General features: G+C 40.0%; 45 protein-coding genes, 6 tRNA genes and 1 pseudogene (2 of these 52 running past the window's edge). 26 read left to right on the top strand and 26 right to left on the bottom strand.

From position 1 onward, the window contains the following. Positions 1-214 carry the 5' end (the start) of a TonB-dependent receptor gene (locus LY624_RS10415; RefSeq protein ID WP_341802934.1) on the bottom strand. The gene continues 2,633 nt to the left of window position 1, outside the view, so 214 of the gene's 2,847 nt are visible here — the first part of the coding sequence; the start codon lies at positions 212-214; its stop codon lies beyond the left edge, outside the window. 232 nt (positions 215-446) lie between these two features. After that, positions 447-2,111 (bottom strand): annotated as a pseudogene (locus LY624_RS10420) (DNA polymerase II); the annotation flags it as partial. A gap of 377 nt (positions 2,112-2,488) precedes the next feature. Between LY624_RS10420 and LY624_RS10425 the strand changes: the two are divergent. Then, positions 2,489-4,855 (top strand): DNA polymerase II, encoded by a 2,367-nt coding sequence (locus tag LY624_RS10425; RefSeq protein WP_341802935.1) that lies wholly within the window; start codon positions 2,489-2,491, stop codon positions 4,853-4,855. Between the two features lie 194 nt (positions 4,856-5,049). Here the strand turns inward: LY624_RS10425 and LY624_RS10430 are convergent, their stop codons facing one another. Next, on the bottom strand, positions 5,050-6,942 hold the full coding sequence (locus LY624_RS10430) for an ATP-dependent helicase (protein WP_341802936.1): 1,893 nt from the start codon (positions 6,940-6,942) through the stop codon (positions 5,050-5,052). An 8-nt stretch (positions 6,943-6,950) separates the two neighbouring features. Continuing rightward, complete coding sequence (locus LY624_RS10435) at positions 6,951-8,909, bottom strand: ATP-dependent nuclease (protein WP_341802937.1); 1,959 nt, start codon at positions 8,907-8,909, stop codon at positions 6,951-6,953. 847 nt (positions 8,910-9,756) lie between these two features. Between LY624_RS10435 and LY624_RS10440 the strand changes: the two genes are divergently transcribed. Then, complete coding sequence (locus LY624_RS10440; protein WP_341802938.1) at positions 9,757-11,148, top strand: AAA family ATPase; 1,392 nt, start codon at positions 9,757-9,759, stop codon at positions 11,146-11,148. Continuing rightward, positions 11,135-11,785 (top strand): HNH endonuclease, encoded by a 651-nt coding sequence (locus LY624_RS10445; RefSeq protein WP_341802939.1) that lies wholly within the window; start codon positions 11,135-11,137, stop codon positions 11,783-11,785. The genes LY624_RS10440 and LY624_RS10445 overlap by 14 nt, the downstream gene beginning before the upstream one ends. A 317-nt stretch (positions 11,786-12,102) precedes the next feature. On the opposite strand, the gene LY624_RS10450 is transcribed toward LY624_RS10445, so the two are convergent. The 4 genes from LY624_RS10450 to LY624_RS10465 form a co-directional block, all read right to left on the bottom strand. Then, positions 12,103-12,714, bottom strand: coding sequence for an NADAR family protein (locus tag LY624_RS10450; RefSeq protein WP_341802940.1), 612 nt, complete (start codon positions 12,712-12,714; stop codon positions 12,103-12,105). A 16-nt stretch (positions 12,715-12,730) separates the two neighbouring features. Further along, complete coding sequence (locus tag LY624_RS10455; protein WP_341802941.1) at positions 12,731-13,747, bottom strand: phosphoribosyltransferase-like protein; 1,017 nt, start codon at positions 13,745-13,747, stop codon at positions 12,731-12,733. A gap of 272 nt (positions 13,748-14,019) precedes the next feature. After that, positions 14,020-16,038: an ATP-binding protein gene (locus LY624_RS10460; protein ID WP_341802942.1), complete on the bottom strand. Its 2,019-nt coding sequence runs from the start codon at positions 16,036-16,038 to the stop codon at positions 14,020-14,022. 448 nt (positions 16,039-16,486) lie between these two features. Continuing rightward, the gene (locus LY624_RS10465) at positions 16,487-16,747 is read right to left on the bottom strand and encodes a transposase (RefSeq protein ID WP_341802943.1); all 261 of its coding nucleotides are present in this window, start codon (positions 16,745-16,747) and stop codon (positions 16,487-16,489) included. Positions 16,748-16,843: 96 nt separating this feature from the next. Between LY624_RS10465 and LY624_RS10470 the strand changes: the two genes are divergently transcribed. Then, positions 16,844-17,182, top strand: a complete 339-nt coding sequence (locus LY624_RS10470) for a helix-turn-helix domain-containing protein (protein WP_341802944.1) — start codon at positions 16,844-16,846, stop codon at positions 17,180-17,182. A gap of 171 nt (positions 17,183-17,353) precedes the next feature. Continuing rightward, positions 17,354-17,581 (top strand): hypothetical protein, encoded by a 228-nt coding sequence (locus tag LY624_RS10475; protein WP_341802945.1) that lies wholly within the window; start codon positions 17,354-17,356, stop codon positions 17,579-17,581. A 461-nt stretch (positions 17,582-18,042) separates the two neighbouring features. Here LY624_RS10475 and LY624_RS10480 read toward each other — a convergent pair whose 3' ends face one another. From LY624_RS10480 to LY624_RS10500, 5 genes are read right to left on the bottom strand one after another with little or no spacing between them, the layout of a single operon-like run. Further along, positions 18,043-18,624 carry a hypothetical protein gene (locus LY624_RS10480; RefSeq protein WP_341802946.1) on the bottom strand — a complete coding sequence of 194 codons (582 nt, stop codon included), beginning with the start codon at positions 18,622-18,624 and terminating at the stop codon, positions 18,043-18,045. After that, positions 18,617-20,566, bottom strand: coding sequence for a hypothetical protein (locus LY624_RS10485; protein ID WP_341802947.1), 1,950 nt, complete (start codon positions 20,564-20,566; stop codon positions 18,617-18,619). The genes LY624_RS10480 and LY624_RS10485 overlap by 8 nt, the downstream gene beginning before the upstream one ends. Then, positions 20,563-22,719 carry a hypothetical protein gene (locus LY624_RS10490; RefSeq protein ID WP_341802948.1) on the bottom strand — a complete coding sequence of 719 codons (2,157 nt, stop codon included), beginning with the start codon at positions 22,717-22,719 and terminating at the stop codon, positions 20,563-20,565. The genes LY624_RS10485 and LY624_RS10490 overlap by 4 nt, the downstream gene beginning before the upstream one ends. Continuing rightward, positions 22,709-23,902, bottom strand: a complete 1,194-nt coding sequence (locus LY624_RS10495) for a site-specific integrase (protein WP_341802949.1) — start codon at positions 23,900-23,902, stop codon at positions 22,709-22,711. The genes LY624_RS10490 and LY624_RS10495 overlap by 11 nt, the downstream gene beginning before the upstream one ends. Beyond that, positions 23,871-24,680 carry a 3'-5' exonuclease gene (locus tag LY624_RS10500; RefSeq protein WP_341802950.1) on the bottom strand — a complete coding sequence of 270 codons (810 nt, stop codon included), beginning with the start codon at positions 24,678-24,680 and terminating at the stop codon, positions 23,871-23,873. The genes LY624_RS10495 and LY624_RS10500 overlap by 32 nt, the downstream gene beginning before the upstream one ends. A gap of 135 nt (positions 24,681-24,815) precedes the next feature. Here LY624_RS10500 and dinG point away from each other — a divergent pair, with 135 nt between their 5' ends. The 7 genes from dinG to LY624_RS10535 all read left to right on the top strand — a co-directional run bounded on the left by dinG (position 24,816) and on the right by LY624_RS10535 (position 30,055). After that, a complete protein-coding gene (gene dinG / locus LY624_RS10505) occupies positions 24,816-26,891 on the top strand; it encodes an ATP-dependent DNA helicase DinG (protein WP_341802951.1) in 2,076 nt (691 codons plus the stop codon). Beyond that, the gene (locus tag LY624_RS10510) at positions 26,891-27,667 is read left to right on the top strand and encodes a TSUP family transporter (RefSeq protein WP_062569995.1); all 777 of its coding nucleotides are present in this window, start codon (positions 26,891-26,893) and stop codon (positions 27,665-27,667) included. Before dinG ends, LY624_RS10510 begins: the two co-directional genes overlap by 1 nt. After that, positions 27,668-28,276 (top strand): primosomal replication protein, encoded by a 609-nt coding sequence (locus LY624_RS10515; protein ID WP_237118284.1) that lies wholly within the window; start codon positions 27,668-27,670, stop codon positions 28,274-28,276. Further along, positions 28,273-29,166, top strand: coding sequence for a histone deacetylase family protein (locus LY624_RS10520; protein ID WP_341804404.1), 894 nt, complete (start codon positions 28,273-28,275; stop codon positions 29,164-29,166). The genes LY624_RS10515 and LY624_RS10520 overlap by 4 nt, the downstream gene beginning before the upstream one ends. A gap of 45 nt (positions 29,167-29,211) precedes the next feature. After that, a complete protein-coding gene (locus tag LY624_RS10525) occupies positions 29,212-29,490 on the top strand; it encodes a late competence development ComFB family protein (protein WP_062569992.1) in 279 nt (92 codons plus the stop codon). Continuing rightward, positions 29,480-29,638 (top strand): YbaM family protein, encoded by a 159-nt coding sequence (locus LY624_RS10530; RefSeq protein WP_341802952.1) that lies wholly within the window; start codon positions 29,480-29,482, stop codon positions 29,636-29,638. Before LY624_RS10525 ends, LY624_RS10530 begins: the two co-directional genes overlap by 11 nt. Before the next feature lie 174 nt (positions 29,639-29,812). Continuing rightward, on the top strand, positions 29,813-30,055 hold the full coding sequence (locus LY624_RS10535) for a hypothetical protein (RefSeq protein ID WP_062569991.1): 243 nt from the start codon (positions 29,813-29,815) through the stop codon (positions 30,053-30,055). Here the strand turns inward: LY624_RS10535 and LY624_RS10540 are convergent, their stop codons facing one another. The 4 genes from LY624_RS10540 to LY624_RS10555 are packed head-to-tail and all read right to left on the bottom strand — an operon-like array spanning position 30,056 to position 35,017. Beyond that, positions 30,056-30,712 (bottom strand): tRNA (adenine(22)-N(1))-methyltransferase, encoded by a 657-nt coding sequence (locus LY624_RS10540; RefSeq protein ID WP_341802953.1) that lies wholly within the window; start codon positions 30,710-30,712, stop codon positions 30,056-30,058. A gap of 2 nt (positions 30,713-30,714) precedes the next feature. Then, complete coding sequence (locus LY624_RS10545; RefSeq protein ID WP_341802954.1) at positions 30,715-31,641, bottom strand: class I SAM-dependent methyltransferase; 927 nt, start codon at positions 31,639-31,641, stop codon at positions 30,715-30,717. A 5-nt stretch (positions 31,642-31,646) separates the two neighbouring features. Then, the gene (gene uvrB, locus LY624_RS10550; protein ID WP_341802955.1) at positions 31,647-33,641 is read right to left on the bottom strand and encodes an excinuclease ABC subunit UvrB; all 1,995 of its coding nucleotides are present in this window, start codon (positions 33,639-33,641) and stop codon (positions 31,647-31,649) included. Beyond that, complete coding sequence (locus tag LY624_RS10555) at positions 33,638-35,017, bottom strand: MATE family efflux transporter (protein WP_341802956.1); 1,380 nt, start codon at positions 35,015-35,017, stop codon at positions 33,638-33,640. The genes uvrB and LY624_RS10555 overlap by 4 nt, the downstream gene beginning before the upstream one ends. A 1,206-nt stretch (positions 35,018-36,223) precedes the next feature. Here LY624_RS10555 and LY624_RS10560 point away from each other — a divergent pair. The 12 genes from LY624_RS10560 (at position 36,224) to nth (ending at position 45,669) form a co-directional block, all read left to right on the top strand. Beyond that, positions 36,224-36,300, top strand: a tRNA-Asn gene (locus LY624_RS10560). A 21-nt stretch (positions 36,301-36,321) separates the two neighbouring features. Next, positions 36,322-36,398 (top strand) — tRNA-Asn (locus tag LY624_RS10565). 19 nt (positions 36,399-36,417) lie between these two features. Then, a tRNA-Asn gene (locus LY624_RS10570) sits at positions 36,418-36,494 on the top strand. Between the two features lie 26 nt (positions 36,495-36,520). Continuing rightward, positions 36,521-36,597: transfer RNA gene (locus LY624_RS10575), tRNA-Asn, on the top strand. 185 nt (positions 36,598-36,782) lie between these two features. After that, positions 36,783-38,726, top strand: coding sequence for an EAL domain-containing protein (locus LY624_RS10580; protein ID WP_341802958.1), 1,944 nt, complete (start codon positions 36,783-36,785; stop codon positions 38,724-38,726). Between the two features lie 166 nt (positions 38,727-38,892). Then, a complete protein-coding gene (gene rsxA, locus LY624_RS10585; protein ID WP_062569985.1) occupies positions 38,893-39,474 on the top strand; it encodes an electron transport complex subunit RsxA in 582 nt (193 codons plus the stop codon). A gap of 1 nt (position 39,475) precedes the next feature. After that, positions 39,476-40,030 carry an electron transport complex subunit RsxB gene (rsxB, locus tag LY624_RS10590; RefSeq protein WP_062569984.1) on the top strand — a complete coding sequence of 185 codons (555 nt, stop codon included), beginning with the start codon at positions 39,476-39,478 and terminating at the stop codon, positions 40,028-40,030. 8 nt (positions 40,031-40,038) lie between these two features. Then, on the top strand, positions 40,039-42,612 hold the full coding sequence (rsxC, locus tag LY624_RS10595; RefSeq protein ID WP_341802959.1) for an electron transport complex subunit RsxC: 2,574 nt from the start codon (positions 40,039-40,041) through the stop codon (positions 42,610-42,612). Next, a complete protein-coding gene (gene rsxD, locus LY624_RS10600) occupies positions 42,609-43,664 on the top strand; it encodes an electron transport complex subunit RsxD (protein ID WP_130150696.1) in 1,056 nt (351 codons plus the stop codon). The genes rsxC and rsxD overlap by 4 nt, the downstream gene beginning before the upstream one ends. Beyond that, positions 43,664-44,302: an electron transport complex subunit RsxG gene (gene rsxG, locus LY624_RS10605; RefSeq protein ID WP_341802960.1), complete on the top strand. Its 639-nt coding sequence runs from the start codon at positions 43,664-43,666 to the stop codon at positions 44,300-44,302. Before rsxD ends, rsxG begins: the two co-directional genes overlap by 1 nt. Continuing rightward, positions 44,299-44,997 (top strand): electron transport complex subunit E, encoded by a 699-nt coding sequence (locus tag LY624_RS10610; RefSeq protein ID WP_130150694.1) that lies wholly within the window; start codon positions 44,299-44,301, stop codon positions 44,995-44,997. Before rsxG ends, LY624_RS10610 begins: the two co-directional genes overlap by 4 nt. 39 nt (positions 44,998-45,036) lie before the next feature. Beyond that, positions 45,037-45,669 carry an endonuclease III gene (gene nth, locus LY624_RS10615; RefSeq protein ID WP_341802961.1) on the top strand — a complete coding sequence of 211 codons (633 nt, stop codon included), beginning with the start codon at positions 45,037-45,039 and terminating at the stop codon, positions 45,667-45,669. A gap of 66 nt (positions 45,670-45,735) precedes the next feature. Here nth and LY624_RS10620 read toward each other — a convergent pair whose 3' ends face one another. After that, the gene (locus tag LY624_RS10620; RefSeq protein ID WP_341802962.1) at positions 45,736-45,969 is read right to left on the bottom strand and encodes a type II toxin-antitoxin system ParD family antitoxin; all 234 of its coding nucleotides are present in this window, start codon (positions 45,967-45,969) and stop codon (positions 45,736-45,738) included. Positions 45,970-46,165: 196 nt separating this feature from the next. Next, the gene (locus LY624_RS10625; protein WP_341802963.1) at positions 46,166-47,704 is read right to left on the bottom strand and encodes a S10 family peptidase; all 1,539 of its coding nucleotides are present in this window, start codon (positions 47,702-47,704) and stop codon (positions 46,166-46,168) included. Between the two features lie 404 nt (positions 47,705-48,108). Here LY624_RS10625 and LY624_RS10630 point away from each other — a divergent pair, with 404 nt between their 5' ends. Together LY624_RS10630 and gloA are read left to right on the top strand one after the other, a co-directional pair. Next, positions 48,109-50,016, top strand: coding sequence for an aminotransferase class V-fold PLP-dependent enzyme (locus tag LY624_RS10630; RefSeq protein WP_130150691.1), 1,908 nt, complete (start codon positions 48,109-48,111; stop codon positions 50,014-50,016). A 219-nt stretch (positions 50,017-50,235) separates the two neighbouring features. Further along, complete coding sequence (gloA, locus tag LY624_RS10635) at positions 50,236-50,634, top strand: lactoylglutathione lyase (RefSeq protein ID WP_130150690.1); 399 nt, start codon at positions 50,236-50,238, stop codon at positions 50,632-50,634. Positions 50,635-50,655: 21 nt separating this feature from the next. Here the strand turns inward: gloA and LY624_RS10640 are convergent, their stop codons facing one another. The 7 genes from LY624_RS10640 to LY624_RS10670 all read right to left on the bottom strand — a co-directional run. Next, on the bottom strand, positions 50,656-52,887 hold the full coding sequence (locus LY624_RS10640; protein ID WP_341802964.1) for an ATP-binding protein: 2,232 nt from the start codon (positions 52,885-52,887) through the stop codon (positions 50,656-50,658). Further along, a complete protein-coding gene (locus LY624_RS10645) occupies positions 52,884-54,047 on the bottom strand; it encodes a sugar ABC transporter substrate-binding protein (RefSeq protein WP_341802965.1) in 1,164 nt (387 codons plus the stop codon). Before LY624_RS10645 ends, LY624_RS10640 begins: the two co-directional genes overlap by 4 nt. A gap of 67 nt (positions 54,048-54,114) precedes the next feature. Continuing rightward, complete coding sequence (locus LY624_RS10650; RefSeq protein WP_165381476.1) at positions 54,115-55,260, bottom strand: ABC transporter permease; 1,146 nt, start codon at positions 55,258-55,260, stop codon at positions 54,115-54,117. Positions 55,261-55,265: 5 nt separating this feature from the next. After that, positions 55,266-56,192 carry an ABC transporter ATP-binding protein gene (locus tag LY624_RS10655; RefSeq protein ID WP_341802966.1) on the bottom strand — a complete coding sequence of 309 codons (927 nt, stop codon included), beginning with the start codon at positions 56,190-56,192 and terminating at the stop codon, positions 55,266-55,268. Further along, entirely contained in the window at positions 56,189-57,136 is a 948-nt protein-coding gene (locus LY624_RS10660) for an HlyD family secretion protein (RefSeq protein WP_130150686.1), read from the bottom strand. Before LY624_RS10660 ends, LY624_RS10655 begins: the two co-directional genes overlap by 4 nt. 192 nt (positions 57,137-57,328) lie before the next feature. Next, positions 57,329-57,404, bottom strand: a tRNA-Glu gene (locus tag LY624_RS10665). A gap of 258 nt (positions 57,405-57,662) precedes the next feature. Next, positions 57,663-57,671: transfer RNA gene (locus LY624_RS10670), tRNA-Glu, on the bottom strand (it continues 67 nt past the right edge of the window).

A 57,671-nucleotide genomic window follows, 5' to 3' on the forward strand; every position in this document is an offset into this window, starting at 1 on the left:
CGCTCAATTTAATCTCTTCAGCAGTCATTACAGTAACAGGACTAACCGTCTCAAGATCTGTACGTTTGATACGTGAACCTGTTACTTGGATGCGCTCAACTTTTTCAACACCGTCATCGGCTGCATTTGCAGCCATAGAAAAACCTGTCGAAGTAGAAGCAACGCCAAAAGCAAGCGCAAGGCGCACCGCTTTTGAAACTTGATTATTTAACATTTGATTCTCCCTGGACCACCAATAGTGGTTATAATTAGTATAATTATGTTTATTTTTTGTTACCCAAACTTGATTTGGCCAGAGAATAATAAACAAATAAAAATAAATTTCCAGCACTTTATTTACATTTATTTAATAAAATGAATTTATACTGTAACAACCTTACTTTTTCGCTCAAAAAACAAGCGACCAGTAAAATCAGTACTTACAACCAACAATTCACCAAAAATAACTAGAAAAGCTGTATTTGCTTGTCTTCAATTGACGCAAATTTTGCAACTAAATTACCAACAATCATTTCAGCAATTGGCAATAATTGCTTATTTACATAAACAGAATAATCATATTGATGGTTGCCGATATAAAATTCAGCCCCCTGTGCGGTGTACACATATTCAATAGTTTGTCCGCGCTTAATTTCACGGTGAGGGTTGTCAGCTAGGTATTGCTTTGCAGCTTTAACATGAGGAGGGATATTTTTTTGGTAATCAGTTAAATGTTGACCTAAACGTTTACGATAAATAAGCAGCTCATCGTATTCGCCGTTATAGAGCTTTTTTACATACTTATCAAATGTTTGTATGATTAACTCTTGACTGTATGAGTCGCTAAATAATATTTCAAACAACTCAACTTGAAATTTATGAGCTAACTCCGTCCAATCACTGCGCACTGTCTCCATTCCTTTGAACACTAAGTGCGTGGCGCCATTTTTATCTATCTTACCTACATAGCGCTTTTTTGAGCCCGTTGCTTTACCACGTATTGTTGGCATAAAAAATGGGCTATAGTGGGTTTCATATTCAATTTCTAAGTAGCTGGTTATATTATAATTTTTTTCAAGCTCTGCGTGCCATCGCGCATTAATTTTCGTAGCAAGTTCAATACCTATTTCATGACAACTGGCAGGATTTAATTCATCATCTAGCTTAACAAATGTCGAATCTGTATCACCATAAATAACTTGGTAGCCCCACTGCTCAATCCATTGCTTTGTTGTCTGCATGATCTCATGCCCGCGTAAGGTAATCGAACTTGATAAACGCGGATCGTAAAACCGGCAACCTTTAGAGCCTAATACGCCATATAAACTATTCATAATGATTTTAATGGCCTGCGAAAGCATCGGTTGATTGTTATCTTTAGCAACTTGTCGGGTTGTGGCTAATTGGCGAATTAATTTAGGTAAATGGTGCTTCGTTCTTGAAAACAAGGCTTGATTAAACCCTTCAATCGCTAATTCTGGTTGCTTTAGTCCCTCGACTAGACCTAAAGGGTCAATGCAAAAAGTACGCATTATTGACGGGTAAAGACTTTTATAATCAAGCACCACAATATTTTTATATAACCCTGGTTCAGAGTTCATAACATAGCCACCAGGGCTGTCAAAGCTTAAGCCATGATCACCCAAATTCGGTGCCACATAGCCACTACGGTGTAATAAAGGGAGGTAAAGGTTGGTAAAGGCAGCGACAGAGCCGCCCATCCTTTCAAGTTCAAGACCTGTCATCTGACTGCGAACGGCAGCAAATTCGAGTAACTTTAATTTTTTGAAAATACGCTGTACTAAAATACAATCTTGTCGATTGTATGCTGCAAGAGAAAGCTTATCCTCGTTAAATTGACGAACAATCTCATCTAACCGGTTATCCGTACTAATTAGCTTTTCTTCACCAAGCTCAATACTGGCTACATTAGCTAAGCTAAAACTATCATAGTGATACGTGGCATTTTTGAGCGTATCAATACCATCAATAACAACTCTGCCTGGGACTGTGACACGCGTGAAATTGCCGACCCTTAACTGCATTTTTTCATTGTTACGACCTAAGGGCAGTTCAACACCTAGCGCCTCAGCACGCTCATGCAGCACACTGAAATCAAACTCAATAACATTCTTATCCGTAGGGAATTTGTTGACTTTAGAACTATTAAAAAGAAAAATACCAAACTATACATAAACTTAATTGCTAAGTCCGGATGTCCGTGGTGCTAATGATAAGGAGTCAACGGTGACTCATTTATTACTAAGTCGAATGACTGCTAAAATTTGTAAAACTAGAGTAAATTTAGAGAATTTGTTGACCTTAATTCAATTCATATTAAAAACTTATAGGGCAGTAGAATATTCACAAAAGTCTAGGAAGTGCCAAGTTAGTTGGATTAATAAGTTATATCCTCTAATTACCCGTTATTAAAATTCCCCTTTTCTCCAAGGATTTTTGATATCATCATCAAGGTAGAAATACATTTCAAAGTAATTCAGGAAGTCGATTGAACATCAATGATGGTTTTATTTTAACCCGGCATGCAAAAGACAAAGGCGACAGAACAGTTATCGAACTTTGGATTTCAACTTTTCACGGGCCTGTAAAGCTTGAAATTGAGGGAGAGCGCCCAACCTTTTTTATCGAAATTAGCGATGTCCAAAGATCTAGGACATTATTCATTTATCAAAGCATCAAGTTTGAAATAAAATCTTTACCTCTGAAAACGTTTCAAGATTACTCTGTTGCAGCTTGTTACTTCTCGACTATTCGGGATGCGAATAAAGCTGTCAAAATCCTTGAGCAGAACAGCATCGTTGTTTACGAAAGTGATATTCGCCTTGCTGACAGATATTTGATGGAAAGGTTTATTAATGGAAGTATTGAGTTTATAGGGCATCAAGTCATACATCGTGATCACAGCTTTATTTCTGCCTACAAATGTCGTCCTGGACATTTCAAACCAAACCTGTGTGTTGTATCTCTTGATGTTGAGTGTTCAGAGAATGGGGCTCTCTATTCTATTGGGCTGGATTGTGAAAGGGATAGCCGAGTAATTATGATTGGCCAACCTGAGCCCGCGGAGACACCTATTCATTGGGTAACAGATGAATCATCTCTTTTGCTCGCGCTCAACAAATGGTTTCAGCTATTCGATCCTGATGTCATCATTGGCTGGAACATTATAGATTTCGACTTTCGCCTGTTAGACCAGCGCGCCTTACATAATAAATTATCACTGACCATTGGTCGAAATAACAGCAATGCATTTTTTCGTTCAGGTAATAACCAAAAAGGCTTTATTACAATCCCAGGACGAGTTGTAATCGATGGAATAGATATGCTCAAAACAGCGACCTACCATTTCCGCTCCTGGTCTCTCGAATTCGTCTCACAAGACTTGTTAGGTGAAGGCAAGATTATTCGAAACAAAAATGATCGAATGGAAGAGATAAATGAAATGTTTCGCTCGGACAAGCCTTTACTCGCAACTTACAATTTACAAGACTGTATTTTGGTCAATAAAATCTTTGATAAAACCCAGCTGTTAGATTTTGCAATAGAACGTTCCTGCTTGACCGGTCTTGAATTAGATCGCGTCGGTGGCTCGGTCGCTGCATTCACTAACCTATACCTACCACAACTACATCGTGCGGGTTATATAGCTCCAAATATGAATCCAGAAGGTTGGACTGCTTCACCAGGGGGGTATGTTATGGACTCCATTCCTGGACTATATGATTCAGTTATAGTTCTTGACTATAAGAGCCTTTACCCTGCAATTATTCGTTCATTCCTTATAGATCCGGTTGGACTCATAGAAGGGCTAAGACTACCTGTAGGCAATACAAAAGATAGTGCTATCGAGGGGTTCCGTGGTGGACAGTTTCATAGAACAAAGCATTTTTTACCTCAAATGGTAAAAGATATTTGGCAAGCTCGTGACCAAGCAAAGAAAAGTAATGAACATGCTTTTTCTCAAGCTTTAAAAATTATTATGAACTCCTTCTATGGTGTGTTGGGCTCTTCAGGCTGCCGCTTCTTTGATACTCGTTTGGCTTCAAGTATTACTATGCGCGGGCACGAAATAATGAAAACTACTAAGCGACTGATAGAAGAGCAAGGCTACGAGGTTATCTACGGCGATACTGACTCAATTTTTGTCGCTCTTAATAGAGCCTATTCTGATCGACAAGCTGATAATATTGGCAAGAAGCTAATTGAAAAAATAAATGCTTGGTGGAAACAAGAGTTAAAGCAGCGTTTTGGGACTAACTCATTTTTGGAGTTAGAGTATGAAACACATTACCGTAAATTTTTGATGCCAACGATTCGCGGCTCAGAAACTGGGTCAAAAAAGCGTTATGCTGGATTAGTAAGTAAAGGGAAAGATGAGCAAATTGTCTTTAAAGGTCTTGAAAGCGCTCGTTCAGACTGGACGCTTCTCGCTCAAGAGTTTCAGAAAAACCTTTATATGATGGTATTTCATAACCAAAATCCATGTGATTATGTGAGAAACATAGTTGAACGAACCCAAATGGGCGAATTTGATCACATGCTGACTTATGAGAAGCGGTTACGTAGACGATTGCATGAGTACGAAAAAAATGTCCCACCTCAAGTTCGTGCTGCACGGATAGCTGATGAAAAAAACGCCCAATTAGGACGACCGCTGCAGTACCAAAACCGAGGCAGTATCGAGTATTTAATAACAGTCAATGGCCCAGAACCAAAAGAATTTTTGGAAAGCTCTATTGACTATCAACACTATGTAGATAAACAGCTTAAGCCTATTGCTGAGGCTATCTTACCTTTTGTTGGCTACAGCTTTAAGCAACTTATTGAGCCTCAATTAGGGCTATTTAAATTTTAAGTCGAATCAGCTCATATCTGAGCTTACAATTGATGAAAAGGTTTAGACTTCATCTAACAGGCTGCTAGAAACTTAAATCGGACGTTCTCTCTAACTCGTTTCTGAACATAAATGAGTTACAGCTTTCACTTAATTATTAGCAGTTAACGAATTAGCAAAGGTATTATAAAACCTCAAATGGGTGGACAAATTCACTATGCCACTACATGTGGTGGAAGCACATACTCTTGAACACCAGCAGTCGCCAACAACACATAAAAATCTGCGACTTTGATTCGTTGCCCCCTTTCCTGACAATAGGAAAAAATAGCCCTTTGTTTCGCGCGAGACAGTGCTACAAAAAATGTCGATAGTCCTTCCGTATCACCTTGCCTATAGGACCACCAAGCGTTGTCATCGATCCCCATGAAAATGGTTGTATCGAATTCAAGCCCCTTGCTTTTATGTATAGTCATAAGCGGAATATGGTTCGTGCCTTCAAACTCATCTAGCAAACCTACCCAAGAGATCTGAGTATCAATACAGCTTGTAAAAAACTCTTCAAGTGCTGCCAAGTTTATTTCAAGCAAATCTCCTGTAGCGTAACGAGAAAAGGAGCTGCGAAGATCGTCTGAGTTAATAAATTTTATAGTTCGCTTAAATACATCGCGACCCTTTATCGAAGTCAGAGGCTGTCGCATTAGCATCCGTAATGTAGAAATAAACTTTGTTAGTTCAAGTTCAACCTGTCGAAGTGCTTTTTCATCTTCCTGGTTCGTATTACGAAGAATCTGTATATCTGATGATAATTGATTCCACGCTCGTGCATTTCGACAGCCAAGTCCCAGCCTTAGCAGGGTAGCGAACAAAGTGGTCAATTCCTCAGCAAGCAAATCCTGTAATGTAGTTTGACCTATCTTCACACTCTCATTTCGTAAACTCAATCCATGTTGAGCGAGATAATAAGATAGCGGTTGTTCATAATCCTCTGGTTTTTGACGTACCAGAATCGAATAGTTTCTTGGATTCAATGACCTGCCTTGTATATCATTTGCTATCCATTGAGCCAAATGAGCCGCCTCTTGATTTATATTGTAACTACAACAAATCCAAGCAGCATCACCAGAAACTAAATTGCCATTGCTTGTCTGAACCTCTCTCACCTCTTGGTCAATAGCTTGTGCAATAACATGTTGTATCCTGACTAATTCAGGTGAAGAACGATGATTAAGGAGAAGAGAATATCGGTGTGCCGAAAAGTCGGCCTCGAATTGATGAAACGCATCCCCCCTAGCACCGGCCCAACCCATTATCCTTTGCTTGTAATCTCCTACAGCTGTGACTTCAGCTGTACTTGACTTAAAAACAGAGGATAGAAAATCATATTGAGCAAACGTGGTATCTTGGAACTCATCCACAAAGACAATAGGGTATGATGCTCTAATAGATCTGCGAACATGATCGTTATTGCGAACAATGCACTCAGCTAATCGGTTTAGTGCCAGAAATGACACTCTAGATATACCGTCAGCGTAATATATTTGTTGACTTAGCCAAAAAGCTAAAAACTGTTCTTCCAACCATGTCAAATTAGGATCACCTATTTGCACACTACCAATGAACAGATTCATGTTTTGGAGTCTTTGCGTAAAACTATAGATACCCACAGCATTGCTAAAATTATTTTTGAAACTACTAATAAGTTGCTTCTCTTGGCGAAAAGTTGGAAAAGAGATTTCATATCGCTTTGATGGACGATAACGCTCGGGCAAGGCCATGCGAAATCGGTCCACTAAACTTTTAGTGAAAGCGTCAAAAGTAATCGAAATAAATCGATTACTAAGTTCTTCTGGACAACGCTCTTTAACTCTATCTGCGAGATTTTTTGCTGCGTCAGTCTTAAATGAAATGGCCAGAATTTTTTTGTTTGGTGGACATAGGCCTGTCTCAAGTAGATATGCAGCCTTTTGCGCTAAAAACTCTGTTTTTCCGGCTCCAGGGCCAGCGATCACGCTTGTGGACTCTCGTCGTCTTAGTGCTTGCCAAGCATTTGGCTCAAGATCGTCAATCCCTTTGGGCTGCCAATGATTGGGTTGAATAAACTTCACCTTGCCTCCTAGCTTTGAAGAGCTGCGTGAATAGACTGAACTAAAGCTCTCAGTTCTTCTGGTGCATTCTGGGCCAACTGTTCTGGCGAAATAGTTCCAAGCACTCGGATGTGCGTGCTAGGCTTACCTCTTCCTAAGAACAGGTATCTGTACCAGCGCAGATTAAGCAGGTCATCAGCATAAAATTCAGGGTTTCCCTCGTCGCCCATGACGGCATCACCTGGCTCTCCACGACTAGATGGCCCAGTAGAGCTTTCGTCGGGAGCAATCCGATATTGTTCGGGAAATGCTTTTAGCATCGAAAAATCAATGTCTAATGGGCTGGAGAAGTATAGGTTAAAACGGGGCTGACGAAGATAGCTAACCCAACGACTCATGAATGCATAATCATCACGACCGAAAGTATCAAACTCAGCCAAATTTTCAGATACCCCGTCAGGATGCACTCCCTGAGTAAAAATATTTTCAGCCGGTATTCCATACTCTATTAACTTGGCGACTGCGTTCTTAATCCTTCCCCAGCCACCGCCGTGCCGCCCCCAATCCAGATCGAGTAACGTGATAAAGGGGATCTGTAAATCTGTAAGCAAACGCCACATGTGGTTTACATGTCGGCCCCCCAATGGAACCATAGCGACAAAACACTTATCAATTGGTATTCCCATCGCTTCTGATATAGCAGGAAGAATTACCTCCTCGGAAGCCCCCTCCCCGAGAACTACGACCTTAGCGAAATACAACTCTGGATAGGCTCTCACCGCCTGCTGGATGTACTTTGCAGCTTCATTCTCTTCATCAGGTAAAGTCAGTCGACGAACAACTGTAGTGTTTGATTCTGTTGCTAGCCTGAAGTGTCTTACTTGCGTTGGTTGGATCCTGGCGAGAATACTCGGCGAATGGCTAGATAGTACGGCTTGAGCTCTTAAGCCATTCACTAGGCTGCTGATCTGGCTTATAATTCGAGATAGATAGTATGGGGCTAGGTTATTCTCCGGCTCCTCAAGTGCCAAAATAGTCAATGAGGGCAATGGCAAGTCTGCACCTAGAAAATCTTCACTCTCTGGTTGAGCTAAGATCTCGGTTTCAACATCAAGAGTGGCTGAAGTCATGGCGATGTGAAACAACGAACTTTGGCCATCACTTAGCTCATCAATGCTCCGATCGCGACCACTTTCATCAGGGTGCAGCAGTACCTCTACCTTACGAACAAATTCTTCAAAACGTAGGTCGACTGGACGAAACTTCGGTGTACTATCAGTGCCGGCAGAATGCAGCTCCTGCCAACGGCCTGTGAGCTTTACAGTAACGGTACTAATCGCATTTTCACCCTCAAAGGATTCATTCAGCTCTGTAGCCTTTTGAATAAAAGATGACCGTACTTTCTCTGACCAGTTAATAGCTTTCCAAAGCCGACCTTTCAGAAAGGCTGATACCTGGGAAACTGCACATCGTGTGGCAGGTACGTAAATTAATTGGATTCGAGAACGATCCGCTGGGCGCACATTGTGAAAATCCGCATCTTCTGGCTCACCCCATGTCGTAACCGCGCGAAACTGGCTCGTAATGTACCCATCTATTGAACCATCATCTTCCCATTCCGCATCCAAACGCAAACGGCATTTCAGCTTGCCGCCCTCATCAGTCACGCTCATATGGTGAAAGAAGTCTGGTATCACAGAGTGGTCTTCATCTTCATCATCCAGTTCAGGAAAAGCGACAATGGCTTCAAGCGTGAGAGTCCGCTTACTGGGTGTTTCTTCTTCCAAAGAGGGAATATGAAAATCCTGGCGGCGAATCGTCCGTTGTTCATTTGATATGCCGAACATGCGCTGCAAGGCCTGCATTAAGACCGTTTTCCCAGTGCCATTAGCTCCAACCAAAGTGGTTAGATCCGGATCGACAGCTATGCTCTGCCCCTCTGGCCCGAAACTTCTAAAGTTCTGTAGATTTATTCTCTCGATATGCACAGCAGATCCCTCCCTAAATGCCCAAAGATTAGATGGGGCTTACATTGCAAACTTTCAACTGACAAAACACAGGCATGTTATCGAATATCGGTTACTGGATCAAAAACGACCACCTTAGGGACCGTAATAAGAGCAACGTTGAAGTCGCTTCTCAGGAGTGCTATCGGGTTAGTTATACCCCTTGAAAACTGTTTCCAGACTCTACAATAGTCACCTCCAGACGTCGTATGCCACGGTGGGAATAGGCAAAGTTATCACAAAAGCTCTACCTTAATGGCTTTATCGAAAATTGACAGCATCAACGCTTCAAGGTCCACTATTGACACTGCGCCCCCCTTTCGGCCATGACTAATTTTTGTCCAAAAGTATTTCATGGTTAGGGGCTTAATCGAGCGGATTGCAGCTATTTGCTTGCTTCATTTTTAGCTGTCCATTTACAAGTTTTCAGGCACTATCAAGAAGATGCAACGGTTGATATCCGACTGAGTTAGCTGCATTAACGAGCTTCTTAAATTCAATAGGTTATCCTAATTGTAAGGATTGAGAAGGGACGTGCTGCGCGGTTAAAAAAAGGTTGCCTACAACCCCTGAATTCGCTGTAATATAAACTAAAAAAAAACGACTGAGCGATGCTAGGAAGCGAAAAGTAGGTTAAGGATTGAGCAAATCACCCACTTGCCCCCTTAGGATTAAAAAAGCAAATTCCTATTGCATAAACTACACCAAGCTACGTGCAGGTAACACCTCAGTTCAACAAGGGGTTATGTGACACAAATAACGAATCCCATAAATACTATTACGTTAGCACCCTATGTGATTCATACATTTAGCGATGAGGAAGAATACAATGGATATTTCTCCAATAACGGAGTTCAAGCACGAGAAAAGGATGGTTCCCTTAACTATCCCGTATGAGAGCGATTACTATGAGAACACTTTTACTGTCATCGTAGGAAAGAATGGTGTGGGTAAAAGTCGTTTGCTATCAAACATGGTTAGTGAGTTTGTGACAACTAACAAATCGCCTCAAGGTTATGAAGACCTCTATAACTTTGATTTACATAGCAGAAACGAACGTCGTGTCATTGCTGTATCAACAAGCCCATTTGATAAATTTAAGTTGCCACCAAAGAATCGAATCAAAGAATCTGTTGTTAGAACAAATTATAGATATATTGGCATGAGATCTGGCGGACCCTATGGGATCTCATCGATTTCGCTAATTTCCTCTGCCACAAAGGGTATAATGGAAAGGTTTCTCAAAAATGAAGGTTATGGCAGGCTAAAAGATGTATTCCACACTTTAGGGTTTCTTCCTGAGGCGCGACTCATATTTAAACCGAATTTCAGATTTAATGTGAACTCAATTAAATTAGATAGAACAATTTCAGAAAGAAATAGCTTCGAAATTGAATGGTTAAAGGATCTTTATATCGAAGTTGGACCGAGAGCCTTGGAAGGTTTAAACGAATTAAATGAAAAGGATGTCTACAGAATAAGAAAGGCATTAATTGATTTGCGCCCTCTTTTTGTTTATGAAAAAGCGATATCAGTTGATATAGATTTTGATCATGGTGAAGCATTTAGTATTAATAAGGAAGTCTTTCACAATATTGAATTTTTAGAGTCTATTAACATTCTTCTAAATTATGATTTGATTCGTCTTATGGATATGAAGTTACATAAGAGAGAGTATGGCGATATGTCTTTGCGTCGCGCCAGCTCTGGAGAACAATGTATGCTGGTTATGATGCTGGGTATTGCGGGGCATATAAATGATTCTTCATTAATATTTATAGATGAGCCTGAGATTAGTCTGCATCCAAAGTGGCAAGAAGAGTTTATGTCTTTATTAATCAGAACATTTTCTCAATATCGATCATGTCAGTTCTTTATTGCAACACATTCGCCTCAGATAGTTTCTCAGTTAGAAGGGAAAAATTGTTTTGTCACTTCGTTAACAAAGAACGAAATATTCCCATCGTCGTATTTCAATGATAGATCTTCTGATTTTCAGTTAGCAGAACTTTTTGATGCCCCGGGCTCAAGAAATGAATATATAACTAGGCTGGCATTTTCTCTACTATCCAAAATAAAGAGTAGGAAAGCGGCTGGTGAGAATGAGGTTAAGGAACTAGATAAATTATTAGTATTATGTAACGCAATTAGCCAAAATGATCCAACCTTAGAACTTGTTAAATCGGTAGAGGAGATAGTTAAACACTATGCCTCTTATTAATAATACAATTTGTTTCAGCGGAGATGATAACGCACTCATCGAAGATAAACTTCGATTAGCTACTTTCTCTCATTTGGACTGGAGTGCAAACGAATTAATGCCTATTCGCAGTAAAATTAGAAATTTTTACAGAGACGAACAAAGAGGAGTTTGCGCTTATTGTAAAGATGATGTATCTCTAAGATCTGCCAGCAACGCTCATGTTGAGCATATAGCTCCCAAGTCTTTGTATTTATCTTTTATGTTTGAACCAAAAAACCTTTGTGTTATCTGTGCTGATTGCAATGAGATAAAAAGAAATCAAGAGGTTATGAATGAAGCAGTTGATACGTTTTCCAATAACGTTAAGAGCTACCCGAGATCTTCAGGCGCTTTCAAAATAGTCCATCCATTGTTTGATAATTATGATGAGCACATCTTGAAAAAAGGTCGTGTATATATCGACAGAAGCACAAAAGGTGCATTTACCATTGGTGTTTGTAAGCTAAACCGCTACTTTCATGAGTTCGGCGTAGATGACGAATTTGTTAATGACGAGGAATTGGTTGGCCAAATGAACGAATACATTGGCTCTCAGAGTACACTGCAAAAAGCAGGGATATTGAACAGGCTACGAGATATACTATTTAATTTGTGACAAATTTTATCCTAACAAGCCGAGGCACGTTTGGCTGGATCACACCTTGCATTGCGCATGATATAGGCCGTAACTGTTTGCTATTCGCTCTATTGAGACCTTAACTCTAAATCATTTTGGGGCAAAGGCGCGTTAAATTTATAACCCGTCTATGGAAAGTTAGAACCGAAGACGGCTCTGTCCCAAAAGCGGGCGGTGGTAACGCTGCATTAAGTTGTAAGCAACGCTACCACAAAATTTGGCCAAACTATCGTAAACACAAAGCCAACGATAGAATGAAAAATACCATGTGTTGGGAAACACTCTAAAACGCATTATCAAATATCAAACATATTCGACTGAGGTGGCTCAATTTTCTTTTTATCAGCTTCATAGACAAAGCTAATGCTTTTGCCATATAACTTAAAATTATCTATTTTAAGCGGAGCCACTGACATAAAATTTTCTTTATTATTAGCTTTAATATGCTCTCTTAGTTCCATTAAAAGCCTCCCAAGAGCATTTACGCCTAAAAATATACTCCCCTCTAATGGCTTAGCCCCCCAAAAAGGGTCTTTATTAGATAGTTCTACAATTTCTTTATCAGCAGTTTCAAGTAAAACTTTCGCAAAGGCGTCCCAATTTTGAGCTAGCTTTACGCGAAGAACCCACTTCATAATCAAGACTCTGACTTGATCCCAATCTTTACGCGTTTCGGCTATGTGAGGCTTTCCTACCATTTTTGCCGTCATAGGACTACTTTGCTCTAAAATTTTCCGCTGAACATCAGGCAAGTCTGGAAAGCGACAAGCCTGATACAATGCCTCTACACTTCTGACTGGGATATTGTTCACCACAACAGAAAAGCCTGCACACATATTAGATAACTCTCCCCATTTTTCAGTTGTTTTCTTAAATGCGACTACGTTTCTAATATCGTATTGCTTCATCTGATGATTCTTCATCTCAATCCCCGTAAGTATCTCTTTGCAACAAAGGGTACCATTTACTGAAAGGATGCCAATCAGGTGCTTCAGGATCTCCCCACCAAAAAACTAGAGGGTTATTATTTGGACAGTTTCTAAAACTAAATATGGTTGAACCAAACCCAAATTCATTAAACTGATGATAGCCGAGCGGCTTAACTACCCGACTATTGTTCTTTGAAAAGCCAAGGATTTTCAAACCGTGTTTCAGAAGTATTTTTTCATACTCCTCTCTTCTAGGTCTTGAAAAAACACTATTTTTAATACCATTTTCAACCCTGTATTGAGGATCATAACCGTGTTCTTCAATATAATTTACAACTTCTGGAATCTCTTCGACACAAGATGTCGGCCAAAAGACCTCAGAAAAATCCTTACGAAAAAGTCTATTTTCAAGTCGACGATTTGTAAATGAGCAAAATTCAAGCTCAACGTTTATCCCCAGTAAAGAGATCAGGGCTTCTAGTCGTTTTTTTAAACTGTATTGACCATATAGGTACCAGCCAATAGTTACGATACATATTCTACACTCATTAGGCATTGTCTCTCTAAGCCAGAAGCTCAAATCACTATAGACTCTCCCGCCTGAAAATATGAAATCATCAATATATAGATATTCTCTTGATTCGCAGTTAATTATATTATCTATGTTGTATACTTCACTCAGCTTGGAGCAAAATATATCATTCAGTTCTTTTTGGCTGCTTCCTTTGCGCTGAATTTCCAATAGTGAAACAGAATTCCAATAATTATCTTTATTCTCACCATAAACAACTTGTGAAGATATAATCGCATCAACCAATTTGTTGAATGACTCTCTAGAGATGAAGTTTTTCTTTAAAATTCGATTCGTTTCTTGTAGTACTATTTGCCTTTCATCTACATCAAATTGCTCTACCCACCGCCATACATGAGCCTTATCATATTCACCAAACTCACCATTGCGGTAGTTTGAGATAACAGTTGCTATACTTAAACATAGTTCTTCATTTGTCATAATCATCTCCTTACTATTATGACGTTTAACAATATTAACCAACTAGCCGCTGGGTAGTTTTCCTACCCTGAGATTCCTAGCTGTAATACATTGTAAACTTTTAACATTTATCCTAACTAATTACTATTACAGTATTTTACATTTAATAGAGAAGCTATGGCTTAGTTGCTTATTGTCAGTCGACAATTATTTGTAATTGGGCTCATCTGGAAACTAGTTTATTAAAATACAACTAACTAGGATAAACTGTCCACTTTCTGCTAGAGGGCTTGTTAACTCATTGGTAAGCCAAGCTTGTCGAAGAATGCGTTATTTCGTTCTTTCGCCAAGTTAACTAAGCGATCAAACGAAATAACTTCGATATATGCTTTAAAGCCCTTGTTGTAACCGAAGTAGCCTAGATGGTCATGAGTTACTTGCAAATCTAGCATCTTACATCTCTTAAGCAAAGATGATGTGAGGTCAGCAATCACATAGCAATAACCTGGAATGTCACTAGCATGTGGAATAGGACGACCTTGCGGTGTTTTCGTTTCACCATCTCTCACTCTCTCTAGGTAGCCAAGTGCCTGCTCAATAGGATCTTTATCTTCTCCTGCCTTAGCATCATTACGCATAGGTCGTTTTATCTCGACCACCGTAATTGAAGCAAGCGGCATAGACTTATTATTCGACACTAACATTGGATTATCATAGATGTTCATGGCCAGTAAATCAGGTTCTTTAGCGCTGCCAGTATCGACAATAGGCATAGCAGAGAGTGGTTTATCGGATGCTAGATAATTGTGGAATGCCAGACGCTCATCAACTAGCCATAGGTTGCAAGAGTCTAGGAAGACTTCACTTGACTCTTTTCTCATAGGCATGATTAGCTCATGGATGATTTCTTCCTTAGCATATTTACCCTCAGAAGTACGCTCGATAGACTTTTCTAGTAAATCGATGATAACTTTACGATGAGATACGTAATTGGCTAGGTCAGACTTTTTCAAGTCTTCTACTTTTTGTAAATAGCTCTGGATACGTTCTTCATACTCTTCAGCTTGCTCATTGCATTTTGGGGTCATGATATGCTGGCCTTCGAATAGCAACTGACGCTCTACTGCATACCATTGCTCATGAAGATGCAACTCAACATCTTTATCAGACTTATCAGGATCAATAATCAAGTCTTTTTCTTCAATGTAGTTAGTAATTGGACGATAACGAGGAGCTTGAGTCACGATATACTCATCGATCCTACGCTTACCCGCTGAGATATTCTCTTCTAAGACATCTTTTAGGTAAGCTTGTGCTCTCTTAAGAACATCTTCACGAATAACCTTTAGTGAAAGCTCTTGGTTAGCAAAAAGACCATCAAAGCTTTCCGCTATTTCAAATGATGTTCGTTCTGCCCGAACGTTGTCATCTAAGAACTTAGACGATACGTAACAAGTATATATAAACTCTCCAGAGTCATCAGAAATCTTCTGATATAGGCCCGGAAGTTTGCCTTGAATACCCTCTTCTTTTACTAAGCGATTCGCAGCACATAGAGATAGTTGGTGCTTCTTATTAACCGAAGCCCTGAACTTGATATGTGTAAGCTCAAACATCTCTCCAAGAATTTCAATCTGTTCATGTGCTGCCTGTGAGTGCATGTGATCATCAAACAACTGATATAGGTTGACGGTTTCTAAACCATCTTCAACAAAGATCTGAGGTACACCACCTTCACGAACAAAATACCATAGACAGTGTTCTAGCAGTGCATTAGCAATTGTTTCAGTACCTGATGGGACAGCTTTTCTATACGCTTTATCAAAATTATTAAGTGATACTACAGAGCCAGTTTGCTCCTGCTTTGATGGTGAAACCTTATTGCCATGCACACCGTTACTACTGTTAAAAGCGAACTCACGGTGGCTAAAACTTTCTTGTTCAGAAAAGACACTAGATACACTTACTTGGTCAAATACCTTAAGCCACAATAAGCGGCCAACACCACGACACCCTTTATCTATCTTGTGGTCAGAGTCTAAGGTCTGGAAGGAGTTAAAATTTATGTCGTTGAAACCACAACCATTGTCTACGACTTTAAATCCAAGAATAGGCGCACAAGACCCACCAATATCCATCTCCCCTTGTGGTTCACGAATTATGGTTAGAGTTATTTTGCCTTGGTCTATGTTGCCTTTTTCTTCAATAGAGTGAATAGAGTTAACAACCGCCTCAAACACTGGCATCAATCCATGATTTCTTGGCAAAGAAGTATTTCTAAGTCGACCTCTTAGGTTCGTGTGTAAGCTCATCGCCAGTCCCTTGAGTTTAATATCGTGTTTTTAATTTTAGGTTAGGAAAGTATGTTATTGCATAATTGGTTATAGATTAAGTGATATTCTCAAATTTACCGAACTTAATTACCATTTTAGGACTTAGCTTCTCAAAAAAAAATTTTATTTGCTATTTCATACTGCATTACAATTCAACCTATTCGTCAATGCTACTAAAGAATAAAGTCAGTGGATGACTATTCAAATACGCAATTGAAAAGTTGTAACTCGTAGTAGGTAGAAAAAATTACGCCTGAAAGTCCGGTCCGTTTATGCCACAAAGCAACTATTCGCAATTATATTTCATTCAAAAAATCAACTGTGACAGTTCAAGTTAATACTTATTCAATTAAGCACGTGAAAACAAAGCAAACTAGTTCATTCAAACCAATCCCATAGCCTTTGCTCACGCTTCTAATCAAATATATTAGTGAAGCTCTTTAGCAAATATTGATGCAGCTTTAATCAAAATATCTCGCTCTCTTGATAACTCTTCTAGACGTTTTTCAAGTGAATTAACAATCAAGCTATATTTCGAGTTTTCTAGTTGCTTCGCTAATTGTATCCAATGATACAAAGTGCTCTGACCTATGTTCAAATCTTTAGCAACATCTGCAACCCGCTCTCCTTCGGACAATACCCTTCTTGTCGCTGATAACTTTATTTCATCTGAGTAAGTCTTACTCACAATTATATTCCTCGATAGTTGCTTAGGATTCCTAAGTATACATGATAGAGTAAAACTTAGAGAATCTAAGTACCAGCTTTTTATTATGATTAACCTTTGGATTTTATTAACCCCCTTCCGGTTCGGCTTAAAGAAGCTAGGACAAGAGCAAAAATTTCTCAAAGAGACTTGGGAATTAAAATTGGTCTGGAACCGAGCTCTGCGAGTGGGCGTATGAACCATTATGAAAAAGGCAGACATACACCAGATTTGCAAACTTTAAAGCGAATAGCTGAAGAACTACATGTTCCACTAAACTATTTCTTTTGTGAAAATGATGATATGGCCAAGCTTGTTATGTTATTCGATCAGTTATCTCAAGAAGAAAAGCTGAAGCTTTTAAATCAACTTGAAAAAAATAAAAATTCAAAACATCGTCCAACAGGAAGCATCTAGTCAATCAAAACTTTCATTAGTTGTATAAGTCTTAACTTGATCTGTCAGGTTTAATTTTCAGATCTTAACCAAACCTGACAGTCTCAAGCTTGCCAAAAGGAGAAGTTCAAGAAATTGAAGTATAATAAAAGCTAAACGCTGAATCGACACGCTATAAACATAGGTTAAATTATGATTGTTACTGTTGGTAAAAACGGGGCAATTCCTTTGCCCCCTGATGATGATCTCAATGAAGAAAACAAATTAAAAATTGGTGACATTCTGCTATGTACACTTATGAAAGATAAACGCTCGATTAAGCTTGAAAAGTTTTTAGATCAATCTTTAAATGATGAACAAATTAAAGCTCACGGCTATTTATGTCGTGTAGAAGAACTTAACCCCGCAGATTTTGAGTAATTTATTCTGATCTTTCCGAAGATAAGTTAGATATGGCTATCACATCGATAAAATCAATCAACTCAAAACAAGACTTAGAAAATGCACTCAAGCGTGTAGATGAGCTTTAGGACGCTGCTGAACCTAACATTCTTGAAGGAGAAGAGCTTGTTATACTTACGCAATTAATCGAAAATTACGAGTGAATGAGCGTTGTTCGCTCATAGCTGTCTGTCAGATGAAGTCCAAACTTATTCATCGAAATTGTAAGATCAGATATGAGCTACTACACATTAGTAAATTGAAATAGCATCGTTTATATCTTGTCAAATAAATCATGTTTTAACTAGATATTCCTGAACACAAGCTAATGCTAGCAAAGCGTAAAAATCAGAGACATAGTAACTTAGCCAAGTTCAATACAGGGCTGAAGTAAGCAAACTATAGAACATTGACACATTCTGGGCTGAACAATACGGTTATTAATTATGCTTCTGAGGTGAGATATTGATTGATTTTATTAGTTGCTTATTAGTTTCACGTAATTCAGCAACTTGATTTTGTAGAGTTTGATTCTCACGTCGTAACTCAGCAAGTTCCGCTGATATGTTTTTATGAGACTCAGTTAATGTACTACTTAGCAAAGCCTCGGCAATCTTAGCGTAATCATGATTTCTATACTCCATTATCTGATGTCTGATTAATGCATTTTCTTTACGTACCTCCTCTGCTGTTTTCTTTCGGGAAGCTCTAGAGCGAAGCTTTTCTTGAGCTAAAGCAATTAGCTCTTCCGTACGGTCTTTAATCCACTTATGGAGATCTGGGTTTTTTCGCTCACTAATATTACTTTTGTCACACCCAGCTGCCAAAGCGACTTGAGAAGCAACAATCTTACGACATTTCCCATCGGAAGCTTTCCCAGCTAGTATTTCAGCTTTCTTTGCTTCGAACTGTTTTTTAGCTTCTAAATAAAGCCTTCTCTGGAGTACAGTTGCATTGGTAATCCATTCTGGTTCATGGAGAGAGGAGCTAGCCGTTTTCTTATAATTTAAAAGTCTACTCATTGTCCATTTCCTTTAACCGACTTTCACCAACCCTTATATGCTTTCTACTTGCATCAGCTAAGCGTGAAAGTTCTACAGGTAGAGCCTCTATGAACTCCTCATGCGCTATTAACGAACGTTCAATCCCTACTCTTTGTAATTTTGTATTGCAACTATGAATACAGCTAGCACAGACCTCAAAAGAGCGTAGCTCTTCGACCATTGTTGTTCCTAAATCTTTATTGAAACATTTTGCGTATTGCTCCTCCCCTTTCCTGAGTAGACAGTAGCCCCACTCATCAACAGTAATAATAATACTCTCAGAGAGGTTTGCTATAGTTAGTTCAAAGTCGTCTGGGGAGATCACGCTGGCCTTATTCAGCTCCATCCGAGCACGCTTTGCAGCTGGTCCGTATAATCTAATCATTGATTCATCACTTCCTCCGATACTACGTAAAATTTCTTCGATATAAGAGTTTTCAATAGCATCGCGTTCGCGTTCTCTAAGAGCCTTCTCATAGTATGCTCTTATAAAGTTATCAGACAATCGGTGCCGGAAATGCTCTGAAATCCGCTCTATAACAGCGCCATCAAATCTACGTATACAATATTCAGCCCAAAGATGCCTAGCCTGATGAGGACTAGTTTCACTATGAATACTGGCCAATTCTGGGTGTTGGTTTATAACTTTACTGTAAAACTTTTGAAATGCTCCTCTAATAGTCTGTTCAGGATGCTCCCCCCAAATGCCAACCTTCAACAAATCGGAAAGAGTTGCTCGTTTTCCGAAAGTACATAAATGGCTACATCTAAAAGATCTAAGAAATACAGGAGCATTTTCTGAGACTTTATCAACGTATGAGCATTCTATTAACGTATTCAAGGCAAAAGCTGTCATACCATGAAGAAATCTAGGAGCTTTTATAGAATAATTCGTTTTATGGATCTGATTTCGAAACTCCCATGTCCCATCTTTGTGGTAAATAAAATCTTTTGTATTAAATGTCGTCCACTCACTGATACGAAAGCCGCTTAAAACCAAAAGGATGTATGTAGCTGCTGCATATAGATCTGCAACGAAAGCACTAAAAGCTCCTTGCCTAAAAAAATCGACAGATTCTCCAGCTAACTCTTTCTCTAAAATTAATTTCAATTCAGTTCTCTTTGCTGAGAGCGCTTTAAAATTCCTTCGATCTGAGTTATGTATTCTATTTTCTACAAACAAGTTATCTTTTGAAGATAACACGTTTGCTGCGCTTATATCATGATTATCTCTAATGAATTTGAAATATGCTCTAGCCGCATTTGCATGGGGAGATTCGATAAGTTCTATTGCATTTGCTAATACAACCATGCCATTTTCGATAGGAATAGATCCGAAACTACCGCCTTTAAGCCAAGCGCCTAAACTCACACCAGATTTAGACAAATAAGGCTCAAGTAGACTCTCAGAAAAACGTTTACTTACTTCTACGCGTAAGCCATCTACAATTGATGCATCCATGAAGTACTGATGACTTCGATACAATATATGCCTATACCCTTCTTCCTGCCCATGGTGTCGCACACATATATCACCCTCATCATCGACATATAGCATGACGTATTTCAGGAAAGAGACAACATCGGTCTCAGTCCACCGTGACAAAGGGATGCGGGAATGATTCAACTCCCAATATTCACAGAGATCTCTCAACTTATTGATAATAGGGTTCCAAGTACCTTGATCACTAACTACAATTTTTTGGTCATTGTTAACATATCCATCAGCACGCCTTAAAATAAATGATTGCGCCCAAATAGTTTTATCGTCACTACACTCCCACTCCGAAAAATCAATTCTGCGTATCAGTTTATCCTCATCATGGATGTACCAAGCTGGATCACCCAGATTATTAGGAAGTTTGTTGGCATTCTTTTCAAACAGTGAAGGACTGATCCCCTCGAGATTCTTGGCTCTCATAACTTCTCCACAAAGATAGGTGGTGCAGGGATATCAAAGCACTTCATAAGCTCAATGCCAGCCTTAACTGTATGCGGCTCAAAGCTATTTAAAATTCCATCGATATAGATATATCGAGATAGATAGTAAGCTTTTTGGCGATTGGATATAACTATTTGCTCTTGAAGTTTTTTCTTTATTTCTGCTTGATATGACAGCATTAAAGCAGCTGTTATTGGAAGCTCAACTATTAACTTTTCTGATCCTGTTTTTATATCACCAAAACAACCTACCTCAGTTTCGTGTTTCTCGCACTCTTTAAGCAACTCAGAAAAAGCTACCATATCTTCAGATTCTTTTTGAAAGCCTTTAAGGCCAAGCACGTTTCTGGCCTCTGACAAAGAAACGACTTTGGTTTTAGAGTTTGATAGAACTGCAATCAGGTTCTGAGCATCTTTGATCATCTCTTCACTGACTATCTCTGAAAACCACTTACGTTCGTTGATTCTTGTCAGTGCCTCACTTCTATTAATATAGATATTCTGCCTCACATCTGATGTATGAGCATTCAAGGCAGCATTCACTTCAGATTGACTAAACATCTCATACGCACTTTGCTTTTCCCGAACTCCACGCTTATCGTTAATAATTGCAACAGACTGAGCCACATATGAAAGTCCTAAAGATCTTAAGGCTAACTCTGTACTTCCTTTAGTTTGCCCTTTATCTTTCTCGAGATACCAAATATCATTTTGGGTGCATATATCTGTTATAAGCTCAATAAATGGCTTCGTGATTGGGTATTTTTTTAAGAGCCAACTTCTTAAATATGACCCTTTTAATGCTACAGATAGAATCGGATCTAAATGGGAGCATCGTTCAAATGTTAATCTTAGTTGAGTTGGTTGAGGATTTACTCCTGCTAAGCTCTTAATTTCATTATCAGTGCTAGCCAAAGCAATGTATTCTTTATATGCATTATGTACTGCTGAGCCTTTACTATACATTTGCGAAGTATACTCTGTAGCTGTGGATCTATTCTTGCCAAAGTCCCAAGATCCTGTTTCTCCTGAAATATAATAATCTCCAACCTTTAGTTCAATTTGGCCTGATAATTGTATTCGTTCACTTGCAAGAAGCCATGAAATCAAAACCTTTTCTGCTTGAATTGGTTTGTCTAGTGATTCATATGAACACCTGTCAAAACTTGCTGAGCTTACAACTTTTCCCTTTTTCGCTTTATGAAGTAGATAGTTCCGATCTCGCCTCAAGAAGCCGTTTCTTGTTAGATGCAATTTCATAAGTTCCTTTTGCTCTTCTAGCGTAAAAGTACCTTTGCTATTTTGTATAAGTCGACGAGAGAGAGGACAATTCAATAATAAACGTTCTATTAGCAATGGGTTGTCAGATGAACTTATAGCATTCCATAGCGGTCTTATAAACGCCTCTACAACATCAGCTTTTACACTTCTTATATAGCCATGCCTAACTTGCTTAGCAGTCGCTCCTGTTAATTTGTTAATATTGGCTCTTGCCTCTTTAACCTCAGCATTTGAAAGAAGGTAACTTCTTTGTTCTCTTAAGATTTTAAGCATGACAACACAAAACATACGTAATGATTTTACAAGTGTTTGATCGTCATACTCTAATTTACTCAGTTCTGATAATGCTTTTCGAGTGGCTGATGATTGGCGAGAAATTTTAGGAACTCTCTTCTGGGTTGCATTTACTCGAGCATGTGCCATTGTAGCTCGCTTATTGCCTTTTTCTGTTGCCAAATACCATTTCAGCGCTGTATTTACAGTGGCAACATCACCCTGAATAGACACTTTTCGTTTCTTTAAATAGCTGGTCCAGTCTGGGTGGAGTGCTGTTAAATCACATTCTCCTTCTTCTCCAAACTTTTCATCAAGAAAATTGAATAACTTTATGAAACATTGGTACTTCCCTTTCCGAGTGATACTAGCTTGACTAAGGAAAGGCTCCGACTTGCAGTAAGCTACTATAGCCAGACACAAAGGATCACTCTCGAGTCGATTAGGTATACGGAGTGTATGGTAAGAAGGATTATGTCTCTTAGAGTTAGAAGCTGTAAATATTGCAAATGTTGGATCACTATTAATTGGTGTTACGTCACCCAAAGCATAGGCGGCTAACCAACTTTTATCTTTCACTTACATCTTCCATTGAGATATCAAGATCTGATCTATTTGTCCTACGACCAGATGTGAGTGCATCAACCGTAATATAAGCAGCCAAGGTTTTTTTATCAACATGACCGAGACGGACTAATAAAAGCTCTTTTGGATCTGTACCATCCTCGTATGCCTCTCCAACTAAGTCAGTTGCATAACTATGCCTTCCTGAATGAAAGCTGATGCCTTTAAGGCATTTCTTCGCAAGAATGAACTTTCGCTTGGGGTTTGTGCAATAGTCACCGTAGTTAGCCAGCAATGATGGCATTGCCTTATTCCGTGCCTGTTTGAACCAACTAGTTGCTGGCGTGCTCTCGCTAGAAAAAGCAAGTCCATCGCTACGACACAGAAGTTCTCCTTCCGGAAGCTTACTGCGAGGACCATTCAAAAAACGCTTTATAAACACAATATCCTTTTGTTTTATCACTATAGGCCTCTCTTTATTCCCCTTTTCCGAACGAATATCCATTTCTATCTCCGATTCACCTCGGACATGCATCTCAGAAATTAGAGCTCGTAACCCCCTAGTTGTAAAATTTCCTTTAAGAGTTACTTCGTGGGCTCTGAGACCACTATTCCTACCAAGACGAATCCCGATAAGATTCCTCATTCGAATAAAAGCTGACTTACTTGTGACGTTATTTTCGATTTCATCAAAAAGCAATCTATCTATGTATTGTGATTTCACTCTTCTTGGAGTAATTGATCCTGAACGGTACTCCGTTACTGATACACCTTTATTAAAATAAAAAGAGAAATCTGTATATGATTCTAAAACTGGTAATCGCTCTAGTGAGAATTTGTAGAATGCACTGAGCGTTGAGGCTGCCCGCTGTATAGTGGCATCAGAATTACCACGCTCAACTTTTAAAAAAGACAAGTAGCCAGCGCGCTCTGCATCTGTCAGCCGTCGCCAATCTAGAGAAACCTTTTCGTGAAGGTTTTCTGGGAATTCGAGAGTGTTTAAAAACAAAGCCAGATCACTAGCTCTAGATTTCTGTGTACTGAGCTTTTGCCCTTTAGAAGAACCGAGCAATAAAAAAAGGCAAGCAGGAACATGGAAATGCTCTTCACCAAAAGACTTATCGTCACGAATCAAAAAGTATGTATCGATCAGACCAATTGGGCTATTAATTCCAGTAATTTTGAGCTTTTTCCACATAAGAAAATATACGTAGGCGATTTATGTTGACTTTAGTAGGTAATAAATATAAGTCAACAAATGAACTTAAAAAGTACTCATCTTGATAAACATTCCAACCAATAATAACATCAGGGTCAACTGTTTGAATTTGTTCACATAGCTTAGTAAGCAGGTCTATTTCATCAACACACCATTGAATATCAAAATCACGCTCTGATGTATCAAGCGGCTCACCTATCATTAAAACAGTATCGACATTGTCCCCCACTAAACCAACAGAAAATAAGACTCCGTCCCCACTGCACTCAATATCTAATGAGAGACTTGTAAACTGAGGTGTGAAATCATTATTTTGTTTAAACTTAACATCTGTTAACACGCGAAGCGGTGAAGATTGTACGACGCGCCCCTTTGCCCACACCGCACCTTTTATAAAACGCTCCATCAAAAAGCGATCTACCGGCCTAATATCGTCTTCATAGACATTCACAAAGTGGGCTTTAAGTTGTTTCGCTGCTTTATAGTAATGTTTTAAGGACGAAAAATGACAGGCTACAACAGGGTGTTGTTGAAATGTTTTTAACGATATATGTTTAATTTCACAGTGAATTTGGTACTCATTAAAAAGGCGGTTGACAGTGTTCAGATCTTGCTCACGAACAAAAAATACAGCCTTTTGCGGCGAACTAATAAGTTTAACAGGCCCTTGCTCTGACAAGATCCATATTACGATAGATATACCTTTGGCATTATCAAAACATTGTGTAGAAAGAATAAAGCCAGAAGTAAGCTGCATGTAAAAACCTTTTAGCCTAAATAAGAGTAAAGCAAACGCTGAGCGACAAAATTAACCACAAGTTGCTTGTAGTTACCGCGTTAAATCTCTAAAATTCATTACTGTAATTATATACATACTTTAGGTTATCTGGACATGCTTTCTGACTCTTTAAAAAAAACAATTAGGCAAATTCATAAGCATGTTGCTGATAACCTAACTGATTATCGCCCTCGTAGCAGTCAAAATTATTTAGTAGCAGAAATCGCTAAAACCTTGGCTGGCGAATACCACAAATCGCAACGTATCTGCGTTATAGAAGCGGGTACTGGCACAGGTAAATCACTTGCCTATTGCTTGGGAGCCATCCCTCTGGCAATGGCAAAAAAGAAAAAGCTGGTTATTTCAACCGCAACAGTCGCCCTTCAAGAACAGCTCATTAATAAAGAACTGCCATTTTTTAAAGAACACTCAGGGCTAGATATAAAATTTGACTTGGTTAAAGGTCGTCAACGCTATATTTGCGCACAAAAGCTTAGTGCTGCAGTCAATGGTGATAGCCAGACACAAATGGAGTTTATGCCGACACTGTCATCTCCATTATCTGATATGGAAACCAAGTGTTTAAAGCAACTTTATGATGCTTACTCTAAAAAACAATGGCAAGGCGACCGCGATAGCTGGGCTGATACAATTCCTGATAAAGTGTGGAACTTAATTGCTTGTGATAAACACTCATGCCAACGGCAGATGCGTGCTCATCAATTATGCCCTTTTCACATGGCACGTCAGCGTCTTATGCAAATGGACGTGCTCGTCATTAACCATTCTTTATTGCTCGCTGATTTAGACCTTGGCGGCGGTAAAATTCTCCCTGAGCCTGATGACACTATTTATGTTATTGATGAAGCACATCACTTAGCCCACATCACCCGAGATTTTTCATCTGCTGCTGCAACGATTAAAGGCACTATAGATTGGCTTGATAAGCTGGTTAAATTCGCTGGGAAAATGGCAAATGTATTGGTAGGTCAAAAAGCCATTGGACAAAACTTCAAGCTCAGTGACAGTATCAATGATGCCGCAAAGAATTTAAAAGTGGTGCGTGATATTCTTGATAATGCAGATTTTAACTACAACAGTGACGATACCTATCGTTTTGAGCACGGTGAAATCCCAGCCTCTTTACATGCCAAAGCAAAAGATATCAGCGATGCCACTTTAGATGCTCTACGCGCTCTTAACAAAATGCATGACACCTTGGTACAAGATGTCAGTGATGGTGATATAAAACCTTACGTAGCCGATCCTATTTTGGCTGAAAGCGGTCAGTATATTAATCGCTTAGAGTTACTGAACAAATTATGGTTTAGTTATGCCACAAAAGGCGAAGGTATTCCCCATGCACGGTGGATAAAACGCCTAGAGTATAAGAACCATCATGATCATTTACTCAGCGATTGTCCTATTGAAGTCGGTTATTACCTAAAAGATAAATTATGGAACCAATGTGCAGGTGCAGTGCTCTGTTCAGCCACACTAACGGCGCTTGGTTCATTTGATCATTTTGCTTACGAATGCGGGCTTGCAAAAGAAGAAGGCGTAAAATACATCAAAGTGCCTTCACCATTTGACTACCCAAAACAGGCGACGTTGCATATTCCAAGCAGCCATATTGAACCCACAGATAAATCGTTTAGTGATCATCTCGCTGAGCAATTACCCAAATTCCTAGATGATAAAAAAGCTAACTTAGTCCTATTTGCTTCATATTGGCAGATGGATCACGTTGTAAAGGTGCTACGCAGTAAAGGTATTGATGTGCTCGTACAAGGCGAGATGTCACGTGAAGCCTTACTCAAAAAACACAAAGCGAATGTTGATCTAGGTCGCGCTAGTTACTTATTTGGCACACAAAGTCTCTCAGAGGGGCTTGATCTGCCTGGCAAGTACCTCGAAAACTTAGTAATCACAAAAATCCCATTTGCAGTGCCCACGTCACCAATTGAAGAAGCCCAAGCGGAATTTGTACAAAGTAAAGGAGGCAATCCTTTTTTATCGATCACTGTTCCTGATGCAGCGAAGAAATTAGTACAAAGCTGTGGTAGACTGCTGCGCAAAGAAAATGATCAAGGTCGCATTACCATACTTGATCGCCGTTTAGTGACCAAGCGGTATGGCAAAGCCATGCTTGATACCTTGCCACCCTTTAAAAGACAAATTGATTATTAATGTTTGAATTAGCTTTAGATCCAACCACATGGGCACTACTTTGCGCTGTTGCCTTAGCCGCAGGCTTTATTGATGCAATTGCAGGTGGTGGCGGTATGCTAACAGTACCTGCACTTTTGACCGCAGGCCTTCCTCCTCATCTAACCCTAGGTACCAATAAGTTAGCTGCGAGTTTTGGCTCACTAACTGCAAGTGTTACTTACTTTCGCAAAAAGCTATTTAACCCTAGGTTTTGGGCCGCTTCCATTATGGCCACAGCCATAGGTGCGCTGTTAGGTACCTTAATCGTTGATTACCTTAGTATCGACTTTTTAAACAAGTTACTTCCTATCGTTATTATCTTAGTCGCATGCTACAGCCTCTTTGGTAGTTTAAGCACGACAGAGCATAATGAACTGCCTAAACTCGATGCAAAAACAAAACTTAAACAATGGATACAAGGCTTAGGACTAGGCTTTTTTGATGGCCTAGCAGGCCCAGGCACAGGTACTTTTTGGACCGCGTCAAACAGCTTACTTTATAAAATGAGCTTGTTGCTAAACTGCGGCCTTGCTCGATCAATGAACTTTGTTTCGAATTTTATCTCGTTGATCACCTTTGTCGCACTGGGCCATGTTAACTTTTTACTTGGTATCACGATGGGCTTTTTTCTTATGTTAGGTGCGTGGATTGGCGCTCATTCTGCAATAAAATTCGGCAGTAAAATGATTCGCCCTGTTTTTAATACTGTGGTAATCATTTTAGCTTTAAAGTTAATTTATGAGGCCTACCTATAAATGAACTCACCTGCTTTAAACAAACTACATGAACAAATTGCTAGGCTTAAGCACCAAGCTGAACAATTTGATAACGGCCACTTTTTTGCTAAAAACCGTTATATGCAAGCGCAACCAAGTTTGTTTGATAAGGGGGTCTTTTCGACAAAGAGTATGAAACTCGTCGATTATGTCATTGAGATAGAAGAAGAGCTTGCCACTTTACCACCCGCTGAACATCGTCATGCCTATCAATATGCACTAGAGCGCATAACTCAACAGGTGCAGGCGGTATTTAATGTCATGAAATCAACGCCTGTGTGGGCAAAAGAGAATAAATTCACTTATAAAGCAAAACCAAAACAGCATATTTTTAAACAAGCAGTAAAAAAGATTATGCAATCATCGCATGAGCTGTATGATGAACTGAAACAAAATCATGAGTTCGAGCGCAGATTGGTGTTAATGATTGAAGAAAGAAAATTAAAACTCGATGCTGCTAATACTGCCCAAGCGAGTGAAATAAACAAAGAAATATTAGCTCTTCATGCAAGGCTTGGCAGGTGCCGAAAAGCCATTTCGGCCACTGAAGATAAAATACAGCAAGTCGAAAAACAGCAACTCAAATAATGTACTACTACCACCCTAGCTACTCTGCACTTGATTTACCAGAGCGACACCGCTTTCCGATTCAAAAATACCAATTGTTAAAAGAGCAGCTAAATCACTTTATTGATGACGATTTTTTTATAACACCCAAGCAAGCAAATAAAGAACACTTAGCCCTGTGCCACGATCAGCATTACATAGATGCATTTCTCGCAGGTACACTTGCACCAAAAGCCATTAAAAAAATGGGCTTTCCTTGGTCTGAATCACTTGTTGAGCGTAGTTTATATTCAGTGGGAGCAGCGATTCAAGGCGCTGAATATGCTTTAAAGCATGGTGCAGCATTTAACTTAAGTGGTGGTTATCATCATGCATTTAGTGATCATGGCAGTGGTTTTTGCATTTTTAATGACTTAGCGATTGCCGCCGCACACCTTATACAAACTGAACAAGCTGACACCGTACTTATTTTTGATTGTGATGTACATCAAGGTGACGGCACTGCCGAGATTATTAATCAACACGAGCAGATTATTAGTTGCTCTATTCATTGCGAACAAAATTTTCCTCGCATAAAGCAGTGCTCTAATTACGACTTTTCTCTTGAGCATGGCACGAAAGATAGTGACTACCTAAAAGCTGTACAACAAGCCTTTGAGCTTACAACTAGACTGCATCAACCCGATATTATCTTATACAACGCAGGTGCAGATATTTTTAGTGATGACGAATTAGGCCATTTTTCGGTAAGTTTATCGGGTGTTTATCAACGCGACCATTTTGTTTTAAGCCAAGCCAAGGCATATAACATTCCTATTTTTGCAGCATTAGGTGGCGGCTATCAACGTAACACCGAACGTTTAGTTAATGTACATAAACAGCTTTTTAAAGCCGCTGTCGATTTATTCTAAAGCTTGGTATACACTAAAAATACTAATTAATCAGGGTCGATATGTATGAAGTTACACGATGATATTCACAACTATTTTGAAAAGCTCGTTGTAGATGATATTGCAAAACGCAATCTTGAATCAGTGTACAATGAAGACATCATGGCTGACTTGTGCTGCACTGTCCTTAATCAGTTACCTGCGCGTTATATTCGTTACGATGTAGATATGGAGTTTTATCTGCCACAATCAGAGCGAATGCTAATGGAACAACAAGTACAAACCGCTATCGATGTTGCCATCACTCAAGTTTCAAAGAAGAAGGAACTCAATAATGAGTCGTGAATTGGAGGCTGCGCCAAATCATATTAAGCTTGCTGTCGATTTAATCATGCTATTAGAACAAAACAATGTGCCAGCAGAAGATGTACTCGCAGCCCTTGAAATTGTAAAATCTGATTTTGAAAAAAAGTTAACACAAGCTTCAGATTAACCTAAGCAGTTTATTTATTGTGCTGCTTTAACCGTATTTATCTCCTCATTTTTATTATCATCTCCACCGTTATAGCATGACACAGGAAATACCTTGTAACAGAAACCCCTTTGCTTTTTATAATGCAAGCTATACTCTATTGAATAAAGTACAAGTATAAAAGGAGAATAAATTATGTCAGGTACAACCATGGTGGTATTAATTGTACTCATTTCAGTCAGTTCAGGTGTTATTTACGATATGTATAAAAAACACCTCGAGTTTAAATCTCGTACTTTAAAAGACAGCAAAGAAGCAAATGAACAAGTGGCTGCTGTTACCGCTGAATTACTTGAATTAAAGCAACGAGTACAAACACTTGAAGCGATTGTTACCGATTCAAGCTATAACGTAAAACAAGAAATTAATAAGCTGTAATTAACAATCTAGCGCTTTATATTCATCGAGCACACCTTGATAATACTCAGCATCTTGATTCAGCATGCGGCCGTAGTGAGCACGTAATTGCTGTAGATATGCTTTGTGTTCTTTGCTATTCAATTGCCACATCTTGTTGCCTATCCGTGAAAGCGGCTCTGATGACAGTGGACTAACAGCAATAACCTCATAAAAGCGCTTATTTTCACAAACAATTTGCTCATCGACTAAGCCCATATTTAATGTTTGCATATGGCTTCGCACTTTATAACTGTGATGAACGGGACAAACAACAAAATCAATTTGACAGTGTGGATTACGCAATACTATTTGCGATAAAAACTGCACGAGTAAATCTCCCCCAACCCCTGCAATTATGACCAAATGACGCTTATTAGGGCTGGGGTCAATTCTAGCAACATCTTGACAATGAACCTGCCAAGCTGTTCGTTGACTATCTGTCGAAAAGCGTTCAAGCATATTACGCAATGACTGCATTAGCTCTGGCACAATATCCACAAAGTGAATCTTCGGCGCCTTATTTTGCTTTAGTAATTCAATGCCTAAAAAGCCATGATCGCAACAACAGTCCCAAATTTCGTCGTACTCAGTTGTGACCATCGAGGCAATAGCAGATAAACGTTTACTCAGAGCCATTCTTATGCCGATTTATAAACGAGTGCTTTTAAACTTCTATCACTATCCACTTCAACAAACCCATCAGTAGGCGCCAAGCGTTCAACAAAACTAATTGCGCCTTGAGTATGTTCAGTAATTAAATCTTTAAACGCCTGCTCAGAAAGCTCTGGACTATTAGCGCACAATAAAAGCTGGGTGTTTTCGTTTAGCAGCTCAGGTAATCGACGCAGGATTTTTTGATAGTCCTTGGTCAATATGAAGCTCCCTTTTTGGAAGCTGGGTGGATCAACGATGATTAATTCATACGGTGCTGACTTTTTCAACTTACCAAACGATTTTAAAATATCATGGGGGTAAAAACTCACCCCTTGTGTAAAGCCATTAAGTTGATGGTTTTGCTTGCCAGTTCGCAGCACACCTTTATTCATGTCCATATTAATAACTTGATCTGCACCACCCTGCATTGCAGCGACAGAAAAACCACAGGTGTATGAAAACAGATTAAGTACCTTTGCGTTATTACTATTGGCTTGAACAAACTCACGGCCACGACGCATATCCGGAAAAATACCGGTATTTTGTCTGCTTAATAAATCAACTTTAAACTTAATACTGTTTTCGGTTACGACATGTTCTTGCGGTAACTCACCGAAGATCAAAGTATTACGTGTATTAATTCCACTGCGTTGTTGATAAACCAGCGTGTTTACAAGCTCAGGAACATGCTCTTGTGCCCACTGCCAAATTGTATCTGTTAATTGCGTTAGTTCATCATTTTCAATTTCTTGATAAGAAACTAAAAACAGGGCTGGTGGATAAAAATCAAGATTAATATGGCTAAGCTCAGTCACTGAGTGGCCACGGCCATGAAAAATTCGGCATAACTCATTTGCCGCAAGCGGCGCATCTGCTAACGCAGTTAAAATGGCTGAAAATTTATTTGTCATTGCACTTAGTTAATTAATTGTTGTTGTAATTCATGTATTTCATCACGCACAGAGGCTGCCTTTTCAAACTCAAGGTCACTTGCATAAGCATGCATTTTTGCCTCAAGGTTTTTAATCTGCTCAGCTATTTGTTTCGCGCTTAATACCTGTTTTGACTCTTTTCGTACTAATTTAAGATTGTCTTTTGGCGCTGCTTCTTCACCCACATCCATAATATCGGTGATACTTTTAACCAGAGCTTGTGGCTCAATACCATGTTCAAGGTTGTAAGCCTGCTGTTTTTCACGACGACGGTCTGTTTCATCAATGGCTTGACGCATAGAGTTTGTTATACGGTCACCATATAAAATTGCTTTACCATTTAAGTGACGAGCCGCACGACCTATGGTTTGGATTAATGAACGTGTAGATCGCAAAAAGCCCTCTTTATCTGCATCAAGTATCGCCACCAAAGAGACTTCTGGCATATCAAGACCTTCTCGCAATAAGTTAATGCCTACTAAGACATCAAATACACCAGCACGTAAATCACGGATAATTTCAACCCGTTCGACGGTGTCGATATCTGAGTGCAAATAGCGAACTTTTACATCATGATCATTTAGATAGTCAGTTAAATCCTCAGCCATACGCTTAGTTAACGTGGTAACCAATACTCGCTCGTTAACCTCTACACGCTTGTAAATTTCCGACAATAAATCATCAACCTGAGTACTTACAGGTCGCACTTCAATTTCAGGGTCTATAAGCCCTGTCGGACGAATCACCTGTTCCGCTACTTCTCCTGCTGAACGTGCTAGTTCAAAATCACCCGGCGTTGCTGATACATAAATAGTTTGCGGCGCAATAGCCTCAAACTCTTCAAACCGTAATGGCCGGTTGTCTAATGCCGATGGTAAACGAAAGCCATATTCAACAAGGTTTTCCTTGCGGCTTCTATCACCTTTATACATCGCACCAATTTGCGATACAGTAACGTGAGATTCATCAATGATCATTAATGCATCGTCGGGTAAATAATCTAATAATGTTGGCGGTGGATCGCCAGGTGTGCGGCCTGATAAATAACGACTGTAGTTTTCGATGCCAGAGCAATACCCCAGTTCAGTCATCATTTCGATGTCGTACTGTGTACGTTGGGCTATCCGCTGCTCCTCTACTAGTTTATTAGCACTGAGCAATTGAGAGCGGCGGTCTTTAAGCTCATCTTTAATTTTATCAATGGCGTCCAGAATTTTTTCGCGAGGTGTTACATAGTGCGTTTTTGGGTAAATTGTCGCGCGAACAATATGCTTTTCTACAGCCCCTGTTAGGGGATCAAAAATACTGAGACGTTCAATTTCATCATCAAACATTTCAACACGTACTGCATAGGTGTCAGACTCAGCGGGGAAAATATCAATCACTTCACCACGCACACGGTATGTACCACGACTAAACTCTATATCATTGCGTGTATATTGCAGCTCAGCTAAACGGCGCAGCATATCTCGCTGGTCAACGGTCTCACCCACTTTTAGTAACAGCATCATTTTCATGTAAGAGTCGGGATCACCCAAACCATAAATAGCTGATACTGAGGCAACAATAATAGTATCTCGACGTTCTAATAGTGCTTTCGTTGCACTCAAACGCATTTGTTCAATATGTTCGTTAATAGATGCATCTTTCTCAATAAAGGTGTCACTTGCTACAACATAGGCTTCGGGCTGATAATAATCATAATAGGAAACAAAGTACTCAACCGCATTATGTGGGAAAAACTCTTTCATTTCGCCATAAAGCTGTGCTGCTAATGTTTTATTATGTGCCATGATTATCGTGGGACGGTTTAAATCATGGATAATATTAGCCATAGTAAAGGTTTTACCTGTTCCCGTTGCACCTAATAAGGTCTGGTGTGCAAGGCCGGCTTCTAACCCATCCTTTAGCTGCGCTATGGCAGTTGGCTGATCGCCACTGGGCTGAAACTGTGAGACTAGTTGAAAATGATCGCTCATGAATGACACTCCTTCATCGATGCAGAGCTTAAAAGATCCACATCCTTTATAAACCATTTGTAAGCAACAACAGCTGTAAATAAATTACCAGCAGCAGCACCAATAAATAACCCTGTCAGTCCTGCCATAAGGTTACCTATATAGGCAAAAGGAACATAGAAAATAAATAAACGTACAACACTTAAAATTAATGCATTCATAGGTTTATGTAACGCATTAAAAGATGAATTAGATAAAATAATGACCCCTTGCAAGCCGTAACTTAAAGGGAGAATGTAAATAAATAGCTTAATAACATCAATAACAGCTTGCTCTTTACCGAATACCTCAGCAATAAACCCTGATGCCACAATTAGTAATAAATAAATAGCAAACTGCCAAATCATCACAAACTTTAACGTTGTGGTATAAGCTTCTTTTACACGTTCAAATTTTCTAGCGCCAAAGTTCTGGCTGACAAAGGGAGGCAATGTCATCGACAGTGCCAATACAACAAGACTCGCTATTGATTCTATACGACTGCCTACTCCAAAAGCTGCAACAGCCTCTGGGCCATGCTTAGCCACAAGGGCTGTCATCACCGCCATAGCAATTGGCGTTAACATATTTGCGCCTGCTGCGGGTAAACCAATTTTCAGAATCTTACGCACTGCGCTTATGACAGTTTGTTGACCTGCGTGCAAACTTAATAAGCCATTCTTAACCGCTAAAATATAGAGAATAATCACTACAGCAACAGACCATGCAATGACACTTGCAATGGCAGCACCTTGAATACCAAGAGCCGGAACGGGGCCGAAACCAAAAATAAGTATAGGGTCTAAAATAGCATTGATTAAGCCAGCCCCCCCCATAACGATACTCGGTGTTTTTGTATCACCACTTGCACGTAAAACAGAGTTTCCCACCATCGGTGTGATCAAAAAGACACTTCCCAAAAACCACACGCTCATGTAGTCATGTATCAATGGCAATACTTGCTGCCCTGCCCCGAGTAGCTTGAAAATAGGCGCAATGAGTAAGTAACCAAGCAGCGATAAAAAAAACACCATCACGACAGAGATCAATAATGCAATGCTCGCATCAAAGCGTGCTTCCTCAAGCTTATCGCTACCTAACGCTTTAGCTATTACGGCTGAAGTACCTATGCCCAAACCAATTGCTAAGCTAATCACAGTAAATGTTACAGGAAAGGTAAAACTGACGGCCGCAAGAGGTTCTGTACCCAGCAGGCTGATAAAGAAGGTATCAACAAGGTTGAACATCATCAGTGTGATCATGCCAAAAATCATTGGAATGGTCATTTTTTTTAACGTAGGTAAGATTGGCGAGTTTAAAAGATCAGGTTTAGATTTGCTTTGCGAAGTCACGCTCATGGGAATACTTTAGCCTCTTTTACTGAACCTGTAAGTTTAAAGCATCCTGCCCTTGCAAGCCATGCTTTATTCAAAGAAAGCTTCACTGCCATTGCTATATAATGTGAAGCTAGACGCTTGCAACGTTTATAAAGAAGTACCCTTTGATGAATTAGTTTTTAAAACAGCTATACGCTTAGTATTAGCAAAGAGTATTTCAGTAAGATTATTTCAGGATGTCACTTACAGGTTATTAAAGTGCTACTTTTGACACTTTGGTGCAAAATTAACCACCAACCCCATCAAAAAACAATATAAAAACACTATTAATAGCTTTATTACATTTAAAATGCAGTAAACGCTGTTTTTTTACACAATAAAATAGACCATTTAATAGCCTGTAAAAAAATTACCTGCTAATTCAGCCTTACTTCAGTTTAAAAGACTAACTATTTGATTTTAAATACTATAAAAAAAATCATTTTAGTACTTGAAATTGCTGTAGCGCCCTAGAAACCTAGCACTATAGCTGTTCTTAAAGTTTAATAAACAGAGTTATCCACAGAAACCGTGGATAACTCTCTGGAAGCCGCATTTATCAAGGCTTCTAAAGGAGAGTTGCAGAGTTAAATAATAAAACAAGACAAGTTTAGTGTTTGACGCTTTTAGTCTTGAAATTGATAAAAGCGATAATTAGCTCACCTACCTAGCTTGCTAAATAAGCGATTAGAATATTCATCTCTTTTTTACAACACCCATAACAACTTGATTAACAATAAGAAAATATTAAATAATCGATATTGTTACTTTGCGTTTCGCGTCATAAAAACTAACATTTTTCAAATCATATTCCCACGCGACAGAAAAAATGACTCCCTTAACTGCACACTCTAGCCCGATTGCGTCATCGATTAGATTGAATTTTCCACACGATAAAAAAATCTTAGATAAATGATAGTTTTCTCTCTTAGAAGATGAAAATCTATACAACGAATACTTTTCGCAATTTTGAAATATCGCGTCGGGTATAAAAACCATGCAAAAAATTCACTGTTAAAAGATGAATGTTGGTATTTCATAGTAAATACGCCGCGATTTTCAGCCAGATTTTGCTCAGATCGAACATAAAAACATCGAATAGCCTTCTTTTTTGAATTTATGAAGTTTTTATGTTGACACTTTGCAAAGCTGTCATTAATATTTCGCCCCGTTGAAAGGCATGACGCTTCCCCCTTAGCTCAGTTGGTTAGAGCGACGGACTGTTAATCCGCAGGTCCCCCGTTCGAGTCGGGGAGGGGGAGCCAAGTTTTTCAGCCATAAACGTTTCCCCCTTAGCTCAGTTGGTTAGAGCGACGGACTGTTAATCCGCAGGTCCCCCGTTCGAGTCGGGGAGGGGGAGCCAAGTTTATGAATATGATTGTTCCCCCTTAGCTCAGTTGGTTAGAGCGACGGACTGTTAATCCGCAGGTCCCCCGTTCGAGTCGGGGAGGGGGAGCCAAATCATATAAGCACTACTCTATTAGTTCCCCCTTAGCTCAGTTGGTTAGAGCGACGGACTGTTAATCCGCAGGTCCCCCGTTCGAGTCGGGGAGGGGGAGCCAAATTTCTAAAAAATATCTTTATCTCCCCTATTCTTACTCAACAAATGTATTAGACTTTCCAATACTTATATTCTACTCTATCTTTGCTTAACTCTTTATTTCTTATAAAATTAGAATAAACTGTACTTAAAGAAATCAATCAGGGAATTGATTCCTTCCTTTAGGCTCTTAAAAGATAAGAAAACATGGCTGGTTTTAAAAAACTTATATTTGTACAATTGATCTCTTGGCTGCTTTTTACACTGCTGGGCGGCTCTTTTATTGCCTTAAGCTTTGACAACGCAGTAAGTGATGCCCAAAAAAAAGCACAACTTACAGTAAATACATATATAAGTAGTTTAACTGCTGAAGAACTAGCTCCTGAAAAAATTAAACGCGCTCTAACAGATGGTGCAACCTTCTCAAAATTCGTTTTACGCGACACAGATGGTAATGAAGTATTTGCAGTGAGAAACTCAGAGCCTTTGCCATTATTTGCCAGTATTGTAAACAGCACATTTAATTCTATTCGTCCACAATTTGCTGTAAACCCGACCTCAGATATCAAAGTTGAATTTACTATAAATGTAAACCACCTTGCTGAATTACTTCAACAATCCCTATTCATCATTATTTTATTTTCGGGTTTAATTGCAATACTCCCTATCTTCTATATGAAAAGCATGTTCCAACGCCTCAACCGGAAGATAAGCACCACTATTGCCGATATTATTGATATCTATATCAATCAAAACCAAGTTGACGGCGACCTTGAAAACGCAATGGACACATCGCGCTTGAAAAAGCTGAGTAAAGATTTAATCCCCTCTTTCAATCGTCTTTCGCACTTTTTGCAAACGAAACATGACGATATTCAAAGAAATGCGATGAGTATCAAAAAAGAAGCCTATAAAGATGTAGTAACAAATTTAGGCAACCGAAATATGTTCGTTGAATACTATGAAAGACACATTGAAAATGCTGAAAAGAGTACATTTGGCTCTCTAGCCATGATCAGGTGTAGTGAACTACAGGCAATAAACCAATCTCGTGGTTATCAAAAAGGAGATGAGTACGTTAAGGGTGTTGCCGACATTATTAAGCATATAAGCGGCACTTACACGAATAGCCAAGTGTTTCGTTTAAATAGCTCTGACTTTGCCGTTGTGTTACCTAATACACCACTTAAAGAAGCAGAGCGTTTTGGTGATAATCTACAGTCTCGGTTTACTCAATACCAACAAAACCAAGAGCTTAGCTCTGTCGCTAATACTGGCATTGTCGGTTATGAGAAAGGTAAACCGCTTGGTGAGCTATTATCAATCGTTGATAATGCGATGAGCATGGCTCAATCTAAACAAACAAATGCATGGCATGTGCAACGAGAAACAGACCTGGTTAATAACGTGAGCGCAGGATTTGGAAATCAAAACTGGCGAAAAGTTATTAACGAAGTTATAGAATCGAAACGCGTTCATTTGGTGATGCAAAATATTATGCCTATCGGCAAAAGCGTGAAAGCCTATGCAGAGATTCAAGTGCGTTTTAAAACAGCTGAAAATCAGATGCTCCCAACCGCTTCTTTCCTTGCTATGGCAGAAAAGCTTGATATGGCAATGGAGATTGATCGGTTAATCATCGACACCACCTTAGAAAAAGTGAAAACTCGCAACTTCTCACAAAAATTCTTTGGTATAAATGTTACAGCATCAAGCGCACATAATGATCAATTTGTGATCTGGTTAGAGCGTCGGCTGTTAAAAGACAGTAATATCGCATCAAAACTTATTTTTGAGGTAAGTGAGTTCGGCTTACAGCAAAATATCAAAGCAAGTAAACGCTTTATTGATATGGTTCATCGTGTCGGTGCACGTATAACGGTAGAACGCTTTGGTGTGGGTTTAACCTCATTTAAATTCTTTAGGGACCTCAAACCTGACTTTATTAAAATGGATGCAAGCTACACGCGAGGCTTAGAAGAAGATAAAAATAATCAATATTTCATGCGCTTAATGGTTGACCTTGCACACCGCATTGGGGTGAGTGTGTTTGCTGAAGGTGTAGAAAGCCAAGAAGAGAAACATATTATCGAAACACTGTGCTTAGATGGCGTTCAAGGCTACTATATCGAGAAGCCAAAAGACATCTAACTCACCTTAAAAGACCTAATAAACCTACTGTTTATCAGGTCTTTAACCTCAATTTAACACTTTCATACCCAACTCCCCTGCTTATTTTAGCTATTCGTCTCTCATGTGTTGTGTCGACCCCAAGAAAAAAGGATAATGGAGGGGTTTTTATTCTTGTGAGGCACGCATGACAGAGTATGTCCTGTTATTGATTGGCACCGTGCTAGTCAACAACTTTGTATTAGTTCAATTTTTAGGTTTATGCCCGTTTATGGGTGTATCGGGTAAATTGGATACCGCAATTGGTATGTCCTTGGCGACAACCTTTGTGCTTACTCTTGCCTCTGTAACAAGCTATTTAGTGAATCAGTATATTTTGATTCCTCTTGATATTGAATTTTTACGTACCATGAGCTTTATTTTGGTCATCGCTGTAGTGGTGCAATTTACAGAGATGGTCGTACGAAAAACAAGCCCAACCTTGTATCGCCTGCTAGGTATATTTCTACCTTTAATCACCACTAACTGCGCTGTACTAGGTGTCGCCTTACTTAACATCAAAGAAGATCACTCATTCTTGCAATCTGCGGTATATGGCTTTGGCGCAGCAGTTGGTTTCTCTATGGTGTTAATTCTTTTTGCCGCACTACGTGAACGTTTAGCGGCAGCTGACGTCCCTACTCCATTTAAAGGCGCATCAATCGCAATGATAACAGCAGGCCTCATGTCAATGGCGTTTATGGGTTTTACAGGATTAGTGAAGTTTTAATATGACCTTGTTTTATGCCTTAATAGCGCTTGGTTCATTAGCGCTCGTCTTTGGTTTAATTTTAGGCTTTGCAGCGATACGTTTTCGTGTTGAAAGCAATCCTATTGTCGATCAAATAGATACTATTTTACCGCAAACCCAGTGTGGTCAATGTGGTTACCCTGGTTGCCGCCCTTATGCTGAAGCAATTGCCAACGGGGATGAAATAAATAAATGCCCGCCAGGCGGCGAAGCCACAGTAAAAAAACTTGCCGATTTAATGGGGGTTGAAGCCAAGCCTCTCGCAGGTGGCGAACAAGCAGACCCTATTAAAACGGTTGCCTATATTCGTGAAGATGAGTGTATTGGCTGTACCAAGTGTATTCAAGCCTGCCCTGTCGACGCCATTGTGGGTGCCACTCGTCAAATGCATACCGTGCTTATTGATGAGTGCACTGGCTGTGATTTATGTGTAGAACCTTGCCCTGTAGATTGTATAGATATGCTGCCAATTAAAGAAACAAAGCAAACATGGAAATGGCAATTAAACGCAATTCCTGTGACTCAAGTAGATTAGGAGCACAAATGGAAACGTTAATCGAACAAATTAAACAAGGTAAAGTGTGGCCATTTCCTGGTGGGATTCATCCACCTGGTCAAAAACACGTATCAACAACTCAGTCAATACAACGTTTGCCATTGCCACAAAAGCTGGTTGTATCGTTAAAACAGCATATTGGCGCAAACGGCAAACTGATTGTCGAAAAAGGCCAGCAGGTCCTTAAAGGCCAAGCATTAACAAAACCAAGTGGAAACTGGTCTGTACCTGTGCATGCGCCTACCTCAGGTATCATTTGTGAAATATCCCCTATGCCATCAGCGCATCCCTCAGCTTTACCTGAACTCAGCGTAGTTATTGAACCTGACGGGCTGGATAATTGGTGTGAACTGAAACCTATTAGTGATGCTGCCGCCCTCTCTCATGATGAACTCGTCGATATTATTCATCAAAGTGGTATCGCCGGTATGGGCGGAGCAGGCTTTCCAACCTATGTAAAAGCGGACAGCCGCAAAGACATCGATTTTTTAATTGTTAATGCCGTTGAATGTGAGCCTTATATTACGGCTGATGATATGTTAATGCGAGAGCATGCGGATGGTATTGTTGCGGGTATTGAGCTAATGCAGCAATTATTAAGCCCTAAGCTAACAATTATTGGCATTGAAGATAATAAGCCAGAAGCCATTGCTGCTATGACAAAGGCAGCTCAGCACAATCACAATATTATAGTGCAAACAGTGCCAACGGTTTATCCTTCAGGTGGCGAAAAGCAACTAATAAAGTTACTGACAGGTAAAGAAGTTCCAAATGGCAGTATTCCAGCAGATATTGGTATGCTGGTACAAAATGTCGGTACACTCTTTGCTATTAATCAAGCGGTATTTGAAGGCAAACCATTGATTGAGCGAGTTGTCACAGTCACTGGTAATACAATCCATAAACCAGGTAATGTGTGGGCTTTACTGGGCACTGAAATTAAGCACTTATTGGATTGCCAAGGTTTCTCTGCTGTCCCACAACAACGTGTTGTTATGGGTGGTCCGATGATGGGCTTTACTTTACCAACCGTGCGTATTGGTATAGTGAAAACCACCAACTGTATTTTAGCGCCTGATCATCAAGAGTTGGCTGAACCTGGCGATGAAAAAGCCTGTATTCGCTGTAGTGCCTGCGCAGATGCATGTCCGGCCTCTTTATTACCTCAGCAATTACAGTGGTTCGCTAAGTCCAAAGAGTACGACAAGCTAAATGAGCACAATTTATTCGACTGCATTGAATGTGGTGCTTGTGCTTATGTATGCCCAAGCGAAATTCCATTGGTACAATATTACCGTGTTGCTAAGGCTGAAATTAAAGAGCAACAAGCTGAGCAAATTAAGGCTGAACGTGCCAAAGAGCGTTTTGAAGCACGTAAAGAGCGTTTAGAGCGTGAGCAGGAAGAGCGCCAAAACCGTCACAAACGTAAACCCGCTGCAAAATCAGATGGCGAAAAACAAAAAGTAGCCGATGCACTTGCGCGTGTTAAATCTAAATCTGATGATAAAGACAGTAAGTCGGCTGTCGCTGCTGCTATTGCCCGTGCGAAAGCGAAAAAGCAAGGTGCAGAGCTTGAACCTGATAACTCTGAAGTAGCTAGAGAGCGTGCAGCGCGTAAAGAACAGGCGCGTAAATACAAAGAGCAAAAAGCACAAGAGCAAGGTGAAGAAAGCACCGATAAAGACGATAAAAAGTCTGCTGTTGCCGCCGCTATTGCCCGTGCTAAAGCGAAAAAAGCCGCACAGGCTGCTGAAGATCACATAGTGGCAGACGCTGCTCCTAAAGATGACAAAAAAGCGGCTGTTGCTGCTGCCATTGCCCGTGCTAAAGCGAAAAAAGCGGCGCAAGCTGCTGAAAATCAAGATGATGCTGAAGAAGACAGCGCACCAGTCGATGACAAAAAAGCCGCTGTCGCTGCAGCCATTGCTCGTGCTAAAGCGAAAAAAGCGGCGCAAGCTGCTGAAAATCAAGACAATGCTGAAGAAAATAGCGCACCAGTCGATGACAAAAAAGCTGCTGTTGCAGCTGCTATCGCCCGTGCTAAAGCCAAAAAAGCAGCTAAAGAGCAAGCACAGAGTGACGACTCTTCAGAGCAAACTAATGATTCAAGTGCTGAGGCAGATGCCCAGCCACAAGCTGACGCTCCTGAATCTAACGAAGATAAGAAAAAAGCCGCCGTTGCAGCTGCCATAGCTCGAGCCAAAGCGAAAAAAGCCGCTAAAGAGCAAGCGCAGAGTGACGATTCTTCAGAGCAAACTAATGATCCAAGTGCTGAGATTGATGCCCAGCCACAAGCTGACGCTCCTGAATCTAACGAAGACAAGAAAAAAGCCGCCGTTGCTGCAGCTATCGCACGTGCCAAAGCGAAAAAAGCCGCTAAAGAGCAAGTGCAGAGTGATGATTCTTCAGAGCAAATAAATGATTCAAATGATGAGGCTGATGCCAAGCCGGAATCTGATGAACCTGAGTCTAACGAAGATAAGAAAAAAGCCGCGGTCGCTCGTGCAATTGCAAGAGCTAAAGCGAAAAAGTTACAACAAGAAGGAAACGATAAGTCATGAAACTAACCATGGCGAGTTCGCCGCATAATCATAGCCATAAATCATTAAGCCGCTTAATGATCACCGTGATTGCTGCGTGTATTCCTGGCTTAATTGCCCAAGTTTACTTTTTTGGCACCGCAGTTTTAATTCAGCTTACACTCGCTTTAATCACGGTTAGTGTATGTGAAGCGGCAGTTTTATTGCTACGTAAGCGAAAGGTGTGGCCAACTCTCAGCGATGGCAGTGCATGGCTAACTGCAGTATTGCTAGCATTGAGCATTCCGCCTTTAGCACCTTGGTGGATTATTGTTATAGGTTGTTTGTTTGCTATTGTTATTGTTAAACAACTATACGGTGGACTTGGCTTCAACCTATTTAACCCAGCAATGGCCGCTTATGTATTACTGCTTGTCTCGTTTCCGGTGCAAATGACCAGTTGGTTACCTGTGAGTGATTTACTTGCATCGCCTATTAGCTTTTCACAACAGCTGTCTGTTATTTTCAATGGTTTTACTAGCGCTGGATTTAGCGTAGATCAACTTCGCGTGTCCATTGATGGCACAACGATGGCAACGCCGCTTGATACCGTTAAAACGGATGTAGCCCATCACCTAACGGTAGCTGAGAGCATGAGTAAGTCTCTTTTTAATGACTGGTTTGGTCTTGGTTGGGGCTGGGTTAACCTCGGCTTTTTAATCGGTGGTCTTTATTTATTAAAAGCTAAAATCATTAATTGGCATATTCCTGTAAGCTTTCTGGGTGCTTTAACTATATGTAGTGCTATTGGCTATATAGCATCACCTGGGACAGAGCCTGGCGTGGTATTTCACTTATTCAGTGGTGCCACAATGCTAGGGGCGTTTTTCATCGCGACCGATCCTGTGTCAGCATCAACCACAAATAAAGGTCGCTTAATTTATGGTGCCTTAATTGGTCTACTTGTTTACTTAATTCGCACATTTGGTGGTTACCCTGATGCTGTCGCTTTTAGTGTGCTTCTGCTAAACATGGCAGTACCATTAATTGACTACTATACACAGCCACGCACTTACGGCCATGGAGTGAAATAATGATCCTTTCCTCAATGACTAAAAACGGTGGTATCTTAACCGCTTTTGCACTACTTACTACAGGAGCTGTAGCGCTCACTCATAGCCTAACGGCCCAGCGTATAAGTGACCAAGAAAAGAAGCAGCTCGCCGAGCAACTACAGCAAGTGCTTGACGCTCACCATTACGATAATCAGCTGTATAAAGATTGTGTCATTATTACAGATGAACGTTTAGGACCCAGACCCGAACAAATTATTTATCGAGCTTATAAAAGCGATAAACCATACGCTCTTGTAATGCGCCATGTTACGCCAAGCGGTTATAGCGGCGATATTAACTTGCTAACAGCCGTTTTTGCTAATGGTGAAATTGCTGGAGTTCGTGTTACAAAACACGAAGAAACACCTGGGCTTGGCGACAAGGTCGAAGTAAAAAAATCTGACTGGATCACCTTATTCAAAGGTCAGACTGTGTTAGGTGAAGATGACAATCGTTGGGCTGTTAAAAAAGATGGCGGCCAGTTTGATCAATTCACTGGAGCAACGATTACACCACGCGCTGTAGTCGGCTCAGTAAAAGAAGCTGTGCTATTTGCACAAGTTGAATTTGATAACCTATTTGCAGCAGCTAATGCTTGCCAAGGAGGTCAGGAATGAGCCAAGTAAAAACCTTATTTAAAGATGGAATGTGGGCTAATAACCCCGCCCTTGTGCAGTTATTAGGCTTGTGCCCTCTGCTAGCAGTGACTTCTACAGTAACAAACGCTTTAGGTCTTGGTTTAGCAACTTTATTGGTACTTGTTGGTTCTAATGTAACTGTATCGATTGTGCGTAACTGGGTACCTAAAGATATTCGTATTCCTGTTTTTGTGATGATCATCGCAGGCTTTGTAACGATTGTGCAGCTGATGATGAATGCCTATACATTTGGGCTTTATCAATCTCTTGGTATTTTTATTCCCCTTATTGTGACCAACTGCGCAATTATAGGTCGCGCTGAAGCATTTGCGTCAAAAAATACAGTCCCCCTTTCAGCCTTTGACGGCTTAATGATGGGCTTAGGTTTTATGCTAGTGCTTGTTGTGCTGGGCGCTATAAGAGAATTAATTGGCCAAGGCACCCTTTTTGATGGTGCTGATTTGTTGCTCGGCCCATGGGCACAAGCACTGCGTATTGAAGTGTTTAGTTTCGACAATCAATTTTTATTGGCAATTTTACCCCCAGGTGCCTTTTTAGGTCTTGGTTTGTTAATTGCTGCAAAGAATGTGATTGATAACCAAATAAAATCAAAGCAAGTAGTTACTCCAGAAGTAGAAAAAGGCCCTCGGGCCCGGGTAACGAGTTTAACCTAAAGGAGAGCACGCACCGTCACTGCGTGCTTTACACTCACCATGAATAAAGAAAAACGTTATGAGATCTTATCTCGTCTTCGTGAGCAAAATCCGCACCCAGAAACAGAGCTTGAATACTCAAGCCCGTTTGAATTATTGGTTGCTGTAACCTTATCAGCACAAGCAACGGATGTAGGTGTTAATAAAGCTACACGCAAACTGTTTCCTGTTGCCAATACGCCACAAGCGATTTTAGATTTAGGCCTTGAAGCCCTACGTGACTACATTAAAACAATTGGTTTATTTAACTCAAAAGCCAACAACGTTTATAAAATGTGTGAGATTCTGGTTAATAAGCATAACTCAGAAGTGCCCGAAAACCGTGAAGCCCTTGAAGCACTCCCTGGTGTGGGTAGAAAAACAGCGAATGTCGTATTAAATACGGCCTTTGGCTGGCCGACAATTGCAGTCGACACTCATATTTTCCGCGTATCAAATCGCACAAAATTCGCCATGGGTAAAGATGTAGTTGCTGTAGAACAAAAATTAGAAAAAGTGGTACCTAAAGAATTTAAAGTCGATGTGCACCACTGGTTAATCCTGCATGGCCGCTATGTGTGTACTGCTCGTAAACCTAAATGTGGCAGCTGTATTATTGAAGACTTGTGTGAGTTTAAAGAAAAAACGGAATAGTTAAATGTTATTTAGGACCTGCATTAGCTAGTTAGGTGTAGTTGAGCTTTATTAGAGAGTGTATATTTAGCCATTCACATTAAGTTTTTTAGATTTGGATATAATATCTAAAACGGTTAACTTACTCTCACCACTTAGCTCACCTTCTACTAATGCCATTCTAATTACATCTTTTTCACTCTGATTATGGCAGATCAAATCGCGGATATAATCACTTGCATTTGAGAATCGACCTGACTCAACTTGGGCATCAATCCATGAACGCATTTCATCTGGAATAGAGATATTTAAAGTTGCCATAGTTAATTCCTATATATTTACAGTCATTAATTATGGCAGATATTGGCAAACATTGACAACAAATATGGTCGGTGAGCACCAATGGTTAATCGTTTTTAGGCGCTATATGTGTAACATTCTTAACCTTTTCGATCACTCCATAAGCTCATTTTGCACATTGTGCCAAACACAAGACTTGGCACAATGCGCCTAGCCATTATCGTGGGTTTTGGCTCACCTGCTTTTTAATAAACTCTCGCGTATCATTTAACAGCGACACTCTTGCTGGTTCATGAACATACATCATGTGACCGCCGTGATAATAGTGATAGTCAATTTTATCAGCGTATATACCGTGTCTGTTCAAGGTGTATTCTGCATCAAAAAATGGCGTGACAATATCGTAATACCCTGAGGCAACCATCACTTTCATTTGTGGATTGCTGCGAAGCACATAAGATAAATCTGGCGCTGTATTGACGTATCTTGGCTCCCATCCTTGTCCATCAGGAGCAGTACGCCAGCGCCAGTTATCTGATAACTCAGGATCGCCAGGGTTCAGATATTTTCTTTTCCACTGTATGTTTAAATCTGTGCGCATGTATTTCATCAGTGCCGCTTTATATGCTGGCCCTATCACTTTTGACGCATCTTGCTTAGGAGCCGCGGTTAAATCATCTCGTTCATCAAGCTTATAACGTCCATCAAGAAAGCCGATGGCGACTCCCTCATCACGCAATAACTCTTTAGCGAATCTAAAGGCGTTAATGCGTAAATCAACCTGCTCAATATATTGTTTGCTTAACCCTGTATAACGGTGAAGACCGTCAACTATTCGCGTTCTGTCAGTGGTACTAAGCGCATTCCCCTTAAATAATGCTGGTAATAATTCATCAACAGCAAATTGTCGGCTCGCATCAATAAAAGCTTCAAAATCTCCAGATGTGTCTACTTTTTTATGATACCAAGCAGTTGCAGCAAGTGTGGGTATGTAAGTAATGTAAGAAATGATGTTGTCATCAACATAAGGGCTTGAACCTTGATAGTCTAAAGCTTGTGACACAAAAATAATGCCATTTACATTAATCAGGTGTTTATCCATCAGTACTTTAGAAACCGCTGCTGCTCGAGTTGTACCATAGCTCTCTCCCAATAAAAATATTGGCGCATTCCAGCGGTTTTCTTTTGTTAACCACTGGGCAATAAAATCAGCAATAGAGGCTGCATCTTGATTTAAGCCCCAAAAAGCTTTGCTTTCAGTGTCACCTAATGCGCGCGAGTAACCTGTACCAACAGGGTCCACAAACACCATATCAGTCACATCAAGAATCGTCTCTGACGCATCTTTTAATTCGTAAGGAGCCAACCGAGGATCCGTTGCATTACTTGGTACAACGACTCGTTTAGGACCATATGCGCCCATATGTAACCAATTAGACGATGAGCCTGGGCCACCATTCCAAATAAATGTAATCGGTCTGTTCTTGTTGTCGTTTGCGGCAATGTAATCAAATGAAAAGATAGCTGCAGTAGGCTCTTCGTTTTTGTTTAATAAATAAGTTTCACCGGCTACAGCTTTGTATTTCAGCTTTGTACCATTAAAGGTGCCTTTATGCTGGGTAACGAATTCAGTCGCTTTGGCTATCGACTTCTGACTGTTGTTTGACTTTGATATTTCATCTGCAATAACCGCGTTTGTACAAAACGCAAACAATATAGAGATGACTACGGTTTTAAAATTGGCAAAATTCGCCATGTTTTATTCTCCTTCGCAGGCTTATCTTTATTTTTATCTGTACATGGCTGAGTGGCTTTTACACTCACTCTTTACATGAGCATTTTTTCGAGTAGGAAGTCATCCTACTATTTAGCAGAGTAAATGCTCTTTATTCACTCAGTGCTTTATTAATCTTTTACTTAAGCAATTACTTTTACAGCAAGAACATGTAATTTCAACTGTCTCTGCGACTAACGCGCAGAAAAAGCCTATAAGTATAGTTGTAGATTCTTATAACGCTTTTTTAAAAGGTCACTTTGTAAAACATGCCCTAACAAAAAAGCATAACCTGTATCGGAACAAAAATATCAAAGTATTAATTTCACAAGCTCCAATCCTTTCGTTATGCTGTTGAGTAATGTGAAATTTTTATGAGAGTTGCTATGTTACCTTTACTTCGTATCTTGTTAATTGAGCAAGATCCTGCCACCTTGCAAGAGCTTTCAACGAACCTAGAAAAAACAATCCCTAATTTTGAGCGTAATGATGTAGATATCGACATTATTGAATGCAGTGAGCTCAAGCAAGCGTTGAAATGTGTAGAGGAAGATGGCGATATTCAAGCTGTGGTACTTAGTTGGGATGTACTGAACAATGGCGAGCGCACCTATAGTCGCTTTATCGAGCAATTAAAAGGCATACGCCTTGAGCTGCCTGTCTATGTTATCGGTGACGATACGAAAGGCTTGGAGATAGTCAACGAGTCAGAAGAAATTGAATCTTTCTTTTTTAAAGACGAGGTCATTTCAGACCCTGAAGCAATCTTGGGCTATATGATCAATGACTTTGATGACCGTTCAGAAACCCCATTTTGGACCGCTTACCGTCGTTATGTCGGTGAATCGAACGATTCATGGCACACGCCTGGTCACAGTGGCGGTGCTAGCTTTAGAAATTCTCCGTATATTAAAGACTTTTATCAGTTTTATGGCCGTAACGTATTTGTTGGCGACCTGTCGGTTTCTGTCGACTCGCTTGGCTCATTATCAGACAGTACCAACACCATAGGCCGCTCTCAAGAATCAGCGGCGGCGACATTTGAAGTAAAACATACCTACTTTGTTACCAATGGGTCATCCACTTCAAATAAGATTATTTTGCAAACTTTACTGCGTAAAGGCGACAAGGTGATCATCGACCGAAACTGTCATAAATCAGTACATTACGGCATTTTGCAATCGGCTAGTTTACCTATTTACTTATCGAGTATTTTAAATCCTAAATATGGTATCTTCGCGCCCCCTTCATTGGCTGACATTAAGCAAGCGATTGAACAAAATAGCGATGCTAAATTACTGGTTTTAACCGGCTGTACCTACGATGGTCTGCTTAGCGATTTAAAACAAGTAGTTGAATTTGCACATCAGCACGGTATTAAAGTGTTTATCGACGAAGCGTGGTTTGCTTACTCGCTTTTCCATCCAAGTTTACGCCACTACTCAGCTATTAATGCTGGCGCAGACTATGTTACCCATTCGGCACATAAAGTGGTTTCAGCGTTCTCTCAGGCGTCTTATATTCATGTTAACGACCCTGATTTCGATGCCGATTTCTTCCGTGAGATCTACAGTATTTACGCCAGTACCTCGCCAAAATATCAGCTCATTGCCTCGCTGGATGTATGCCAAAAGCAATTAGAAATGGAAGGTTATAAATTACTGAATGCTCTGCTGAATCACGTTGCAGAGTTTAAGCAGCAAATGGCTTCACTGAAACATATTAAAGTGCTCGATAAGCAAGATTTCATGGATATATTCCCACATTTTAGTGGCGATAACATGGGTCATGACCCGCTGAAGATCCTTATCGATATTAGCGAGTTACCTTATTCATTAAAGGATATTCATAAATTCCTATTAGATGAAATTGGCCTTGAAATAGAAAAATACACACACAGCACCATTTTAGTTTTACTGACTCTTGGCGGTACTCGCTCAAAGATCATACGTCTTTACAATGCGCTGAAGAAACTCGATAGCGGTAAAGTAAAACTTGCCACTTCAATGAGGCGCACACGCCTACCAGAGAATCTACCCGCTATAGACTTAGCCTGTATTCCTAGTGATGCATTCTATGGCGAACGTGAATCTGTACCAATTAGCAAAAGTAACAACCGAATTTGTGCCGGATTAGTGACACCTTATCCTCCTGGTATCCCACTGTTAGTCCCTGGGCAACATATCACTAATGAGCATATCGAATATCTTAAGGAGTTGGCGGGTCAGGGCCTGACAATTCAAGGGAGCTTTGATGGCGAAATTTATGTACTTAAAGGTAAAGTGAAAAGCTAAGCTTTCGCTTATACCGCGAATACCTCATTGTTATGCAGCAATACCTATTGATTGCTGCATAACTTCACCCTTTTCATATCAAACGCTTTACGCTTTGTCTCAATGTTACTGTTCAAGCAATTGAAATAACTTATAATCCATTTTTGAGAGTTTTAATACGCAGCCTTACTGCGTTATTAGAGTTGTGCGAATCTAAAGACAAGAAAGAGGATGCTTAAAATGCGCTTATTACACACAATGCTTCGCGTTGCTGATTTAGACAAATCAATTGAATTTTATACGCAGGTATTAGGTATGAAAGAACTGCGCCGTGCAGACAATGAAGAGTACCGCTACACCCTTGCTTTTGTCGGTTATGGTGACGAAAAAGATACAACTGTGCTTGAGCTTACTTATAACTGGGATACTGACAGCTATGATCTAGGTAATGCATATGGCCATATTGCTATCGAGTTTGATGACATTTATAAAGCATGCGACGACATTAAAGCTGCTGGCGGTAATGTTAGCCGTGAGCCAGGCCCTGTAAAAGGTGGCACAACTGAAATTGCTTTTGTTAAAGACCCTGATGGCTATGCAATTGAGCTTATTCAGAAAAAAGACAATAACGCGTTTTAATTGAAATGGCTATTTCTGCTGTTAATTTTGCTGAAATAGCCACTTTGCTAATGCTAGCTCCAATTCCTCAAAGTTAATTGGTTTAGCAATATGGTCACTGATCCCCATCGCAATGCTTTTATTTATATCCTCTTTCATTGCGTTCGCGCTGACAGCAATAATAGGTGTATTAAAACCCTTTTTATTTAGCAAAATCTTGCTTGCCGTTAAACCATCCATTACAGGCATTTGAATATCCATTAGGATTAAAGCGTACTCTTTATTTGATGCTTTCTCGCACGCTACTTGTCCGTTATCCGCAAGTTCATATTTAAGCCCTAATTGTGCTAAATATTTTGTAATCACAATTTGGTTAATAGGGTTGTCTTCTGCAATTAGGAGTGGTTTTTCTACCACAGAAAAATCATTCCTTGACCTATCAGCCGTTTGCTCAGCTTGCTGTATATTAAGGTCTTCTAAAACTGTTTCAAAATCGACTTGAATTGTAAAAATAGTGCCCTTACCAAGCTCACTATTAATGTTTATTTCCCCTTCCATTAAATCGATTAAGCCTTTACTTATGGCAAGCCCAAGGCCTGTACCGCCATATTCTCTAGTTATATTGCTCTGAGCTTGGACAAAGGGGTTAAATAACGCGTTAATTTTATCTTCAGCAATACCTATACCGGTATCTTTTACAGCAAATTCAATCCTTGTTTTTTCATTGCTTTGATGAACCACATTAAGTGATAAGGTGATTTCTCCTTGCTTTGTGAATTTTACTGCATTGGAGAGTAAGTTGATCAGCACTTGTTTAACACGTATCTCATCACACTCAACGGTTAAAATTTCAAGTTTATCGACATCAAGCCGACATACGATCCCTTTGGCATCACAACTAGGTTTAAACAATAAAATAAGATCATTGCACAGAGCGACTAAATCACATTGGCGGTGTTCAAGCTCAATTTTATTGGCTTCAATTTTCGAGAAGTCAAGAATGTCATTAATAACGGTTAGTAAAACATCACTGCAATTATTAATTTGCCTAACAAAGTCAGTTTGCTCTTGGCTTAACTCACTTTTATTTAGTAACTGCAAAAACCCTACAATCCCATTCATTGGCGTTCTAATTTCATGGCTCATGTTTGCCAAAAACTGACTTTTAACTTGCTCTGAGTGCTCAGCCCTAATTTTCTCTAATTGTAATGACGTAATTTGTATATCAATAGTTTCGGCCATACTATTGAGGGAATCTGCAATATCTTTAAACTCTTGATAGTGAAAGTTATTTTTAACTTGTTTGTAATTCCCTAACGCAAACTCCCGACTTATTGCTGCAATGCGATTTAATGGATTATGCAGCCGCAGAGTTAACCAACGAACGAGAAGAAATGAGATTATAAACAGCGTGATAATCAACCCTGCTGCCATCACAGCGGTTTGTTTGACCGCGGTTGTATAGGCTGATTCAGTTTCATTTATCTTAAAAAGTAAAGGGCTCAAGGCATTGTCAAATATCACACGATTAATAGTCGCTTCTGATGACAATTGAGCTTTATCTAAAGCATCCCCTAGGCTGTATAAGACTTGCTCTTTCACCTTCAACTGAACTTGCTTACCCGTTTGATAAAGAGGTTGTTCATTATGTTTCGCAAGCCACTTAACGGCCTCTGACAAAGGAATAAATGATACTAAGACACCTGTTTTTTTAATTGGCTCACTAAGTGAGTCTTGCTCATTTAACAGTGTTGAAGTAATCGCTAACAAGGCACTATGCTTTGTGTCTTGTTGAGTAAAAAGTTCATTAAGGTGTACGTTATCCAAAACTTGAATCGTGTTTTGATTATCTAGAATTTGGCTGTTTTCTAAAATTTGTTTGGTCAGTGAATAATTAAGTGTTAGCGATGTTATTGGGTAACCTTCGACTATAAAGCCTTGATTATCTATCACAATCGCAGCACTTATTTGCGGGTTAGTATTCACAAATTCCTGTAACTGCATGAGTGCAAACTGTGAATAAACTACTTTGTCAGGTAGTTCCGCAATTGCCTTTGTATTGCTAAGTACCTGGCTATTCTTTTCAAGTTTAAAAAATAATTGCTCTAAGCTTGCTGCGTTATTTCTTGCTTGCCATTGCAAACTGGTGTTTGCTTGCTCGATTGAATTTAAATAGAAACGCCCTATCATCAAAGCAGCAAGTATAAGTAATGGGGTGATAACAAGTAGTAACACACTAAAAAACAGTGCCCGACTAAAACGAGGGTTTTTCATTGCACCCCATCATTTGCAATTGAACGTTCAGCAAGGCCTTGCATAAATTGCCCCGTTTGTTCAGCTGTTAACGCTCCGCTGCCAAAACGTGAAAAACCTTTATTAAGCACCTCCCAAACAATTATCATGGTTGCCGTTGAGGGCATAGGCTTTGTTTCTTTTAAAGCATCAACTAAAGTGCCAAATACAGTCCCTTGTTCGTTTTTAAGATGCTCTAACACCTCTATATTTACAGGTATATCACTAATTTCCTGCCAGATTAAGCGCTGAAAAGATGCTTCTTGAGCCAACTTGGCAAACTTACGTAAATTATCTTTATTTGGGCCATTGAGGCTATCGTTTGGAAAGGCAAGAACAAAGGTTGAATAGTAAGGTTGCATCACTCGCCCATTGAGAGAAGGCAAAGATTGCACTGACAGATTTTCACCAAGTGCTTGCTGATAAGTGTTGAGTGCCCATGCTCCGTTAACAATAAACGCGGCTTGTTGTTGCTGAAATGCTTGATGAGAACACGCATAGTCACACTGACTATCAACAATGTCTCGCGCATTTAAACCCCAAACAAAACGTAGCGCATCATGCATAGAAGGTGTGTTAAGTTGAGCTTGGCCGTCAGCTATCAAATTACCTTCAAAAGCACTTAAAAATGGAATAAACCAATACATTTCCATGAAACTCCACGTTATTAATTTTACGTGGCTTGGCAATGTAGGTTTCAATTTTTCAATATCTTGCCAATCGGTAACAGGAGATTTTATAAATTTAGAGTTATAAAAAAGTAGCAGGTGGTTACCTTGTATAATAGGAATGCCGATTAGCTTTCCTGACACCCTTGCTGTATCTAAAGTTCGTTTATCTGTTGTTTGAGCGATTAAAGAAGTAGGGATCTCACTAAAGTTAGCATACTCACTAAGCCCTAGGTGATCTGCGGGTACAATAATAACATCAGTCATGTTAGAAGTATGTGCATTTTGCACCAAGCGCACTTTTAACGCTTTTTGATCAACTAAAACTGAGTGAATTGTCAAACCACTTTGCTCTGCAAGCTTACCGAACAACTGACTAAAGTTTTCATGCTTCACTGTATGAGCTAAATTAATGGTTTTTGCATGACTATTAAATACTGCAAATAATAACAATCCCCAAACTACTTGCTGCACGCTGAAATCTACTTTACAAAAGATAAAATTATCTTTAGTTAAGCACAATTGTTAAAAATTGCCTAGTTTAATCAAGGGTTTTCTTAAACCGGAAGGCAGCAACCGCTAAACCAAAAAACGTGAAAGCTGTTAGCCAAAGTAAATCGCTGCTCATACTTATTAAATTGACATCTTTTAACACTATTCCTCTTATTAACCTTAAATAGTGAGTTGCAGGTAAGCACTCAGCAAGCCACTGGGCCACCTTTGGCATGCCTTCATAAGGAAATACAAAGCCCGACAATAAAATCGAGGGTAACAGAATGAAAATTGTCATTTGCATTGCTTGAAGCTGGTTTTTAGCGATGGTCGAAAGTACTAAGCCAAGCACTAAACTGGCACATATAAAAGCAAAGGTTGCGACAACCAATGCGACTAAACCACCTCCAAAAGGAATATGAAACAAAAGCTTACCCATACCTAATATAATAAATAACTGAATAAAACCAATGAAGATATAAGGCACCACTTTACCGATCATTAATTCAAGTGAGCTTAACGGTAAGGTGATTAAAAGCTCCATATTACCTCGCTCTTGTTCTTTAACAATGGCAGCAGAGGTAAACATAATCATGGTCATGGTTAAAATGACAGCAGCTAAACCTGGTACAATATTCACCGCTGAGCGTTGCTCTGGATTATAAAATAAGGTCGTCTCAAAGGTTGGGTAAGTTCTATTCGCAGGCTTATCGAGAAGCTCTGCAAGCGGCATATTGCGCAGCGATTTTATGCTCGACGCTACCATTGTATCTGAGCCATCCACTAACCAATGTGCAATTGGCCTGACCAACGACTCATTACTGCCATCAGGCAAACCAAAACCAACGGTTGGGTGCTGAGCAAGTCGGTTTGCCACATCGTGGGGTATAAACAGCACAGCACGCACTTTCGCACTGGCGATTGCTGTTTGTGCCTGCTCAATACTGTCGTAATAATCCGTCACTTTAACTACATTTGTCGCCGATACTGTTTGTACTAAAATGCGACTGAGGGCGGTTTGGCTATGATCGACCACTGCAACAGGGATATCTTTAACGTTGGTGTTAATAGCGTAACCAAATAGAATCAGTTGGATAAGGGGGATCATCACCACCATCGCAAATGTCATTCTATCGCGGCGTAATTGTAATAATTCTTTGCTTACAATTGCTTTTATCCGGCTTAATGAAGTCATAATATTCATTGTCTGCCCTGCCCTGTACAGGTGACAAACACGTCTTCAAGGCTTGGACGCACACTATTTACTTGCCACGTATCCTGACAGAATGATTGCTGCTTTATGAACTCAACGGGGTCTTGAACATCTTTTTTCACTAATACTCGCAGCTGTGCACCTAACTGAGTTGCCGAGATAACATGGTCGATTGTTGCGAGTTGTTTTTTTAATTCTCTGGTTTGCGCCCCTGCGATCTCTACAACATGAGCGTGCATGTCTGTCATTAATTGCTTTGGAGAGCCATCCGCGCGTTTAATACCAGATTCTAAAATGGCTAAACGATGACAACGCTCAGCTTCATCCATGTAATGAGTGGTGACTAATATCGTGGTACCGGCATTACTTAAATCAAACAGTGTTTCCCAAAAATCACGGCGATTTTGTGGATCGACTGCCGATGTTGGTTCATCAAGAAATAAAATTTTCGGTTTATTAATCACTGCAGCAGCCAGTGCTAAGCGCTGCCGTTGGCCCCCACTCATACTTCCAGCCATTTGATCGACTCTTTGATCAAGACCATAAGTATGGAGCAATTCGTCAATTCTTTGTTGTTTTTGCTGCTTTTTAAACGGGTAAAGCGCCGCCATGAACTTTAGGTTTTCAAGCACGGTCAAGTCACTATAAAGTGAAAACTTTTGCGTCATATAACCAAGTTGTGTTCTGAGCTTTTCAGCATCTTTTGGCAGACTTAAGCCAAGCACATTGATATCACCAGAGGTTGGCTTCAATAGCCCCGTAAGCATACGGATTGCGGTCGTTTTACCACAGCCATTAGGGCCCAAAAAGCCATAAATTTGCCCTTGTTCAATGTCTAGATCAAGGTTATCAATCGCTTTTAAATCGCCAAATTGTTTTACTAAACCTTTGGCATGGATCACCGATTCAGTCATGGCATAATCACTTGAGCAGGTACGCCTGTCGGTAAATTATTTTCACTTGTCGGTAGTGTTACCTCTGCAAGATACATTAATCGCGCACGCTCTTCCTGATTAAGGGCATAAAAAGGCGTGAACGCAGGCTCTGTGGCAATCCAGGTCAGTTCACCCTGAATATCTTTATCTATGCCATCGACACGAACCGTAAGTGTCATGCCCTGATTAAGCTTGGCACGATATGGTTCAGGGATATATACGCGCGCGTATGGTGCGCTGTTTGCTTGAATTATAACGACTGGGCTGCCTTTGGTAACTCGCTCACCTACGTGCCACGGTAAATTATCGACCCTGCCAGCACGCATCGCTTTAATTGTCAGATCTGAGAGGTATTTTTGCTGTACTTTTAGTTCTGCTTCTGCCGCCTGAACTTGCGCTTTCGCACTATTAATATCTTCAACGCGAGAACCATTTGTTAACTCATTTAAGTTCTGCTTTGCTGATTCTAAATTAGCGAAAGTCTCATCTCGTGCAGCGGTTGCACTGTCTAAGGTTTCTTGGCTTGCGAGTTTATCTTTAACTAAGGTTTTTGCACGGCGAAAATTAGCTTCGCTTTGCGTATATGCAGCATTAGCTGCTGCTACTTTGGCTGATGCGGCAGCAACTTCTTCGGGGCGAGCACCATTCAAGGTTTTATCAAGAAATGCAGTGGCTTGAGCTAGTTGAGCTTGTGCTTTGGCAACAATCGCTTGTTGTAGCTCGGCATCGAACTGTGCAATCACCTGCCCTTTTTCGACCAACTGGCCTGCTGAAACGGGTAAATCGATCAGTATTTCGTTAGTCGTTGCAGGATGGATCACACGCTCACGCTCAAGCGTTCCTAGCGCTACTCCCTCATTTGAGTCTGAGCAAGCAGTAATGACTAAAGAAATTAGTATGAGTACAACACGTTTAGCTAACATTTTAATTTCCTTATGGTTAGCTGATGAGTTGCTAAATACTATAAAGTATTAAAATGATCTGTAAAAGTGATCTATAGGAATTAAAGTTTTAAAAATATATGGAGAATAAGGAATATTAAGTTGAAAAATCTTAGTTCTATTTGAAATGATATATAGATAGTCTTTCCAACACATCAACTTACTTAAAGTAAGTGGCGTCCCCAAGGGGATTCGAACCCCTGTTACCGCCGTGAAAGGGCGGTGTCCTAGGCCTCTAGACGATGGGGACGCAGAAATTGGTTTGCAAATCACTGATTTGCTATTTCTGCGTAAGATGAGACCGAGCCTGCGAGGCGAATGGCCTTAGCTTATACAGAAAGTTTCTGTGTCACTAGGACAACTGAATAGTTAGACTCGATTCAGACGAGCTTTTAATAACACAACACTTTTAGTAAGTGGCGTCCCCAAGAGATTCGTACTCTTGATAACGTCGTGCATAGATTGCGCGGTGTTCACCGCCCCACTACACATAACCTACTTGAATAAGTGGCGTCCC

This window comes from Pseudoalteromonas sp. N1230-9, assembly GCF_032716425.1.
In the GTDB taxonomy this organism is placed as follows: Bacteria; Pseudomonadota; Gammaproteobacteria; order Enterobacterales; family Alteromonadaceae; genus Pseudoalteromonas.

Bases quoted from the DNA above. Each gene is read 5' to 3' on its own strand.
- LY624_RS10440 (WP_341802938.1), top strand. From the start codon at position 9,757: ATGGATATTTCTCCAATAACGGAGTTCAAGCACGAGAAAAGGATGGTT.
- LY624_RS10445 (WP_341802939.1), top strand. From the start codon at position 11,135: ATGCCTCTTATTAATAATACAATTTGTTTCAGCGGAGATGATAACGCA.
- LY624_RS10450 (WP_341802940.1), bottom strand. From the start codon at position 12,714: ATGAAGCAATACGATATTAGAAACGTAGTCGCATTTAAGAAAACAACT.
- LY624_RS10455 (WP_341802941.1), bottom strand. From the start codon at position 13,747: ATGACAAATGAAGAACTATGTTTAAGTATAGCAACTGTTATCTCAAAC.
- LY624_RS10460 (WP_341802942.1), bottom strand. From the start codon at position 16,038: ATGAGCTTACACACGAACCTAAGAGGTCGACTTAGAAATACTTCTTTG.
- LY624_RS10475 (WP_341802945.1), top strand. From the start codon at position 17,354: ATGATTGTTACTGTTGGTAAAAACGGGGCAATTCCTTTGCCCCCTGAT.
- LY624_RS10480 (WP_341802946.1), bottom strand. From the start codon at position 18,624: ATGAGTAGACTTTTAAATTATAAGAAAACGGCTAGCTCCTCTCTCCAT.
- LY624_RS10485 (WP_341802947.1), bottom strand. From the start codon at position 20,566: ATGAGAGCCAAGAATCTCGAGGGGATCAGTCCTTCACTGTTTGAAAAG.
- LY624_RS10495 (WP_341802949.1), bottom strand. From the start codon at position 23,902: ATGTGGAAAAAGCTCAAAATTACTGGAATTAATAGCCCAATTGGTCTG.
- LY624_RS10500 (WP_341802950.1), bottom strand. From the start codon at position 24,680: ATGCAGCTTACTTCTGGCTTTATTCTTTCTACACAATGTTTTGATAAT.
- dinG (WP_341802951.1), top strand. From the start codon at position 24,816: ATGCTTTCTGACTCTTTAAAAAAAACAATTAGGCAAATTCATAAGCAT.
- LY624_RS10510 (WP_062569995.1), top strand. From the start codon at position 26,891: ATGTTTGAATTAGCTTTAGATCCAACCACATGGGCACTACTTTGCGCT.
- LY624_RS10515 (WP_237118284.1), top strand. From the start codon at position 27,668: ATGAACTCACCTGCTTTAAACAAACTACATGAACAAATTGCTAGGCTT.
- LY624_RS10525 (WP_062569992.1), top strand. From the start codon at position 29,212: ATGAAGTTACACGATGATATTCACAACTATTTTGAAAAGCTCGTTGTA.
- LY624_RS10530 (WP_341802952.1), top strand. From the start codon at position 29,480: ATGAGTCGTGAATTGGAGGCTGCGCCAAATCATATTAAGCTTGCTGTC.
- LY624_RS10535 (WP_062569991.1), top strand. From the start codon at position 29,813: ATGTCAGGTACAACCATGGTGGTATTAATTGTACTCATTTCAGTCAGT.
- LY624_RS10540 (WP_341802953.1), bottom strand. From the start codon at position 30,712: ATGGCTCTGAGTAAACGTTTATCTGCTATTGCCTCGATGGTCACAACT.
- LY624_RS10545 (WP_341802954.1), bottom strand. From the start codon at position 31,641: ATGACAAATAAATTTTCAGCCATTTTAACTGCGTTAGCAGATGCGCCG.
- uvrB (WP_341802955.1), bottom strand. From the start codon at position 33,641: ATGAGCGATCATTTTCAACTAGTCTCACAGTTTCAGCCCAGTGGCGAT.
- LY624_RS10555 (WP_341802956.1), bottom strand. From the start codon at position 35,017: ATGAGCGTGACTTCGCAAAGCAAATCTAAACCTGATCTTTTAAACTCG.
- LY624_RS10580 (WP_341802958.1), top strand. From the start codon at position 36,783: ATGGCTGGTTTTAAAAAACTTATATTTGTACAATTGATCTCTTGGCTG.
- rsxA (WP_062569985.1), top strand. From the start codon at position 38,893: ATGACAGAGTATGTCCTGTTATTGATTGGCACCGTGCTAGTCAACAAC.
- rsxB (WP_062569984.1), top strand. From the start codon at position 39,476: ATGACCTTGTTTTATGCCTTAATAGCGCTTGGTTCATTAGCGCTCGTC.
- rsxC (WP_341802959.1), top strand. From the start codon at position 40,039: ATGGAAACGTTAATCGAACAAATTAAACAAGGTAAAGTGTGGCCATTT.
- rsxD (WP_130150696.1), top strand. From the start codon at position 42,609: ATGAAACTAACCATGGCGAGTTCGCCGCATAATCATAGCCATAAATCA.
- rsxG (WP_341802960.1), top strand. From the start codon at position 43,664: ATGATCCTTTCCTCAATGACTAAAAACGGTGGTATCTTAACCGCTTTT.
- LY624_RS10610 (WP_130150694.1), top strand. From the start codon at position 44,299: ATGAGCCAAGTAAAAACCTTATTTAAAGATGGAATGTGGGCTAATAAC.
- nth (WP_341802961.1), top strand. From the start codon at position 45,037: ATGAATAAAGAAAAACGTTATGAGATCTTATCTCGTCTTCGTGAGCAA.
- LY624_RS10620 (WP_341802962.1), bottom strand. From the start codon at position 45,969: ATGGCAACTTTAAATATCTCTATTCCAGATGAAATGCGTTCATGGATT.
- LY624_RS10625 (WP_341802963.1), bottom strand. From the start codon at position 47,704: ATGGCGAATTTTGCCAATTTTAAAACCGTAGTCATCTCTATATTGTTT.
- LY624_RS10630 (WP_130150691.1), top strand. From the start codon at position 48,109: ATGTTACCTTTACTTCGTATCTTGTTAATTGAGCAAGATCCTGCCACC.
- gloA (WP_130150690.1), top strand. From the start codon at position 50,236: ATGCGCTTATTACACACAATGCTTCGCGTTGCTGATTTAGACAAATCA.
- LY624_RS10640 (WP_341802964.1), bottom strand. From the start codon at position 52,887: ATGAAAAACCCTCGTTTTAGTCGGGCACTGTTTTTTAGTGTGTTACTA.
- LY624_RS10650 (WP_165381476.1), bottom strand. From the start codon at position 55,260: ATGACTTCATTAAGCCGGATAAAAGCAATTGTAAGCAAAGAATTATTA.
- LY624_RS10655 (WP_341802966.1), bottom strand. From the start codon at position 56,192: ATGACTGAATCGGTGATCCATGCCAAAGGTTTAGTAAAACAATTTGGC.
- LY624_RS10660 (WP_130150686.1), bottom strand. From the start codon at position 57,136: ATGTTAGCTAAACGTGTTGTACTCATACTAATTTCTTTAGTCATTACT.